This window comes from Actinomycetospora aurantiaca, assembly GCF_037401875.1.
Taxonomy (GTDB): domain Bacteria; phylum Actinomycetota; class Actinomycetes; order Mycobacteriales; family Pseudonocardiaceae; genus Actinomycetospora; species Actinomycetospora aurantiaca.
This window is the reverse complement of record NZ_JBBEGN010000018.1, coordinates 56930-113019: the sequence shown is the minus strand read 5'-3', so window position 1 is coordinate 113019 and position 56090 is coordinate 56930. Positions and strand designations below refer to the sequence as shown.

Sequence of the window (56090 nt, the reverse complement as noted above, 5' to 3'; positions counted from 1 at the left end):
CGCTTGAGGGATTCCGACGGTTCGACGGCGAGCTGGGAGGCGAAGTCCACCGGCAGCTCGAAGCGGGCGGGCCAGTCGTCCTCGATCGGCCGCGCCCCGCTGCGGCCGGCCAGGAGACCGTCCCAGGTGGACTGCACGTCTCCGCCGAGCGGGGTCGTCGCTCCCATCCCGGTGACGACGACCCCCTGGCCGGCGGCGCTCACGAGTGCGAGGAGATGTAGTCGACGGCGTCGGACACGGTGGTGAGCTTGGCCAGCTCGTCGTCCGGGATCTTGACCCCGAACTTGTCCTCGGCCTGCACGGCGATCTCCACCATCGACAGCGAGTCGATGTCGAGGTCGTCGACGAACGACTTCTCCGGGGTGACCTCGGCGGCGTCGACGCCGGCCACCTCCTCGACGATGCTCGCGAGGTCGGGCAGGATCTCTTCCTTGGAAGCCACTCGGCTGTCCTTTCCTTCGGGTGGTGTGTCGGGTGCGAGGCTAGGGGAGGACGACGACCTGGCCGCCGTAGGACAGGCCGGCTCCGAACCCGACCAGCAGGGCCACGTCCCCGGACTTCACCCGCCCGGCGGCGCGCATGTGGTCGATCGCCATGGGGATCGAGGCGGAGCTGGTGTTGCCGGAGTGCACGATGTCGTCGGCGACGACCAGGTCGTCCCGCGCGCCCTCGGCCTTGAGCTTCTTCGCGATGGCCTCGACGATCCGCAGGTTCGCCTGGTGCGGGACCAGGACGTCGATGTCGGCCGGGGTCAGCCCGGCCCGTTCGACCGCCTTCAGGGCGGTCGGCGCGATCTTCGTGGTGGCCCACCGGAAGACCGCCTGGCCCTCCTGGCGCAGGAAGTTCTTCTCGTCGATGCCGATGGTCGACACCAGGTCGCCCGCGGCGCCCAGCACGACCGGTCCGACCCCGACCTCCTCGGGCGTCTCGGCCGCGGTGAGCACGGCCGCCCCGGCGGCGTCGGCGAAGATGATGCACACGGAGCGGTCGTCCATGTCGAGCCAGTCGGTCAGCTTCTCCGACCCGACGACGAGGACGTTGCGCGCGCTGCCGGCCCGGATCATGTCCGACCCGATGCCCACGCCGTAGCAGAAGCCGGCGCACGCGGCGTTGACGTCGAACGCGGCGATGGCGTTGACGCCGATGCGGTCGGACATCTGCGCGGCGGCGTTCGGGATCGGCGTCGGCATCGTGCAGGTGGCGACGATGACGGCGTCGAGGTCGGTGGGGGCCAGCCCGGCGTCGGCGAGGGCCTTCGAGCCCGCGTCGGCGCCCATCGAGACGACCGAGTCGGTCTCCGCGGCGAACCGGCGCTCGGCGATCCCGACGCGGCTGCGGATCCACTCGTCGTTGGTCTCGACCCGCTGGGCCAGCTCGTCGTTGGTGACGACCCGGTCGGGCTGGGAGCTGCCGAGGCCCAGGATGCGGGCGCCGGCGACGCCCTCGGCGCGGGCGAGGGAGACGCTCATGCCGCACCCCGCAGGGCGTCGACGGCGGCCTCGAGGTGCTCGGGGGTGGAGACGTTCACGGTGGCGGTGCCCTTGATCTGACGCTTGACCATCCCGGTCAGCGTCCCGGCGGGGGTGAGCTCGACGGCGGTGGTGATGCCGGCCGCGCGCAGGGTGTCCAGGCAGGAGTCCCAGCGCACCGACCGTGTCACCTGGGCGACGAGCCGGTCCAGCATCTCGTCCCCGGAGGTGACGACGGCCCCGTCGGCGTCGGAGAGCAGCGGCAGCACCGGGTCGGCGGGCGCGAGCTCGCCCCGGTGCTCCGCGACCCACGACCCCAGGGCCTTCTCGGCCGGCTCCATGAAGCGCGTGTGGAACGCGCCGGCCACGGCCAGCGGGCGGACCCGCGCGCCCTCGGGCGGTGCGGCGGCCAGCGCCTCGACGTCGCCGGTGCGGCCGGCCGCGACGACCTGGCCGGCCCCGTTGCGGTTGGCCGGCTCGAGGTCGTGGTCGGCGAGCACCCGGAGCACGTCGTCGGAGTCCCCACCGAGGACGGCGGCCATGCCCGTGGGCTCGACGGCGCACGCGGCGGCCATCTCCCGCCCGCGCACGGCGGCGAGGGCCACGGCCAGCGCGGGAGCGAGGACACCTGCGATGGCGGCGGCCGCGAGCTCGCCCACGGAGTGCCCGGCCACGTACGTGTCCGCGGGCAGGCCGGTGGTCGACCCGAGCGTCCCGCCGAGCTCGCCGAGGAGCGCCTCCGCGGACAGCAGGGCACTCGCGACGAGCAGGGGCTGCGTCACCGCCGTGTCGGCGATCGTGTCGGCGTCCGCCTCGGTGCCCAGGTGCGCCAGGTCGAGCCCGGCGGCCTCGGAGTACTCGTCCAGACGCCCGGCCAGCGCGGGCCGCTCGGTCCACGGGGCGAGCATCCCGGGCTTCTGGGCGCCCTGGCCGGGCGCGAGGATCGCGATCACACGTCGTACTCCACCACGCGAGGGGGGTGCGGAGCAGACACCGGGGTGACGAATCCTCGCCGGGGTTCGTTGTGGGAACCCGACAAGGCCCCGTCCCGACGACGGGTGGCTCTGGATCGATCGAGACTCCTGCTCCGGCGGCGCGAGGTCGCGGATCGCGACGTCGATGCAGCTCAGCGCGCCGTGTCAGGTGTCCGGTGTGGCGCCGGTCGCGCGGAGGCGGTCGAGCGCGATGGCCATACGCAACAACGTCGCGCCGCGCGCGTCACCCGGGTGGGAGCCGGTGAGGTCGGCCACTCGCCGCAGCCGGTAGCGGACGGTGTTCGGGTGCACGAACAGCGAGCGGGCGCACGCCTCGAGCACCCCGGCGTGGTCGAGGTAGCTCTCCACGGTCTCGGTGAGCGCTCCGCCGGCCTCGCGCAGCGGCCGCGCCACGTCGTCCACGAGCGTCGTCACCGCGGTGCGGTCGCCGGCCAGGACGCGCTCGGGGAGCAGGTCGTCGGCGGCGACGGGGCGGGGCGCGCTCGGCCGGGCGGCGACCGCGCGGTGCCCGGCGAGCGCGCGGGCCGCGGAGGTGTGCGCCTCGAGCAGCCCGTCCACCACCGGGCCGGCGACCACCGGGCCGGGCCCGAACGCGTCGGTCAGGGTGCGCAGCGCGTCGTCGGCCCCGTCGTCGGCCGAGGTGATCATGAGCAGGGCGCTGCCGTGCGCGCCGAGCAGCACCGCGGCGCCGGCCCGGTGGGCCGCGCGGCGGACGCCGTGCAGCGGGTCGGGGCCGGAGGGCCGGGCGGGGTCGGGGCCCTCGACCGGTGGCGTGCCCACCAGGACCCGCGCGCGGGCGGCTGGGGCCCAGCCGAGGGCGGCCGCGCGGGACAGGACGGCGCCGGCGGAGTCCGCGGAGTCGCTGTCGCCCCGGACGACGGCGTCGACGACCAGCGCCTCCAGCCGGGCGTCCCACGCCCCTCGGGCCTCGGCCGCCGAGGCGTACACCGTGGCCGCGGCGAAGGCGACCTCCCGCCCGAACCGCAGCACCGCGGCGACCAGGGTGGCCCGCTCCGTACGGTTGGCGCCGACCGTGGGGATGCGGTCCTCGAAGACCTCGGTCGCGATGCGGACGAGCTCCACGGTCTGGCGCAGGCTCATCCGGCGGGCCAGGTCCGGCGGGGCGCTGCGGAAGGCCTCGGCGGTCAGGCCGGGGGTGGCGTCCGGGTCACGGAGCCAGGTGACGAAGTTGGCGGCGCCGAGCTGGGTGACGAGCAGGACGCCGGCGCGCTGGTCGGCGGTGAGCCGGCCGAACCACGGCAGCCGCGAGGACATCTCGGCCACGCCGGCGCCGGCGACGCCCCCGGTGGCGAGCTCCAGGCGGCGGAAGGTGTCCTCGGAGACCGGGGTGCGGACCCGGGTCATCGTCGACCCCCTCCCGACGAACGGAAGCGGGGCCCCGACCGGCACTGGGTGCCGGCCGGAGCCCCGCTCTCGAGTGACGCGTGTGCGCGCTACTTACAGCGGCGTGACCTGAACGGCCTGCAGGCCCTTCTGGCCCTGCTCGACGTCGAACGAGACGCGCTGCCCCTCGTCCAGGGTCCGGAACCCGCGAGACTGGATCGCCGAGTAGTGGACGAAGACGTCAGCGCCACCACCGTCGGGAGCGAGGAAGCCGAAGCCCTTCTCGCTGTTGAACCACTTGACGGTGCCTTCTGCCATTCCTGCTCCTCATACCGATGTCCCGGGGGCTTCGGGCGCCCCCGGCCTTCAAGCCGCCGCCGGAGCGATGTACTCCAACTGCCGGACCCGCCGGTGGCCCCGTTGGCTACGGGGAGGACCGAGCGTTCGGCGACAGCCTAGCGGCATCCCTGGGGGAGGAAACCAGCCCCGAGCCCCAGAAAGTCACCGCGAGGTCACGAGCTAGGCCACCCCGCTGTCCGACTCCTGCGGTCCGGCGGCCTGCGGGTCGTGGACCTGGTAGCGGGCGGCCGCGTCGCGCACCGTGGACTGGTCGACCTCACCGCGCCGCGCCAGCGCCGCGAGCACGGCGACGACGACGTTCTCGGCGTCCACCCCGAAGTGCCGGCGGGTGGCGGGCCGGGTGTCGGAGAGGCCGAACCCGTCGGTGCCGAGCGTCGTGTAGTCGCCCGGGACCCAGGGGCGGATCAGGTCGGGGACGGCGCGCATCCAGTCCGAGACGGCGACGACGGGGCCGGCGGCCTCCGCGAGCGCGGTCGTCACGTAGGGCGTGCGCGGCTCGGCCTCGGGGTGGGCCTGGTTGTGCTGCTCGCACGCCACCCCGTCGCGGCGCAGCTCGCCGTAGGACGTGGCCGACCACAGGTCGGCCTGCACGCCCCACTCGGCGGCGAGCATCTCCTGGGCCCGCTGCGCCCAGCTCATCGCGACGCCGCTGGCCAGGATCTGGGCGCGCGGCCCCGGCCCGCCGGGGGCCTGGGCGTAGCGGTAGAGCCCGCGCAGCAGCCCGTCGACGTCGATCCCGTCCGGCTCGGCCGGCTGCCGGTAGGGCTCGTTGTAGACGGTGAGGTAGTAGAGGACGTTCGGGTCGCGGCGGTCCTCGGTCCCGGCCTCGCGCTCGGTCTCGGCGGGCGGGGACTCCTGCTCGCCCTGCCCGTACATCCGCTGCAGGCCGTCGCGCACGATGTGGCCGATCTCGAAGGCGAACGCCGGGTCGTAGGAGACGACCGCGGGGTTCGTGGCCGCGAGCAGCAGCGAGTGCCCGTCGTTGTGCTGCAGGCCCTCGCCGACCAGCGTCGTCCGACCCGCCGTCGCACCGAGCAGGAAGCCGCGCGCCATCTGGTCCGCGGCGGCCCAGATGCCGTCGCCGGTGCGCTGGAACCCGAACATCGAGTAGAAGATGTAGATCGGGATCATCGGTTCGCCGTGGGTGGCGTAGGACGTGCCGACCGCGGTGAACGAGGCGACGGAGCCGGCCTCGTTGATGCCCTCGTGCAGCAGCTGCCCGGTCTCGGACTCCCGGTAGGCGAGCAGTTGGTCGGCGTCGACCGAGGTGTAGATCTGGCCCTGCGGATTGTAGATCTTGAGGTTCGAGAAGAACGAGTCCATCCCGAACGTGCGCGCCTCGTCGGGGATGATCGGGATGACCCGCTTGCCGATGCCCTCGTCGCGGGTCAGCTCCTTGACCAGGCGGACGAAGGCCATGGTCGTCGCGATCTCCTGCTTCCCGGATCCGCGCTTGACCACGTCGTAGGCCTTGTCGCCCGGCAGCACCAGCGGCTGGTGGCGCAGCCGACGCTCGGGGGAGGGTCCGCCGAGCTGGCGGCGGCGCTCGAGCATGTACTGGATCTCGGGCGCCTCCTTGCCGGGGTGGTAGTAGGGCGGCAGGTACGGGTCGCGCTCCAGCTCGGCGTCGCTGATCGGCACCCGGACCTCGTCGCGGAAGGTCTTGAGGTCGTCGAGGGTCAGCTTCTTCATCTGGTGGGTCGCGTTGCGGCCCTCGAACGTCGGTCCGAGCGTGTAGCCCTTGATCGACTTGGCGAGGATGACCGTCGGGCGGCCCTCGTGCTCCATCGCGGCCTGGTAGGCGGCGTAGACCTTGCGGTAGTCGTGCGCGCCGCGCTTGAGGTTCCAGACGTCGTCGTCGGACAGGTCCTTGACGAGCTCCTTGGTGCGCGGGTCGCGCCCGAAGAAGTGCTCGCGGACGTAGGCGCCGTCGTTGGCCTTGTAGGTCTGGAAGTCGCCGTCCGGCGTGGTGTTCATGAGGTTGATCAGCGCGCCGTCGCGGTCGGCGTGCAGCAGCCGGTCCCACTCCCGGCCCCAGACCACCTTGATGACGTTCCAGCCGGCGCCGCGGAAGAACGACTCCAGCTCCTGGATGACCTTGCCGTTGCCGTGCACCGGGCCGTCGAGGCGCTGCAGGTTGCAGTTCACGACGAAGGTCAGGTTGTCCAGGCCCTCGGCCGCGGCCACGTGGATCGCGCCGCGCGACTCCGGCTCGTCCATCTCGCCGTCACCGAGGAACGCCCAGGTGTGCTGCTGCGAGGTGTCCTTCATCCCGCGGTTGTGCAGGTACTTGTCGAACCGCGCCTGGAAGATCGCGTTGATCGGGCCGAGACCCATCGACACCGTCGGGTGCTCCCAGAACCACGGCATGAGCCGCGGGTGCGGGTACGACGGCAGGCCCCCGCCCGGCCCGGCGTGCGAGAGCTCCTGGCGGAACCCGTCGAGGTGCTCGGCGCCGAGGCGACCCTCGAGGAAGGCGCGGGCGTAGATGCCGGGGGAGGCGTGGCCCTGGATGTAGACGTGGTCGCCGCCGCCGGGGTGGTCCTTGCCGCGGAAGAACCAGTTGAAGCCGACCTCGTAGAGCGACGCGGCCGAGGCGTAGGTCGAGATGTGCCCGCCGACCCCGACGCCGGGCCGCTGCGCGCGGTGCACCATGGCCGCGGCGTTCCACCGGATCCAGGCGCGGTAGCGGCGCTCGGTCTCCTCGTCGCCGGGGAACCACGGCTCCTGGTCGGTAGGGATGGTGTTGACGTAGTCGGTGGAGTACAGGCTCGGCACCGTGACGCGGCGCTCCCGGGCGCGCTGGAGCAGCTGCAGGATCAGGAACCGGGCCCGCTGCTGTCCCGCCGAGTCGAGGACCCCGTCGAACGACTCGATCCACTCCGCGGTCTCGTCGGGATCGATGTCGGGCAGGTGCGTGGAGAGCCCGTCCCGGATGACGTGCACGCGGTTGTCGGGTCGGGCCTCGTTCTGCGCTGACAACTCCTGCCACTCCTCGCTCTCGGGGGTCCGCCGTCGCCTCGTGGTGTGACGCGGACGATCGGAACCGATTCTGCCCGCGGGATCGCCGTGGGGGCCTCCCATGGTCACCCCGTGTCGCCGGAACGTCATCTCTACCGGCGGGTAGCCCCGATCCGTCGAGTCCCGCGGCGACACGACGTCGTCACCCCCGCGGCCGCGTGGCTGGTTGCGTCCGGCACCCCGGCCGTGTTCGCTGTGCGTCACGACACCCGGACGGGTCGTCGGTGCGGCGTACCCGGGGGTGCGCCCGGACACGGAGGAGGGACGGGACACGTGGTCGCGGCCGCGGGGGACTCCGACGGCAGCCGGAACGATCTGGCGGGCAAGCTCGGGGTCGAGCCGGGGATGATCGTCCAGGAACTGGGATGGGGCTCCGACGTCGACGACGACGTCCGATCGGCGATCGAGGACCGCTGCGGCGAGGACCTCCTCGACGAGGACGCGCAGGAGGTCGTCGACGTGGTGCTGCTGTGGTGGCGCGACGACGACGGGGACCTCGTCGACGCCCTCATGGACGCCCGCGGACCCCTCGACGACAACGGCGTGGTCTGGGTGCTGACACCCAAGACCGGCTACGGGGGGCACGTCGAGCCCTCCGAGATCGCCGAGGCGGCGCCCACCGCGGGGCTGTCTCAGACCTCGAACGTCAACATCTCCGACGGCTGGGTGGGCACCCGGCTGGTGGCGCCGAAGTCCGGAGGACGGGGCAAGCGCTGAGGCCCGCGGGGAGGCGGACCGGTCGTGGCCGCCTTCCCGCCCAGCGTCATCGGGCGTAAGTGCGTCGACCTGCTCGCCGGCCGGTACACCGGCAGCGTCTCGGTCCGCCTCTGACCCCGACCTCGCTAGGGTGGCGCCCGCACCTGTCGAACACCCGTGAGGAGACGCACGCGCCATGACCGTCGAGGTGGGCTCGAAGGCCCCCGAGTTCACGCTGAAGAACCAGGACGGCCAGGAGGTCTCGCTCTCCGACTTCCGCGGCAAGCAGGCCGTCCTGCTCGTCTTCTACCCCTTCGCCTTCTCCGGGATCTGCACCGGCGAGCTCTGCTCGGCCCGTGACGACCTCTCGGCGTTCCAGAACGACGACGTCCAGATCCTCGGCATCTCGGTCGACACCACCTGGTCGTTGAAGGCCTGGGCCACGCAGGAGAACTACCAGTTCCCGCTGCTCTCCGACTTCTGGCCGCACGGTGCGACCGCCGAGGCCTACGGGGTGTTCTCCGCCGACCTCGGGTTCGCGTTCCGCGGCACCTTCCTCATCGACGCCGACGGCGTCGTGCGCTTCGCCGAGCACAACGGCCCCGGCGACGCCCGCAACCAGCAGGGCTGGAAGGACGCCATCGAGGAGCTCAAGGCCGCGGCGTAATTCGCGGTGACGACGACGGGTCCCGGGCTACCGTTCCCGGGGCCCGTCGTCCGAGGGCGCATAGCTCAGCGGTAGAGCGCCGGCCTTACAAGCCGTCGGTCGCAGGTTCGAATCCTGCTGCGCCCACCAGGCACCTGCGCCTGCGCCGAGTGCGACACGGCGCAGGTTCCGAGGCCGCCGAACCTGCCCGATGTGGCACTCGCGGCGAGCGTGCCGGCCCGCCACGCCGAGTGCGACATGGCGCAGGTTCCGGGGCCGTCGAAGCTGTCCGATGTCGCACTCGCGGCCCGCCCGTTCGCCCGCGGGCAACGCACCGCTGGAACACCGGCCGTCCGGCCGGGCAGGCTGGCCCGCATGTACCGCGTCGTCCTCCTGCGCCACGGCGAGACCCACGGCTACTCCGGCGACCTCGGGCTGACCGAGCTCGGGCAGGCCCAGGCGCGGGACCGGGGGAGGCAGCTGGCCAAGGAACTGGTCACCGCCCCCGACGGCACGAGGATCCGGTTCCCGCACGCCCCGACCGCCCGCGGGACCGCCACCGCGGTGACGCTGCGGGCCGCGTTCGCCGAGGCGCTCGGCGACGACCACGGCCTCGCGCTGGGCGACCTCGAGCCGGACGCGCACTTCGACAGCCTGCGGTTCTTCCACGACGGCGTCGCCCGCGAGTCGTCCGCCGTCGCGGCCGACCGGATCGCCCTCGACCCGGGGTCGGGCGCCGATCCCGACTGGGCCCTCGAGTACGACCGGTTCGACGCGAACTACGGGGAGCTGTCCAAGACCGGCGGGCCCATCGATCGGTGGCTGACCTCGACCACGCTGCGCTTCGAGCCGCCGCAGGTCGCGGTCTACCGGCTCTGGGCCGGGGTGCGAGCGCTCGCGGCGAAGGAGGAGGTGGCCCTCGTGAGCACCCACTCCGGCCCGATGCGCGCGTTCGTCGCGGCCGCCATCGGGCGGGACCCGGGGGAGCCGGAGAACCTCGAACCGGTGGACGTGACGCTGGACGGCCGGCTCGCCGAAGTCGTGTTCCGCGAGCACCGGGTGGTCGTCGAGGTCCCCGACCGGCTCCCGCCGTGGATCGCCCCGGGCTACGTGGCGGGAGAGCCCACGTAGTCGGCCAGGTGCTCGCCGGTCAGCGTGGACCGCGACGCCACCAGGTCGGCCGGGGTGCCGGTGAACACGACCTGCCCGCCGTCGTGCCCCGCGCCCGGGCCGAGGTCGATGATCCAGTCGGCGTGGGCCATCACGGCCTGGTGGTGCTCGATGACGATCACCGACTTGCCGGCGTCGACGAGGCGGTCGAGCAGCCCGAGCAGGGCCTCGACGTCGGCGAGGTGCAGGCCGGTGGTCGGTTCGTCGAGGACGTAGACGCCGCCCTTCGCCCCGAGGTGGTCGGCGAGCTTGAGCCGCTGCCGCTCGCCCCCGGAGAGGGTGTTGAGCGGCTGACCCAGGCGCAGGTAGCCGAGCCCGACGTCGACGAGCCGCTCCAGGATCCGGTGGGCCGCCGGCAGCTTCGCGTCACCCTGACGGAAGAACTCCTCCGCCTGGGCCACCGACATCGCCAGCACCTCGCTGATGTCCTGCCCGCCGAACCGGAACTCCAGGACGTCGGCCGAGAACCGCTTGCCCTCGCACACCTCGCACGTGACCGCCACGGAGGCGATCGGCCCGAGGTCGGTGTCGATCACGCCGGCGCCGTTGCAGTTCGGGCAGGCGCCCTCGGAGTTCGCGCTGAACAGCGCCGGCTTCACGCCGTTGGCCTTCGCGAACGCCTTGCGGATCGGCTCGAGCAGACCGGTGTACGTGGCCGGGTTGCTGCGCCGCGAGCCGCGGATCGGTGCCTGGTCGACGACCTCCACGCCCTCCAGCCCGGCCACCGACCCGCTGATCAGCGAGCTCTTGCCCGACCCGGCGACCCCGGTCAGCGCCACGAGGACCCCGAGCGGGATGTCGACGTCGACGTCGCGCAGGTTGTGCGTGCTCGCCCCGCGGACCTCGAGCTGCCCGGACGGCGCCCGCACCGCGTCCTTGAGGGCCGCGCGGTCGTCGAGGTGGCGACCGGTGACGGTGCCGCTGGCCCGCAGCTCGGGGACGGTGCCCTCGAACTGGATCGTGCCGCCGTCGGTGCCCGCCCCGGGGCCGAGGTCGACGACGTGGTCGGCGATCCCGATCGTCTCCGGCTTGTGCTCGACGACCAGGACGGTGTTGCCCTTGTCGCGCAGGGCGAGCAGGAGGTCGTTCATCCGGGCGATGTCGTGCGGGTGCAGCCCGATGGTGGGCTCGTCGAACACGTAGGTGACGTCGGTGAGGGCCGACCCGAGGTGCCGGATCATCTTCGTGCGCTGCGCCTCCCCGCCGGACAGCGTCCCGGAGGGCCGCTCCAGCGAGAGGTAGCCGAGGCCGATCCGCACGAACGAGTCGAGCGTGTGCGACAGCGACTCCAGCAGCGGCTTCACGGACTCGTCGTCGAGACCGCGCACCCAGTCCGCGAGGTCGCTGATCTGCATGGCGCTCGCCTCGGCGATGTTCACCCCGCGGATGCGCGACGAGCGGGCGGCCTCGGTGAGGCGGGTGCCCTCGCAGTCCGGGCAGGTGGTGAAGACGACCGCGCGGTCGACGAAGGCCCGGATGTGGGGCTGCATCGCCTCGCGGTCCTTGGACAGCATCGACTTCTGGATCTTCGGGATCAGCCCCTCGTAGGTGAGGTTGATCCCCTCGACCACGATCTTGGTGGGCTCCTTGTACAGCAGGTCGTGCTGCTGCTTCTTGGTGAAGGCCTTGATCGGCCTGGTGGTGTCGAAGAACCCGCTGCCCCGGAAGATGCGGCCGAACCAGCCGTCCATGCTGTAGCCGGGGATGGTCAGCGCGCCCTCGTCGAGGGACTTGTCCTCGTCGTAGAGCGCGGTCAGGTCGAAGTCGGAGACCGCCCCGCGGCCCTCGCAGCGGGGGCACATCCCGCCGGTGATCGAGAACTCGCGCCGCTCCTTGACCTCCTGCCCGTTCTTCGTGGTGGTCACCGCACCGGCCCCGCTGATCGAGGCGACGTTGAACGAGAAGGCCTGCGCGGACCCGATGTGCGGCTCGCCGAGGCGGCTGAACAGGATGCGCAGCATCGCGCCCGCGTCGGTGGCGGTGCCGACCGTGGAGCGCGGATCGGCGCCGAGCCGCTGCTGGTCGACGATGATCGCGGTGGTCAGCCCGTCGAGGACGTCGACGTCCGGCCGCGCGAGCGAGGGCATGAAGCCCTGCACGAACGTCGAGTAGGTCTCGTTGATCAGCCGCTGGGACTCCGCCGCGATCGTCGCGAACACCAGCGAGGACTTGCCCGAGCCGGACACCCCGGTGAACACGGTGAGCCGCCGCTTGGGCAGGTCGACGTCCACGTCGCGCAGGTTGTTCTCCCGGGCGCCCAGGACGCGGATGCGCTCGTGGGTGTCGGCGGTGTGCGGGGCCTCGGTGCTCATCGGAAGTCTCCATCGCTCGCGTCCGGTTCTCCTGCGACGACACGGGAGCGCGCCGGAACGTGACGGGAGGGTAGCGAGGCCCTCCGACACTCACTCCTCCGTCGGCAGCCAGGCCCCGTGCAGACCCAGCGGCACCCGGGTGGGGACGTGCACCCGGGCCACCGGCCCCGAGGCCGGGTCCGCGGCGGGGATCACCAGGAACGAGCTCGCACCGTCCGTGCGGTCGGTCGCGTAGGTGACCCACCAGCCGTGACGCTCGTCGGGATCGCCGGGCCGGGGCACGAAGGCCGGCTCGCCGACCGCGAGGTCGCCGGCGAACCACCGGGTCGTCGTGCCCGTGGCCGGGTCGATCCAGAAGATCGCGTCGTTGTCGCCGCCGACGAGGTCCTGGGTGCCGTTCTCCCCGCCCAGCGCGACGGTGCCGTGCTGCTCGCCGATGCGGCGGTCGTCGATCCGCGGGAACTCCACCGACCCCGGCTCCGCGGCCCGACGACGGGTGATCGTCCCGCAAGCCGGGTCGATCGTCGCGCGGTACAGCCCGCCCTCGTTCGGCCCCGGGACCAGCCCGCCCGGCCGCTCCCACTGCACGTAGTCCAGCACGACCGCGTCCCCGTCGTCGTAGGCGTTCGCGCTGTGCCAGCTCCAGAACGTCTCCGTGTGCGCCCAGCGCACCGGCGAGCCGTCGCGGGGCACCAGCGCGATTCGCGTGCCGTCCTCAGGGCGCCAGGCGAGGAGCGAGCCGCCGCTCATCGCAGCGGCGACGTCGAAGTACAGCGGGCCCAGCACGACCACGACGTAGCGCCGCGTCAGCGCCATGTCGTGGATCATGACGGGCCGCTCGACCTCGGGTACCGGGGTCGGGGTGCGGGTGGCCCGGCCGTCCGGGCCGAGCACGGCCCACGTCAGGAACGGTGGTTCGAGGCCGTAGCAGAACACGACCATCTCGCCGGTCCGCGGATCGACCTTGGGATGGGCGGTGATCCCGGCCGGGAGCGCGCCGTCGAAGGTCTCGCGGCCCAGCGTGTCCAGGTCGGGCGACAGAGCGAACGGGCACGTCGACTCGCCGAGCGCGAGCAGCCGGCCGCCGTGCCGGACCACGTTGATGTCCGGCAGCTCCCTGCCCCGGGCGGCGAGTTCCGGGCCGACGGTGTCGGGGTCGGGCCGCAGCCCGCTCATGATGCCGCCCCACAGGGCGTGCCCGGCCCGCTCCTCGGCGTCGAGCGCCGGGGTGTGCACGAACCGGTTGCCGTAGCGGGCGCGGCCCTCGGAGACCCACAGCCCGTGCACCCTGCCGTCGCCGTCGAGCGGGTAGACGTAGGAGCCGATGGGGGAGAAGCGCGGGTTCGGGCCGTTGCGGAGGTAGAGGCCGTCCATCTCGGGCGGGAGCTCGCCCTCGACGCGGAGGTCGACGGCGTCGGTCTCGGCCGTGACGGGTGCGAACGGCCCCTACAGGTGCGGCTCGGTGGCGACGTCGAGCGGCGCGACGGACGCGATCGACGTCTTCTGCACTCCGGACCTCGCTCCGCGACGGGGGGCTGGGCTGCTCAGGTGACGGACGCGCCGTCCACCCCGCGATGCTGGCACCGAGAGTGACCTCGACACGAAGGGCGAGACCGGACCGTGACGTGGCCGCGACCCCGGGTCCGAGCACCGTCACCGTCCGCGCACGACCCCGCGGCCGCGTAGGCTCGGCCCCCGTGAGCCCCGACGTCTCGTCCGCCGGGACGGCCCGACCCCGGTGACCCGTCCCGCCCGGTCCGGCGTCACCTTCACGGTCGCGTCCGTCGCGCTGCTCGTCACCTGCGCCGCCGCCGGGGTGCCCGCCCCGCTCTACGTCGTCTACGCGCAGACCTACGGCGTCTCGACGGTGGCCCTCACCGGCGCGTTCGCGATCTACATCGTCCCGCTGATGGTCGCCCTGCTCTGCTGCGGCAGCCTGTCCGACCACCTGGGACGACGGCGGGTCGCGGTGCCCGCGGTCCTGGTCGGCGCGCTGGCCTGCGGGGTGCTCGCGACGGTCGACTCGGCGGCGCCCCTGATCGCCGGGCGGGCCGTGCAGGGCCTGTCGGTCGGGCTCGCGCTCAGCGCGCTCGGCGCCCTCGTCGTCGACCTCGAACCGGCGCCGCGCCGCGGCCTGGCCGGCGCGGTGACCAGTGGGGCCCCGCCGGGGGGCATCGCACTCGGGGCGCTGGCGTCGGGGGCGGCGGTCCAGGTCGCACCGGCCGCCGCACCGGTCGTCTCGTTCGTCGTGGTGGCGGCGCTGCTGGTGGCCGCGGCGGTCGCGGTGGCGCTGCTGCCGGAGACCGTGGAGCGCGGGCCCGGCGCGCTGCGCTCGCTGCGGCCGCTGGTGCGGGTCCCGACGACCGTGCGACCCGTGTTCGGCGCGGTCTGCCTGCTGGTGGCCGCCACGTACGTGCTCGGCGGCTTCACCCAGGCCCTGGCCCCGGCGCTGGCGGTCACGGTGCTCGGTCGTCAGGACCTCTTCAGCGGCGCCCTGGCCGTGGCCGTCTACCACCTCGCCGGGCCCGCCGCGGGCCTCGCAGCCAGCCGGTTGCGGGCCACGCACGCCCTCGGCGTCGGCTCGGTGGTCCTCGCGGTCGGGACGACCGGCTACGTCGGGGCGATCGCGCTCGGCAGCTTCGCGGCCTACCTGGCCGCCGCCGTCGTCGCCGGGGCGGGCTTCGGGGTCGCGTTCGCGGGCGCCATGCGGGTCCTGCTCGACCGCAGCCCCGCGGGCGCCCACGCGGGCACGCTGGCCGCGGTCTACCTGTTCTGCTACCTCGCGGCCGCGGTCGCGAGCCTGCTCGCCGGGGTCGCCGTCGAGGCCTGGGGCCTGGCGCCGGTGGCCTCGGCGCTGTGCGGCGTCGTCGTCGTGATGGTGGTGGCGGGCGGGACCGGGTCGGTCCTGCGCGCGCGGGCGCGCCCGGCCTGACCCGATCGTGAACCGTCGACGCGCACGACGACCTGTCACGCTGTCCGGCGAGAGCACCAGGGGGGCGAGGGCGATGACCGACCGGATCACCGAGCACTACGGCCGGCTGGCGGCCACCTACGACGACCACTGGACCTACGACCCGGAGTACGTCCGCGCCTTCGCCCGTGCCATCACCGGGGCGCTGCGGCTGCACCCCTCGGACGCGATCGCCGACGTCGGCTGCGGCACCGGGCTGTACACGCGTCGGCTGGCCGAGGACGTGCAACCGACGCGCCCGGTCCTGTGCGTCGACCCGGTCCCGGCGATGCTCGACCGCGTCCCGGTCTCGCCGCTGCTGCGCCCGCTGCTCGCCACGGCCGAGGACGTGGCCTCCGGGCACGTGGCGCTGCCGCACCCCGGCCCGCTCGACGCGGTCGTCCTGAAGGAGTCCCTCCACCACGTCTCCGACCGGCCCGGGACGCTGCGCGGCCTGGCCGGGCTGCTCTCCGACCACGGCCGGCTGCTCGTGGTGATGCTCCCGCGGACGATCCCGCACCCGCTGTTCCCGGCGGCGCACGAGCGTTTCGAGGCGCTCCAGCCCGACCCGGCGGAGATCGAGGCCGCGGTCGCGGACGCCGGGCTGCGCGCCGCCACCAGCTACCGCACCTTCCACGTGGCGATCGAGCGCGAGCGGTACGTGCACATGCTCGAGTCCCGGTACATGTCGGTGCTCGACGGATTTTCCGCCGACGAGCTGGCCGAGGGCGTCGCGCAGTTCCGGCACGCGTACCGGGAGCAGCCGGTCCTGCGGTTCGACGACCACTTCGCCTTCGTGACGGGGTGGGTCCCGCCCGCCTGACGCGGGGGGCTGTCCCGCCGTGCTCAGTGAGGTTAGCCTCACCTCATGTCCGCCCGTCTCAGATTGACACCGGGAGACGGTTCCCCCCGGTGTCGCCCCTGTCACAGTCGACGGCGATCCGAGACGCGATGACGCGCGAGGGAGAGGCCGGCATGACGACGACGGGGCTGTGCGAGCGCGAGCAGCTCGCGGTGGCGCGCGACACCGCGCCGTCGCACCGGCTCGTCGCCTCGTGGCGGCGCAGCGCCGGGTACGGGCTCCCGCTCGACACCGTGGACCCCGCGTTCGCGGGCGCGGTCGACGACGGGTCGCTGTTCTACGAGTCCGGCCACGAGATCCTCGAGGGCCTGCACCGGACGCTCGGCGAGGAGCCGGTGAGCCTGATGCTCACCGACGTCGACGGCCTCGTCCTGAACCGCCTGTGCACCGACCGCCGGCTGCTCGGGGCGCTCGACGACGTCTCGCTCGCGCCCGGGTTCGACTACTCCGAGCGGTTCGCCGGCACGACCGGCCTGGGCCTCGCGCTCGCCGACCGCGTGCCGACGCTCGTCCGCGGCGACCAGCACTACTGCACCCGCCTGTGGGGCTACACGTGCGCCGCGGCCCCGGTGACCGACCCGGGCAGCGGCGAGCTCGTCGGCAGCGTCAACCTCACGACCTGGTCGCAGCGCTCCCACACCCTCCTGCTCGCCCTGGCCCAGACCGCCGCGCGGGCGACCGAGGGGCTCATGCTCGCCCGGGGTCGCGGGCGGGCGCCCCGTCCGACGAGCCGGGGTCGGGTCGTCCGGGTCCCCGTCCCGCGCGACGACGCCGGACTCGGGCCGCTCTGGCGGGCGGCGGAGGACCGGGCGATGGCGGCGCTGGCGGGCGACGGCGGTGTCGCGGTCGTGGGGGAGTCCGGGGTGGGACGCAGCGCGCTGCTGCGCGCCGCGCACGCCCGTCGGTCCGGACGACGGGTGCTGCACGTGCGGCCGCCGGAGCCCGAGGACGTCGGCTCCTGGCTCGCCCTGTGGGCCCCGGAGCTGGACAAGCCGTCCACGAGCGTGATCGTCGGGCGGGTCGACCACCTGCCCGCCTGGGCGGTCGACGAGGTCGCGGGTCTGCTCGCCGACGGTCCTGCGGGCTCGGTCTCGATGACCGCGCGCGACCTCGCCGCCGTCCCCGAGGCCCTGCGCCCCCACGTCGGCACCGTCGTCGAGCTCCCGCCGCTGCGCCACCGGCCCGACGACGTCCTCCCGCTCGCCGTCCGGTTCGCCCGCGAGGCCCGGGGCCGCGCGGTGCGCGTCGACCCGGAGGCCGAGCAGGCGCTCACGACCTACCCCTGGCCGGGCAACGCCACCGAGCTGCGCACCGTCATCCGGGGCGCCGTCGCCGGGGCGGACGTGGTCTCCGTACGCGACCTGCCCCCGGAGGTCCGCGCCGGCGGCCGCCACCGGCTGACCCGTCTCGAGGCCCTGGAGCGCGACGAGATCGTGCGCTGCCTCGCCGAGCCCGGCGCGACCCCGGCGACCGCCGCGTCCGCGCTCGGGATGAGCCGCTCCACCGTGTACCGGCGCCTCGCCCGGTACGGCATCCGGCCGCCCACGGGACCCGCCCGGTAGGCGGCCCCGCACGCGAGGACCAGCCGGCGTCGGCAGCGACCGACGTCGGTCGATCGACCCTGCCCGCAGGAACCCGACGAGGAGAGGTGTGATGACGAGTTCCTTGGTCTCGACACAGGACCGACAGACCCTGGTGGCGGTGGTGTACGCGGCCTTCCCGCACAGCACGTTCCCGCAGGGGCCCTACCAGCGCGCCGCCGACGCGGTGCTCGAGGCCGCGGGCGCCGACCCGCGGTTCCTCGCCCAGCTCGTCCAGGGGCTCGGCGAGCTCGACGCGCAACGCGAGGTGCCCTTCGCCGAGCTCGACCCCGAGACGGCCCAGGCCGTCCTGCGCGGGGCCGACGGCACCCCCTTCCTGACGGCGATCGTGGACAGCGCCGTCGTGACCCTCTACAGCGACCCCGAGGTGTGGGAGCTGCTCGGCTACGAGGGCCCCTCCTACGACCAGGGCGGCTACGTCCACCGGGGCTTCGACGACCTCGACTGGCTGCCCGACCCCCGCATCGAGCACGAGCAGGAGATGACGGCATGACGCGCTTCGAGGACGACGACTCCGACGTGGTGGTGGTGGTCGGCTCCGGCGCCGGTGGCGGCACCGTCGCCAACGAGCTCTGCCAGCGCGGCTTCAAGACCGTGGTGCTCGAGGCCGGGCCGCACCTGACCGGCGAGGACTACCACCAGGACGAGTGGGCCGCGTTCGGGCAGATGGCCTGGACCGACCCGCGGACGACCTCGGGCAGCTGGCAGGTCGCCCGGGACTTCCCGGACCTCCCGGCGTGGATCGTCAAGGCGGTCGGCGGGACGACCACCCACTGGGCCGGCGCCTGCCCGCGGTTCAAGCCCCACGAGTTCGCGGCGCGCTCGACCTACGGCGACATCGACGGGGCCTCCCTGCTGGACTGGCCGATCGCCCTGTCCGAGCTCGAGCCGTACTACGACAAGGCCGAGATCAAGATGGGGGTCACCCACCGGCACGGCCGCCCGCCGCTCCCGGCGAACAACAACTACAAGGTCTTCGCGAACGGCGCGGAGAAGGTCGGCTACCGCTACTACTCGACCGGTCCCTACGCGACGAACGCCGAGCCGTACGACGGGCGCCCGGCCACCGTGCAGGACGGGTTCAACTTCCAGGGCGACAAGCACGGCTCGAAGTGGTCGACCCTGGTCGCCGAGCTGCCGAAGGCCGAGCGGACCGGCAACCTCGACCTGAGGCCGGACAGCCACGTGGCCCAGATCCTCCACGACGCCACCGGGCGCGCGACCGGCGTGCTCTACGTCGACCGCAACGGCACCCTGCGCCGCCAACGTGCCGCCGTGGTGTGCGTGGCGGGCAACTCCATCGAGACGCCCCGCCTGCTGCTGCTGTCCGGTTCGGCGCAGCACCCGGACGGCCTCGCGAACTCCTCGGGCCAGGTCGGCCGGAACTACATGCGCCACACCACCGGCACCGTCTGGGGGCAGTTCGACAAGCCGGTGCGGATGTGGCGCGGCGAGACCATGGCCGGGGTGATCGCCGACGAGTCGCGGCTGGACACCGACCGCGGGTTCGTCGGCGGTTACTACATGGAGACCATCTCCCTGGGGCCGGCGTTCCTCGCCAAGTTCATCGCGCCCGGCCGCTGGGGCAGCCACATCAGCGACCTGCTGGACAACTACCGCAACACCGCGGGCATGTGGATCGTCGGCGAGGACATGCCGCAGGCGGACAACCGCATCACCCTCTCCGGCTCCACCGTGGACCAGCACGGGCTGCCGGTGGCCGACGTGCACTTCGACGACCACCCCAACGACGTCGCGATGCGCCGGCACGGCCAGAAGCAGGGTTCGGCGGTCTACCAGGCGGTCGGGGCGCAGAAGACCATCGAGACGCCGCCGTACCCGTCGACGCACAACCTCGGCACCTGCCGGATGAGCCAGCGGCCGCGCGACGGGGTCGTGGACCGGTTCGGGCGCGCGCACGACGTGCCGAACCTGTTCATCTCCGACGGCAGCGTCTTCACGACGGGGGCCGCGGCGAACCCGACGCTCACGATCGTGGCCCTGGCGACGCGCCAGGCCGAGTACATCGCCACCGAACTCCACAAGACCCTGAGCTGAGACGAGGCAGACGATGACAGCCACGGCCACCGCGCCCACTGCGCCGCCCGACCCGTACCTGTTCCTCCCGGACCTGCCCACGTTCACCGTCACGAGCGCCGACGTCGCCGAGGGGACGCCGCTCGCCGCGCCGCACACCAGCGGCCTGATGGGCGTCCCGGGCGGGCAGGACCGCTCGCCGCAGCTGAGCTGGCAGGGGTTCCCCACGGCCACGCGCAGCTTCGCGGTCACCTGCTACGACCCCGACGCCCCGACGGCGAGCGGCTTCTGGCACTGGGCCGTCGCCGACATCCCGCCCGACGTCACCTCGTTGGCGGCGGGGGCGGGCGACCCGGACGGCTCGCGTCTGCCGGAGGGCGCGATCGCGCTCCCCAACGACGCCGGGCTGCACCGCTACCTCGGAGCCGCGCCCCCCGAGGGCCACGGCGTGCACCACTACCACTTCGTGGTGCACGCGGTCGACGTGCCGCGGCTCGGGATCCCGCGGGGTGCGACGCCGGCCTACCTCGGGTTCGTCCTGTTCAGCCACGCGATCGCCCGGGCCCGGGTGACCGCGGTGTTCGAGCGCTGAGGACCTCCGGCGCCGCTGTCGCGTCCCCGCGGCAGCGGCGCCCTGCCAGGGGAGCCGGGCGATGCTGACGGTGCGGGTCTGCTTCCTGCGCGAGGTCGGGCTGGCGGCCGTCGTCGTGGTCGGCGCGCCGGGCGCCCTGCCGTCGGCGGTCCGGCTCGTGGGCTTCGACGTCGGCGTGGCGGTCTCCCGGCTCGCCGTCACGCGGCGGTGTGCCGGGGGGTGCTGCCTGTGCCGGCAGAACGCCTACCGGCACCTCGACACGGTCATCGAACGCGCGCAGGCGGACCTCACCTGAGGACCGACAGGTCCCCGGTGCGCGCGACCTCGCCGAACAGCTCCGCGCTGCGGCGCGGGACCCGGCGGAGCCCGTCGGCCCGGTCGATCCCGACGAGCCCGAACGTCGGCCGGTACCCGACGGCCCACTCGAAGTTGTCGAACGACGACCAGTACAGGTAGCCGCGGACGTCCACGCCGTCGGCGAGCGCCGACGCCACCTCGCCGAGGTGCGAGGCGAGGTAGCGGACCCGCTGGTCGTCGTCCGCCGTCGCGATCCCGTTCTCGGTCACGACGACGGGGAGCCCGGCCTCCGCGATCCGGCGCAGCACCGCGCCGAAGCCCGCCGGATACACCTCCCAGCCCATCAGCGTGGTCTCCACGCCCTCCGGCGGGGGCGCGGTGAGGTCGGCCGACGTCGCGTCGATCAGCGCGCGCGAGTAGTACTGCAGGCCGACCCAGTCGCCGACGTCGCCGCCGGCCTGCAGGTCGTCGAGGTGCGTGTCGACCATGACCATCCGCGCCGCCGCCGCGGCACCCTCGTCCGCCTCGTCGCCGGGCCGCAGCGGCTCCAGGTGCGGCAGGTGCAGGCAGGTGCCGATCCGCGGGTCGCCGGGCCCGGCCCGGAGGATCCCGGTCGCCGTCCGGTGCGCCTGCGCGAGCACCCCGTTGACCGTGACGGCCTCGGTGAGGTCGCGGTGGCCGGGCGGGAACTGGCCGGACAGGTAGCACTCGCGGGCGACGATCTGCGGCTCGTTGATGGTGCAGGCGTACGGGATGCGGTCCCCGAGCGCCGCGGCCACCCGCTCGACGTAGCGCCCGAACACGTCCAGCGCGTCCGGCGCGAGCCAGCCGCCGCGGGCGGCGAACCAGCGGGGCAACGTGAAGTGGTGCAGCGTCACGAAGGCGGTCAGCCCGTGCCGGGCCAGCGAGTCGAGCATGCGGGCGTAGTGGTCCAGGGCCGCCGTCGAGAACTCGCCCTCCGCCGGCTCGATCCGCGACCACTCCAGCGAGAACCGGTGCGCGGTCTGCCCCAGCGAGGCGAGCAGCGCGAAGTCGTCGTCGTAGCGGTGGTAGTGGTCGATCGCGTCCCCGGAGGGCTCCACGCACGGCGAGGACGGGTCGTGCTCCCAGTCCCACCAGTCGTTGTTGACGTTCCCGCCCTCCACCTGGTGCGCGGCGGTGGCACTGCCCCAGAGGAACCCGTCAGGGAAGGTCGGCACAGTCCGCCAGGCTCCCATGCACAGGGTTACGCACAGGTGTGCATACGTCCCTCCGCCGTGGTCGGGAGGGTGTGGTACGGCGGGTCAGCGGGGGGAGGCGCCGCCCTGGTCGAGGTAACCGCGGATGGCGTCGCGGAGCAGCTCGACCACCGGACGGCCCTCCTCGATGGCCCGGATGTGCAGCTCGTCGCGCAGGGCCCGGGGGACCCGGCCGGACAGGTAGACCAGTTCCTGGCGGGGCGTGCCCGGGGCCCGGTGGTGCTGGCGGCGCCCGCGGGGGCCGCCGTCGCCCACGGGCATGAGCGACCCGGGGGCGGGCGTGAGCATCGACGACGGTTCGGGACGACGGCGCTCGCCCGCGGGCGGCGGCTGGCGACGCGGTGCACCGCCCTGGCCCGGCGGGGTCGCGCGGGGATCAGGCGAGGGCATCGGTGCCGGCCTCCAGCTGGTCGGCGAGGGCCGCGAAGACCTCGAGCAGCGGACGGCCCGCGGCTCCCCGTGCCCGCAGCGGCTGCGCCGCGTCGACGGCCTCGGCCAGTGCGGCCCGGGCCGGGACGGGCGGCGACCAGACCAGCTCGCCGAAGGTGTCGGCGACCGAGTCGGTGTGCCAGGTGTGGAGCCCGCGGCGGCGGTCGTGCTCGTTGACGATCACCCCCGACACCGCCAGCTCCGGTCGACCGAGGTGGCGCCGGTACCCGGCGACGAAGTCGCGGACCCGGATCGCGCCCTGCAGGTGGTCGTACTCCGGGCGCAGGACGAGCACGACGGTGTCCGCGGCGGCCAGGCCGAGCTGGGTGAGGTGCCCGAGCGAGGGCGGGCAGTCCAGCAGGACCACGTCGTAGTCCTCGGCCACGCCGGACAGGGCGATGTCGAGTCGCTCGTGCGAGCCCAGCTGCCCGGCCTCGGCGACCCGGGCCTCGAGGTCGTAGCGGGCGGGGAGCAGGTCGATGCGCTCGGCGGCCGGCACCGTCCAGCGGCAGCCGACGATCGCGTCGACGGCACAGCCCTTCTGGTGGGCGGCCACGACCTCCGCGGCGGTGACCATGTCGCTGAGCTCGGCCTCGCCGTAGCCCAGCCGCCGCGACAGGTTCGCCTGCGGGTCCATGTCGACGGCGAGCACCCGGCGGCCGCGGTCGGCCAGCGCCTCGGCGAGGTGGGCGATCACCGTCGTCTTGCCGGCCCCGCCCTTGTTGTTGGCCACCGCGACACGCACCGGACCCGCACCTCGCCCCCGACCTCACCCGGCGCGCCTGCCCGTTGCGGCGGGGCCGGACGTGCACAGTGACACCCGCGCCGTCGTGCTCACAAGCACTCGCGCACTCGTGCACGTGTGCACATCGGGGCTTGCGCCGCGTGGGGGAACCGAACACGACCGGTGGCCCTGCACCGGCTCCAACGGCGTAGCGCGAGCGGGTGAATGACGCGCTCGGCTTCGTTCGATGAACACTGCCGCCGCGCTGCGGCCCCCTTCCGGCCGAACGCCGCGCCGCCTATCGTCCTGCGACACCGATCGCCGAGCAGCAGCGCCGGGCACCGCCCCTCCGCCGCGCCGGCGCCGACTGCGCCCTCCCGCTCCACGACGCCGCCCCGTGCTGCCCGTGCGCGGTCCGGGGTGCCCTGGGAGGGGGAACCAGTGATGGTGACGAGGCCGTCCGCATCGCCGTCGACGGCACGGCGCGGTGCGGAGCTGGAGGCGGTCGTCGGCGAGTCGCCCGGGGCGACCGTGATCCGGTTGCGGGGCCGGATGCGGGCGGGCACCGCCCGGGTCCTGCGCGAGGCCGTCGAGGGCGTCCTCGCGACCGGCTCCACCTCGCTGGTCCTCGACCTCTCGGAGGTCGTCGCCGACGACGAGCTCGGCCTCTGGGTGGTGCCCGCCGTCGCCGGCGAGGCCCACGACGCCGGCGTCGCGTTCACCGTCGTCGCCCCGCACCGGTCCCTGCGCTCCCGGCTGCGCCGTCTTGGTGGTCGGCCGTTCGACCTCGCCGACACCTGGCCCTGAACCGGCTCCGGTGATCACCGGACCCTCACCGGGCCGGGGCGGGCCCGGCGAGCCGTGTCAGGGCCTGGTGATCATGACCCGGGCGGCGTCACGTCACCCGGCACCGGCGGCCACGGGTCGACCAGGTCCAGGTGGTCGCCGACCGACGCCGTGAACCGTGGCGGGCGCTTCTCCAGGAACGACGTCACGCCCTCGGCCGCGTCCGGCCCCGCACCGAGGGCGGCGATCACGCGCGTGTCCATGCGGTGCGCGTCCCACGGGGAGTCGGCGCCCAGCATCGACCACATCATCCGGCGGGTCAGGGCGACCGAGACGCCGGAGGTGTTCTCCGCGATCTCGGCGGCGAGCGCCCGCACGGTCGCGCCGAGCTCGTCGTCGGGAACCACCCGGGAGACCAGCTGGCCCGCGAGGGCCTCGGCCGCGTCGAACACCCGGCCCGTGGCCACCCACTCCATCGCCTGCGAGATGCCGACGACCCGCGGGAGGAACCAGCTCGAGGCGCCGTCGGGGGCGATGCCGCGACGGGTGAAGACGTAGCCGAAGCGGGCGGTGTCCGCGGCGATCCGGACGTCGGCGGGCAGGAGCATCGAGGCCCCGATCCCGACGGCGGGTCCGTTGACCGCCGCGATCACCGGCTTCACGCTCGCGGCGATCCGCAGCACGACGACCCCGCCGAGGTCGCGCGGCATCCCCGCGATCGACCCGCCCGCCTTCAGGCGCGCGTCCTGCACCGCCTGGTAGTCGAAGGTGGAGCCGCCGCGCCCGAGGTCCGCGCCCGCGCAGAACGCCCGCCCGGCGCCGGTGATCACGACGACGCGCACGGCGTCGTCGGCGTCGGCCTCGTCGAACGCGGCGACCACCTCCGTCGCCATGGTCGGGGTGAAGGCGTTCATCCGGTCCGGGCGGTCGAGGGTGATCGTCGCGATCCCGTCGGCCACCTCGTAGCGGATCTCGGTGAGGGTGGGCACGACGACGATCGTGTCAGCTGCGCTGGATCGTGCGGCTCCGACCGCGGAACTCCGCGATCACGAGCCCGTCGGTGGGACGGGTGATCGTGACGTCGTAGACCCCGGAGCGGCCGTACCGGGTGCGTTCGGTGGCGACCGCCTCCAGGACGTCGTTCTCCCGCGCGGAGGCGACGAAGGTGATGTCGCCGGCGGCCGCCACGGTCACCGGCCCGGGGGAGTTGCACGCGCAGGCGAAGGCCGAGTCGGCGAGCAGGAACAGGTACCCGCCGTGGCACATGCCGTGCCCGTTGACCATGTCCGAGGTGACCCGCATCGTCAGGCGGGCCTCGCCGTCGGCGGCGGAGTGCAGCTCCATGCCGAGCTTGCGGGACGCGGCGTCGTCGTCCCACATCCGTTGGACGGAGGCCGTGATCATGACTGCTTCGCCACCAGCGTCAGCACGTCGTAGCGCGCCACCGAGTCGCCGTCCTGGTTCGTCACGTCGGCGTCCCACCGGACCTCGCCGTAGGCGGCGGTGTCCCGCGGGGTGATCTGCTTGGCGGTGAGCGTGATCGTCAGCTCGTCGTCGAACTTCACGGGGGTCAGGAACCGCAGCGAGTCCACGCCGAAGTTCGCCAGGACGGGGCCCGGTGCGGGGTCGACGAACAGGCCGGCCGCGAACGACACCACGAGGTACCCGTGGGCGACGCGCTCGCCGAAGAACGGGTTCTGCGCGGCGGCGTCGGCGTCCATGTGCGCGTAGAACGTGTCGCCGGTGAACTCCGCGAAGTGCTCCACGTCCTCGAGCGTGACCCGGCGCGGCCCGCCGACGACGGTGTCACCGATCCGCAGCTCCTCGAGGTGCTTGCGGAACGGGTGGACGTCGGTGACGGTGCGCGTCGAGCCCGGGACCCAGCGGCCGGTGACGGCGGTGAGCATCTCCGGCGAGCCCTGCACCGCGGTGCGCTGCATGTGGTGCTTCACGCCCCGGATGCCGCCCATCTCCTCGCCGCCGCCGGCGCGCCCGGGGCCGCCGTGGACGAGCTGCGGCATCGGTGAGCCGTGGCCGGTGGAGGCCTTCGCGTCGTCCTGGTCCAGCACCAGCAGGCGCCCGTGCCACGGGGCGACGCCGAGGACGACCTCCCGGGCGAAGTCCGCGTCGCCGGTCACCACCGACCCGGCCAGCGACCCCTGCCCCCGGGCGGCCAGCTCGATGACCTGCTCGACCGAGGTGTAGGGCACGAGCGACGACACCGGCCCGAACGCCTCGACCTCGTGGACCGCCGCGGAGTCCGGGTCGGCGGCGAGTAGCACGGGGGAGAGGAACGCGCCGCGCTCGGCGTCGGCGTCGACGACGTCGACCTGGTCGGGCGAGCCGAACAGCACCCGGGAACCGTCGAGCAGCGCCTTGAGCGACCGCCGCACCTCCTCGCGCTGCTCGAGCCCGGCCAGGGCGCCCATGCGGACGTCGGGGTTCGCGGGGTTCCCGACGACGACCGTCCGCAGCCGCTCGGCCACGGCCTCGGCCACCGCGTCTTGGTGCTCGGCCGGCACGAACGCGCGCCGGATCGCGGTGCACTTCTGGCCGGCCTTGACCGTCATCTCGGTGACGAGCTGCTTGACGTAGAGGTCGAACTCGGGGGTGCCGGGCGCGGCGTCGGGGCCGAGGATCGAGCAGTTCAGCGAGTCGGCCTCGGCGGTGAAGCGCACCGCGCGAGCCGAGAGGTTCGGATGGGTCCGCAGCTGCCGGGCGGTGGACGCCGAGCCGGTGAAGGAGACGAGGTCCTGCTCGGTGAGGTGGTCGAAGAGGTCCCCGACGCTGCCGGCGACGAACTGCACGGCGCCCTCGGGCAGGAGACCCGAGTCGACGATCGACCGGACCAGACCCGCCGTCAGGAAGGCGGTGGGGGTGGCCGGCTTGATGATCGTGGGGACCCCCGCGAGCAGGGCGGGAGCCAGCTTCTCCAGCGGGCCCCAGCAGGGGAAGTTGTAGGCGTTGACCTGCACCGCGACGCCACGCAGCGGCGTGAGGACGTGCTGGGCGAGGAACGAGCCGTCCTTGGACAGCGGCTCCACGTCGCCCTCGACGAGCACGGAGCCGGCCGGGAGCTCGCGCTTGCCCTTGGAGGCGTAGGCCTGGAGCACCCCGATGCCGCCGTCGACGTCGAACTTCGAGTCGCCGAGGGTGGCGCCGGTGCGGGCGGAGAGGGCGTACAGCTCCTCGCGGTGCTCGCGCAGGTGCCCGGCGAGGGCCTTGAGCAGCGAGGCGCGCTGGTGGAACGACAGCTCCCGCAGTGCGGGGCCAGCGGTCGTCCGGGCGTAGGTCGCGGCGCCCGCCAGGTCGAGGCCGTCGGTGGAGAGCCGGTCGATCTCCTCACCGGTCACGGCGTCGAACATCGGCCGGCCCTCACCGGTCCCGGCCCGCCAGCGTCCCTGCAGGTAGCTCTCGATCACGCGTAACCCCTAGACGTCGTAGTCGATGGTCAGCTCGGCGGAGACGGGGACGGACTGGCACGTCAGCACGAACCCGGCCTCCACCTCCTCGGGCTCGAGGGCGAAGTTGCGCTGCATGGCGACCTCCCCGACGACGACCTTCGCCCGGCACGTCCCGCACACCCCGCCCTTGCAGGCGAACGGCAGGTCCGAGCGGACGCGTTGCGCCGCGTCGAGAACGAAGGAGTCCGGCGGGACGGTGGCGGTGACCTCGCGCCCGTGAAGGATCACGCGCGCCTCGACGCCCTCGGCGGGCGCCTCCTCGTGGCGCACCGGCTGCGGCGGCGGGGTGTCGACGTAGAACAGCTCGGCGTGCACCCGCTCGCGCGGCACCCCCAGCTCGGCGAGCTCCTCGCGGGCGCCGGTGACCATCTCCAGCGGCCCGCACAGCCACCAGTGGTCGACCTGGGGGGTGGGGACGAGGTGGGTCAGCAGGGAGCGGAGCTTCTCGCGGTCCAGACGACCGGCGAAGATCTCGGCCTCGACCGGCTCGCGCGAGAGCACGTGGTCGAGCTGGAACCGCGCGCGGTAGCGGTCCTTCAGGTCGGCGAGCTCCTCGGCGAACATCACCGTGTCGGCCCGTCGGTTGCCGTAGAGCAGCGTGACGTGGGTGTCGGGGTGTGCGGCCAGCACGGTCGCGGCGATCGAGAGCACCGGGGTGATGCCCGAGCCCGCCGCGATCAGCGTGTGGTGCTCGCCGGGCTGCGGGTCGGGGGTGAAGCGCCCGTCCGGCGGGCCCACCTCGAGCGTGTCGCCGACCGCGAGCCGGTCCACGAGCATCTCCGAGAACAGGCCGGTCTCGACGCGCCGCACGCCGATCCGGGGCGCGGTGCCCTCGGGCGCGCAGATCGAGTAGGACCGACGCTCGCCGTCGTGGGAGAGCGTGAGGTACTGCCCGGCGCGGAAGGCGTAGTGCTCGCGCAGCTCCGGTGGGACGTCGAAGGTGACGGCGACGGCGTCGTCGGTGAGGTGCTCGACGCCCGCGACGCGCAGCGGATGGAAGCCGGTCTCGGTTCGGACGTCGGGTGCCGTCGTCATCAGATGTCCTTCATGTGCTCGAACGGCTCCGCGCAGGCCCGGCAGCGGCGCAGGGCCGTGCAGGCGGTCGGGCCGAAGCGCGACAGCTCCTCGGTGTCGGCGCTCCCGCAGCGCGGGCAGGCGACCCGCTTCGGCGGGGCCGCCAGCGTCAGGGGCACCGGGCCGGTGGAGCGCGGACCGATGTGGTCCGGTGGCGCCACCCCGGCCTCGGCGAGCTTGCGCCGGCCCTCGTCGGAGATGAGGTCGGTGGTCCACGGCGGCGTGAGGGTCACCTTCACCTCGACCTCGCCGTACGCGCCGAGGGTCGATCGCAGGTCGTCGGCCATCGCGTCGAGGGCGGGGCAGCCCGCGTAGGTCGGGGTGATCGTGGCGACGATCCGGCCGCCGTCGTCCGACACCGACCGCAGCACGCCGAGGTCGGCGAGCGTCAACATCGGCATCTCGGGGTCGGTCACCGCCGCCGCGGCCTCCCAGAGCTCGGCGCTCACCACGTCGCGTCCGGGTGCGCCCGGGCCAGCGACTGCATGACGGCGAGCACCCGGCCCAGCGACTCGGTGTGCACCCCGTCGCGCCCGCCTCGGCCGCCGACGAGCCCGACGGCGGGCCGGGTCGGCTCGGTCAGCGTGGCGACGGGGAGGACCTGCGCGACGTCGGCGTCGACCGAGGCCCGCAGCGACGCCGGGTCCACCGCGACGCCCGCCTCGACCAGCCGCGACTCGACCGGGTGGGCGAGGAACAGCTCCGTCACGAACGGCCAGACGTCGTCGAGCCCGGCCTGCATCCGCTCGTGGGACTCGGTGGTGCCGTCGCCGAGCCGCACGACCCACCCGGCCGCGTACTCGCGCTGGTAGGCGAGCTCGGGCACGGCCTTGGCCGCGACCGCGGCGAGCACCGGGTCGGCCGAGCCCCGCAGCGTGGTCATGAGCGCGAGGCGCCACGACGAGTAGACGAGGATCCAGGCCATCGTGCGCCCGAAGTCGCCCAGGTCCATCTCCGCGAGCGTGACGTTGCGGAAGGACCGGTCGTCCCGGAAGTAGGCGAGGACGTCCTCGTCGGAGAGACCGGCCGCGAGGCCCGGCATCCGGAAGCGCTCCGCGGCACCGAGGTGACCGGCGCGGGAGAGCAGGACCCGGGCCTGGCCGAGCAGATCGAGCGCGATGTTGGCGAGCGCCACCTCCTCCTCGAGCTCCGGCGCGTGCGTGGCCCACTCGGAGAGCCGCTGGGAGGCGACGAGCGCGTCGTCGGCGAGCATGAGGCAGTACGCGGCGAGGTCCTCGCGGTCGACACCCTCCGGCGCGGGTGCGGTGACCTCGACGACGGTCTCGTCGAACCCGGCGCCGTAGGCCCACCGACCCTCGTGGTCCGCCTCGGCGAGGGCGTCGTAGACGTTGTCGCTGTCCGTGGCGCTCACAGGTGCGGCACGTCCTCGGGGATCTCGTAGAACGTGGGGTGGCGGTAGACCTTGTCGGCCGAGGGGGAGAAGAACGGGTCCTTCTCGTCCGGGCTCGACGCGGTGATCGCGTCGGCGCGCACGACCCAGATCGACACGCCCTCGTTGCGCCGGGTGTAGAGGTTGCGGGCGTTGTGCAGGGCCATGTGGTCGTCGGGGGCGTGCAGCGACCCGACGTGCACGTGGTTCAGCCCGCGCTTGCCGCGGACGAACACCTCGTAGAGCGGCCAGGTGCGGTCCGGGGTGACTCCCGGCTGGATCGTCGGCTCGCCCTCGGGGTGGGCGGTGACGTCGTCGGCCATGCTCATGCTGCCGCGCCTTCCCGACGACGGGTCTGCTGCTTCGCCGCGTACGCGGAGGCCGCGTCGCGGACCCACTGCCCGCCCTCGTGCGCGGCGCGGCGGTGGGCCAGGCGCTGGGCGTTGCACGGCCCGGCGCCCTTCACGACTGCGGTGAACTCGTCCCAGTCGATCGCGCCGAAGTCGTGCGCCTGTCGCTCGTCGTTCCAGCGCAGCTCGGGGTCGGGCAGCGTCACGCCGAGGGCGGCGGCCTGCGGGACGGTCATGTCGACGTAGCGCTGGCGCAGCTCGTCGTTGGTGTGCCGCTTGATCCGCCACGCCATGGACTGCTGGGTGTTGGGGGAGTCGCCGTCGGCCGGGCCGAACATCATCAGCGAGGGCCACCACCAGCGGTCCACCGCGTCCTGGACCATCTCGCGCTGTGCGTCGGTGCCGGCCATCAGCGTCATCAGGAGCTCGAAGCCCTGGCGCTGGTGGAACGACTCCTCCTTGCAGATCCGCACCATCGCCCGGGCGTACGGCCCGTAGCTGGAGCGGCAGAGCGGGACCTGGTTGCAGATCGCGGCGCCGTCGACGAGCCAGCCGATGACGCCGATGTCGGCGTAGGTCAGCGTCGGGTAGTTGAAGATCGACGAGTACTTCTGCCGTGAGTCGATGAGCTTCTCGGTGAGCTCGGTGCGGTCGACGCCGAGGGTCTCGGTCGCGGAGTACAGGTAGAGCCCGTGACCGGCCTCGTCCTGGACCTTCGCCAGGAGGATGGCCTTCCGCCGCAGGCTCGGGGCGCGGAGAATCCAGTTGCCCTCGGGCTGCATGCCGATGATCTCGGAGTGCGCGTGCTGCGCGATCTGCCGGATCAGCGTCTTCCGGTAGCCCTCGGGCATCCAGTCCCGCGGCTCGATCCGGCCCTCGGCGGCCACCGTGGCGTCGAACGCCTCGGCCAACTCCTGCTCGTCGCGGTCCACGGCCATGCCCTCCCGAATGTTCGTTCGGTTACCGATGGTGCCCGACGGCGGGGTCCGAACGCAAGGGAGGTGCCTGCGGCAGGTGAGCATCCAGTGGGGTCATGGGCCCACTCGGTGCTCACCTGGCCGCAGGCCACACGCGGGCAGGACGACGGCGTCGACGAGGCGGGCGAGGAGGTCGACGTCGACCGGCTTGCGTTGGACGACGAGGCGGAACGCGGTCATCGAGGGCGTCACGTGGGCGACCGTGTCGACGTCGACGTCGTCGCGGACCTCGCCCCGCTCGATCGCGCGCCGGATCAGCAGGCGCTGCGAGGCCACGAACGGCTCGACGAGCGCGGTGCCCGCCGCGTCGGCCAGGGCGGGTTCGGCCGACAGCAACGACGCGATGCCCGAGGCGACGGCGAGTGCGCGACGGTCGTCCTCGTCGGTCTGCGGACGCATGAGGGCGAGCAGGTCGCCGCGCAGGGTCCCGGTGTCGGGCAGGTCCTCGAGCGTGGGCGTCCGGTCGAACTGCGCCACGGCGTGCGCGACGAGCTCGGCCTTGGAGGGCCAGCGGCGGTAGAGCGTGGCCTTGCCCGCCCCGGCCCGGCGGGCGACCTGGTCCATCGTCATGCGCTCGTAGCCGTGCTCGGAGAGGACGTCGAGCGCCGCGGCGACGATGGCCGCGTCGCGGCTCGCGTCGCGGGGTCGCCCACCGCGGGAACGTCGCGCGGGTTCGTCGGTCATCGCGGATCATCCTCCTCCGGAACGCCGGGAGGCCCCGGCACGGGAGCCGGGGCCTCGGGACGGTCGACCTCAGACCAGGACGAGCAGCACGCTGGTGACGAGGCTCGTCACCAGGAAGTAGGGGGCGTTGAGCGCCCCGTAGCGCAGCGGGTGGGGGAAGTTCGGGTTGATCGCGATCTGGAACGTCATCGCGAGCAGGTAGCCGATCCCGACGACGAGCCCGAAGACGAGCGCGTCGCCCACGGTGGTCAGGCCCAGTGCGGCGACGAGCACCGCACTCGCGAGGACGACCAGGAAGCCGCAGACGAGCGGCCCCACGGCCGCGACCGGGGACGGCTTCGGCGCCTCCTGACCCTCGCGGCCCAGCACCCGCAGGTACTGCTTGCCGACCACCGCGCCGAAGTACAGCCCCCCGAGGACGGCGGAGGCCACGGTGGCGATGACGACGGCGAGCCAGTTGATCTGCGCGAACGCGGCGAACATGAGGATTCCTCTTCCCCTTCGGCAGCGGGCCGGCGGCGGCTGCGACGCCAGTAACGATACTAGTCGGTTCCGGAACGGGCAAGTCTCGTTCAGCTCGAACCCGGGATCTGCGCCAGGGTGCTGCGCATGACGATTCCCGAGAGCGTCGGTGTCATCGGTGGCGGCACGATGGGCGCGGGGATCGCCCACGTCCTCCTGACGGCGGGTGCGGCCCGGCTGGCCGTGGTGGAGAGCGACGAGGAGCGCGCGGACGCGGCCCGATCCGCCGTCGGGACGAGCCTGCAGGGGGCCGCGGACCGCGGGAAACTGCCCGAGGGGACCACCGTGGACTCGCTGCTGGAGCGGGTGCGCTTCGTGGTCGGGGCCGGGGAGCTGCCGGACGACGCGGGCCTCGTCGTCGAGGCGGTCCCGGAGCGGATCGACCTGAAGCAGCAGATCCTCGGCGACGTCGCGCGGCGGTGCCCGGACGCGGTCCTGGCGTCGAACACCTCGTCGTTGTCGGTCGCGGCGATCGGGGCGGAGCTGCCGGCCGAGCGGGTCATCGGGATGCACTTCTTCAACCCCGTGCCCGCGCAGAAGCTGGTGGAGCTGATCCGGACCCCGCAGACCTCGGACGCGACGGTGGACCGTGCCCGGGAGTGGGTCGGCGACCTCGGCAAGACCCCGATCGTCGTCGACGACTCGCCGGGCTTCGCGACCTCCCGGCTCGGCCTGGTCGTCGGGCTCGAGGCGATCCGGATGGTCGAGGAGGGCGTCGCGAGCGCCGAGGACATCGACACCGGGATGGAGCTGGGCTACCGCTGGCCGATGGGTCCGCTGAGGCTCACCGACGTCGTCGGGCTCGACGTCCGGCTGGCGATCGCCGAGCACCTCGAGCGCGAGCTGGGGGAGCGGTTCGCCCCGCCGCAGCTGCTGCGCGACAAGGTGGAGCGCGGCGAGCTCGGGCGGAAGTCGGGGCAGGGGTTCCACTCCTGGGACTGACGCTCGTCACGTCCACCTCACTACGGTGTCTCCTCGAGGTGGACGGGGGCGGCATGGCGACGGTGGTGCAACGCGGGCGGGAGCGGCTGAAGCTCGTCCGGTGGGGTCGGTTCGCGCTGGACGTGGAGCCGGCGGTGTACGGCACGGTCGTGCTGATGACCGTGCTCGCGGTCGCGCTCGACGACGGCGTGGAGGACTTCGCCGAGGTGGTCCAGGTGACCCTGGGGCCGCTCGTCGCCACCTTCGCGGCGCACCTGTTCGCCTCCGTGCTCGCGGCGATCAACGCCGACCGGTCGCCGCCGTCGGGACGGCGCCTGCTCGCCCTGACCGCGCACGCCGCGCAGTACCTGCTGCTGGCGATCGGGCCGCTGCTCGTCGTCGCGATCGTCGCGCTCACCGGGTTCCACGGCGCCCAGGGCCCCGAGGAGTCGGTGAACATCATCATCGACCTCGGGTGGGTCGTGCTGGTCGCCCTCGGCGGGGTCGGGGGCTGGCGGGCGGTGCACCGCTGGTGGGCAGTCGTCCTCGGGGCGGTCGGGGCGTTCGCCGTGGGCTTCGTCGTCGTGATCCTGCGGATCGTGCTGGAGCACTGACCGGGCCCCGACCGCCCCGGGGGTCAGCGCACCGCCGTGCGCACGAGGTCGGCCACCAGCAGGGCTCAGGCGCCGAACTGCCGCAGTCGTCCGAGCAGGTCGTCGAGGTCGTCGCCGGAGAGGTTCCCGACGCTGACCCGCATCGCGCCGTCGTCGACGGTCTGGAAGTCGGTGCCGGCCATGACGAGCACGTCCTGCTCGGTCAGCAGGGCCTTCACGACGGCGGGCGTGGGCCGGTCGGACGGGTGCCGGACCCAGGCGAAGAAGCCGCCGCTCACGAGGACCTCGAACCCGCCCGGCCGCTCGCGCATCGCCGTCACGAATGCGTCCCGCCGTGCCGCGACCTCGACCGCCCGCTCGCGCCGCCAGGCGCCGGCCCTCGTCAGGCCGGCCCAGGCGGCCTCCTGCCCGATGCGCGGCGCGCCGATCGCCACGCAGTCCAGCAGCTTGAGCGCCTGCCGCCGCAGGGCCTCGCCGCCCGCGAGGGCGCCCACGCGGTAGCCCGCGAGCGCGAGGTCCTTGGAGAAGCTGTGCAGGGTGACGACGGTGTCGCGCCAGTCGGGCTCCGAGTACAGCGCGTGCGCCGGCGTGGCGCGGAAGGCGCGGTAGGTCTCGTCGAGGACCAGGGCGAGGTCGTGACGGCGGGCGAGGTCGGCGAAGGCGGCGAGCTCGTCGGGCGGGACCTCGACGCCGCTCGGGTTGCCGGGGGTGACGAGCACGATCGCGCGGGTGCGGGGGCCGACCAGGGCCTCGGCGTCGGCCGCCCGCGGGACGAGGTCGGCGTCCGGCTCGAGCACCACCGGCTCGACGCCGCGCATGCGCAGCCACATGGTGTGGTTGAAGTACGTCGGGCGGGGCGTGACGACCGCGTCGCCGGGACCGCAGAGGGCATCGGCGACCAGGCAGAAGGCCTGGTTGCAGCCGGCGGTGACGACGAGGTCGTCGGCGGTGACGTCGCCGCCGTGGTCCGCGCGCAGGTCGGCGGCGAACGCCTCGCGGAGGTGCGGCAGGCCGGCCTGGGCGGCGTAGCGGGCGTCGGCGGCGACGGACGCGGCGTGCTCGACGACCTCCGGTGCGGGCGGGTAGGCGGGCGCCGCCCGGGCGAGGTCGAGCAGGGGCCGGCGCCCAGCCGCCGTCGCGACCGCGTCGTAGGCGGCCGCCATCGGCGAGTCGACCCCTGCGGCGACGTGGTGGGACAGGCGCACGGGGGACGAGGTTAACGAGCGTCGTGGAAGATGATCCCCAGGACGTGGCGCGAGCCCGAGTGCACCGTCGACACCCCGTGGCGCATCTGGACGCGGTGGTACCCGCGGGCGCCGCGGCGGGGCCGGTGGTGCACCGGGAAGACGATCGCGTCGCCCCGGCCGGGCCGGCCGACGGCGGCCCGGGACTGCTGGCGGGGCCGCTGCTCGACGAACACGCTCTCGCCGCCGGTGAAGTCGACGTCGGGCTCGGAGAGCATCACGAGCACCTGCAGCGGGAAGACCAGCTCGCCGTAGACGTCCTGGTGCAGGCAGTTGTAGCCGGACGGGCCGTAGCGCAGCAGCAGCGGCGTCGGCTTCGTCTGGCCCGCGGCCGCACACCGCTGCCGGTACTCGTCGTGGGAGTCCGGGACCGTCGGCTCGTCGAGGACCGCGGCCCAGCGGTTCGCGACCTCCGCCAGCGGCGGGTACAGGTCCCGTCGGAGCCCGGCGACCGGCTCGGGGAGCGGGTCGGCGAAGTAGCGGTAGCTGCCCTCGCCGAAGGCGTGCCGGGCCATGCTGATCGTGGAGCGGAAGCGCCCGTCGTCGTCGAACATGGCGATCAGGTCGCCGCAGGTCGCGGGGTCGAGCAGGCCGGGGATCGTCGCGAAACCCTGGTCGTCGAGTGCCTCGAGGGCGGACAGGTCCATACGTGGTGGAACCCCGCGCCGCGGTCCGGTGTTGCACCGAGGCGGTCGAACGGCGACGGTCGAGGGGTGGACGCCGACGTTCTGGTGATCGGGGCAGGCTTCTCCGGGCTCTACGCGCTGCACCGGCTGCGCTCGCGCGGCTTCTCGGTGCAGGCCCTGGAGCAGGCCGACGGGGTCGGCGGCACCTGGTACTGGAACCGGTACCCGGGCGCGCGGTGCGACTCCGAGAGCTACTACTACTGCTACTCGTTCGACCCGGAGCTCGAGCAGGAGTGGCGCTGGTCGGAGCGCTACCCGGGCCAGGAGGAGATCCGCGGCTACCTGGAGCACGTCGCCGACCGGTACGACCTGCGCCGCGACATCACCTTCGGCGTGCGGGTGTCGTCGGCGGAGTGGACCGGCGACGGGTGGACGGTGACCTCCGAGGACGGCGCGTCCCGGCGGTGCCGCTGGCTGGTCACGGCGGTCGGCTGCCTGTCCGCCGCGAACGTGCCGGACATCCCGGGGCTGGCGGACTTCGCGGGACGGTGGCACCACACCGGGCAGTGGCCGCACGACGGCGTCGACGTCGGCGGGAAGCGGGTCGGGGTGATCGGCACCGGATCGACCGGGATCCAGGCGATCCCGGTGCTCGCCGAGCAGGCCGGGCACCTGACGGTCTTCCAGCGCACCGCGAACTACTCGATCCCGGCCCGCAACGCGCCGCTGTCCGAGGACGAGATGGCGACGACGAAGGCGGACTACCCGGAGATCCGTCGCATCCAGCAGGGCTCGACGAACGGGCACCCGTTCGTCCTGTCCGACGTCGACGTGCTCGACCTGCCCGCCGACCAGCGCCGCGAGCTCTACGAGGCGGCGTGGGCGCGGGGCGGGCTGCGGTTCCGGGCGGCGGTCAAGGACGTGCTCACCGATCCGGCGGTCAACGAGGTCACGTCCGACTTCCTGCGCGACAAGATCGCCGAGGTCGTCGACGATCCGGGGACCGCCGAGACGCTCACCCCGCGCGACCACCCCTTCGCGACCAAGCGCCCGCCGATCGACACGCACTACTTCGAGACCTACAACCGGGCGAACGTGTCGCTGGTCGACGTGAAGGCGGACCCGATCGCCGCGATCACGCCCGGCGGGGTGCGGCTGGAGAGCGGCGCCGAGCACCCGCTCGACGTCCTCGTCTTCGCCACCGGATTCGATGCGCTGACCGGCCCGCTGCTGGCCTTCGACCTCCGCGGGCGGGACGGTCGCTCGTTGCGGGACGCGTGGCGGGACGGGCCGCACACGCACCTCGGGCTCGGCGTCGCCGGCTTCCCGAACCTGTTCACGATCACCGGCCCCGGGAGCCCGTCGGTGCTGACGAACATGCCGACGGCCATCGAGCAACACGTCGACTGGATCGCGGACCTCCTGGAGCGGCTGCGGGAGACGAATGAGGTCGCCGAGCCGACGTCGGAGGCCGAGGAGGTCTGGGCGCGCGAGGTGGCCCGGGCCGCCGACGCGACCCTGCTGCCGCAGGCCGCGAGCTCGTGGTACCTCGGCGCGAACGTCCCCGGGAAGGCCCGGGTCTTCCTGCCCTACGCGGGCGGCTATGCCCGCTACCGCGCGACCTGCGACGACGAGGCCGCGGCCGGCTACCCGGGGTTCGGACTCGGGCCGCGGGTCGAGGTCGGCGTTGCGTAGCGCCTCCTGCGAGGGCTCCGCCGATCACGCGCTGAGTCGGAGCGTTCGCTGCGGGTGTTTCGCCCGAACAGCCGCTCGTGTCCTGACGTCCGGACCCTCAGGGTGCCGATCATGCAGGTCGAGGACGAGCAGCACCGCCGGTCCCGGTACCCCGGGCGCGGTGATGCTCTGCAGACGTTGACGGCAGCCGGCACCCCGCTCCTGGCCGGCTTCTGCATCACGCTGATCGGGGTCGTCGCGCAGGCGCCCGACCGCTTCGCCGCGGCGAGCGCGACGATCCTGCTCCTGACCGTCGCGGCGATCGCGTTCGCTGTCTCCATCCACTGCTACTACTGGACGAGGGTGCACCAGGTAGACGTCGGCGACGCGGCGGCGCCCGGGGCCGTCCCGTCTTCGCCGGTGCTCGATCACATGCGCGAGCAGTTCGCTCACCTGGCGTGGGCGCGCAGACTCCACGTCTTCTTCCAGACGGGGATCTTCATGCTGTTCGTCGGCCTGGGCACGGCGGTGTGGCCGGTCCCGGACGAGCCGGACCCGGGGCCGAGGATCGCCGCGGTCGCCTGCTGCGTAGCCATGGTCGTCCTCGTCCTGTTCTGGACCTTCGGCTTCTTCTACCTCCGGTTGATCGCGGCTGCGGACCGGGGCAGCCGGGCGGCGCAGGTCGTCCTCTGGTGGTTCCGGCCGGGAGCACGGGCATACGAGCGTTACCTCGCCGAATCGCACCGGGTCGCCGAGACCGCCCGTTCGCCCGGCTCGACCGTCCCGAGCGCTGGGGACTGAGGCCCGGGCCGCCGTCATCGTCGAGGCGGCTTCGGAGGCCAGGACGAGGCGACCCGGTCCCGTCCGAAGACGACGAACCGCATCGCCATGTAGAGGAAGACGACCTCGACGAACGCGACGAGCACCCGCGCGACCTGGTCGAGCAGCCCGAGATGGACCAGCAGTACCCCGAGACCCACGATGATGCCGAGGTAGTTGATCGCGACGACGACGACGTAGCGGCCGAGCTCCGGGCCCACCGGCCGATCGCCCGCGTCGAAGTTGAGGGTCTTGTTGAGCAGGAAGTTCAGGCTCTGGGCGCACGCGTAGCCGAGGCCGAAGGCGGCCCAGACCGGGAACCCGGCGAGGTCGCGCACCAGAGTGATCAGCAGTAGGTCCAGCGTGAACGTGGTGCCGCTGATCAGCAGGAACCCGACCATCTCGGGACGCACGGGGACCGGACAGACCCGGCAGATCGCGTCGCGCAGTCGGTGGAAGGCGGACACCGCACCCCCGGGACGCACCGCGGCACCATGCCGGATCCACGTGGCGGTCCGCTGGTCTGGAGGTGAACGGTTCCTCAGCCCGCCGCGTGCAGCTCCACGAGCCGGGTGAAGATCTCCGGGTACTCGAGATTGGTCAGGTGCCCGGCCCGGGGGAGGACCGCGAGGTCGGCGACCGGGAGGGCCCGGCGCAGCATGAGCGTCGCGTCGATCGCCTCGTCGTCGCGGTCCCCGACGACCAGCAGGGTCGGCACGATCATCGTCGCGAGCTGCTCGCGCAGGTCGTAGAGCGACGGGCGGGCGGCCTGTACGCCGCGCATCGTCAGGGCCGCGCCGACGGGGTCGTGCTCGGCGAGGATGCGCAGGTGCTCGTCGTGGGCGTGCTCGTCGCGCTCGCGCAGGGAGAGCCGCGCCGGACGGTTGCCGTACTCGGCGGCGACCGCCGCACTGCCCTGCGACTCGTAGGCCTCGGCCAGCGCGAGGGCGTCCGCCCGGAACGCCTCGGCGCGATCCGGCGCCGCCCCGTACCCGCAGCCGGCGACGACGAGCCCGACGCAGCGGTCGGGGTGGGTCAGGCCCAGGTGCAGCGTCGCGAACCCGCCCATCGAGTTCCCGACGACGAGCGCGCGCTCGATCCCGAGCGCGTCCAGCACCGCGACCGCGTCCGCGACCGCCCGGTCCTGGGAGTAGGCGGACGGGTCGGTCGGGACGTCGGAGTGCGGGTAGCCGCGGGCGTCGTAGGTGATGCAGCGGTACCGCCCGGCGAGGTGCCCGAACTGCGGGGCCCACGAGCGGTGGTCGCCGCCGAACTCGTGCAGGAACAGGATCGGGGACCCGCCGTCGTGGGTGTCGTAGACGGCGAGCCCCACGCCGTCATCCGTCGTGACCCGCATGCCAGCTCCCCCGTCCGGTTTGGACGGGACATCATGCCGGGCTCAGCCGTCGAGCCCCAGGTGGGAGCGCAGTGTCGATCCGGTGTACTCCTCGCGGAAGAGCTTGCGGCGCTGCAGCTCCGGGACCACGTGGTCGACGAAGTCGTCGAAGGTGCCCGGCAACTGGGCGGCGGAGAGGATGAACCCGTCGGCCTCCTCGGCGGTGAACGACGCCTCGATCTGGTCGGCGACCTCCGACGCCGTCCCGACGAACTGCGGCAGCAGGATGCCCTGCGCGTAGAGCCGGCCGATGTCGCGCAGCGTCAGGCTGTCGCGCTCCGAGAGGCGCCGGGCGACGTCGAACAGGCCCTGCGAGCCCGGGACCTCGACCTGCTCGACGGGGGCGTCGAGGTCGTAGGACGAGAAGTCGTAATCGGTGTGCACGGAGAGGGTGATGAGCCCGGACACCGGGTCGGCCAGCTCGTTGTGGAACGCCTGCTTCTCCCGCGCGATCGAGCTGGTCTCGGCGACGAACGGGATGAACGACGGCAGGATCTTGACGTCCTCGGGGTCGCGTCCGGCGTTCGAGGCCCGGCTCTTGACGTCGTCGTAGTAGGCCCGGCGCCCCTCGGCGGTCGGGTCGATCTCGAAGATCGCGTCGGCCCACCGAGCGGCGAAGTCCTTGCCCTTGGGCGACGCCCCGGCCTGGAACAGGACCGGCCGGCCCTGCGGCGAGCGCGGTGTGGGCAGCGGGCCGCGGGTCTTGTAGTAGGTGCCGTCGTGGTCGACCCGGTGCACCTTGTCGGGGTCGGCGAAGAAGCCGGCGGTCTTGTCGCCGACGAGGGCGCCCGGCTCCCAGCTCTCCCACAGCGCGACGGCGGCCTCGACGAACTCCTGCGCGCGGTCGTAGCGGACGTCGTGGTCGAGGGCCTTCTCGAGGCCGAAGTTCCGGGCCTCGGCGCTGCTCAGCGAGGTGACGATGTTCCAGCCGGCGCGGCCCCGGCTCAGGTGGTCGAGGCTCGCGAAGATGCGTGCGACCTCGAAGGGATGGAAGTAGGTCGTGCTCTTCGTGACCGCGACGCCGAGGCGCTGCGTCACGGCGGCGATGCTCGCGACGACCAGCGACGGGTCGATCGTCGCGCTCGCCTGCGTCCCGCGACGGAGGGCCTCGGCCTCGTCGCCGCCGAAGTTCGTGGGGACGGCGAGGAGGTCGGCGAAGAAGACGAAGTCGAACAGGCCGCGCTCGAGCGTGCGGCCGACGCGGTGCCAGTAGTCGGGGCCGAACACGTCGAGGTCGGAGGCGGGGTGGCGCCAGGCGGCGTGCGAGTGCGGGACGTGCGAGGCGATCTGGAAACCACCGAGGTGGAGCTGACGGGTCACGAGGGATCCTTCTGTCGATGCGCATGGGGGAGCGCCGCGGGGCCGGTTCACCCGGGGCGCGGACCGGATCGATCAGAAGGAGCGACAGGAGCAGCTACAGGTCAGCATCAGGTCGACGAAGCGGCGGCTGACCAGCACGCCGACGATCTTCACGGGCCACGGCGGGCCTGGTCAACGACGGGGAAGGGCTTGTGGCACCGGTCTCCCCGGGGAACGGTGACCACGACGGGGACGAGGCAGGTCAGGAAGCGACGCACCTCACGGCCGGATCACCGCCAGCGCGACGAGCGCCACGATGCGTTCGGCGGGCAGGGCCTCGACGAAGTAGGTGTTGGGCGCGAGGAGGAGATTAGTCAGCACGACGATCGTCGCCCCGGTCGTCGGCTCGTAGTAGACCGAGCTCTGGAAGCCGGGCACGGCGCCGTCGTGGCCGACGAGGCCGGTGGGGGTCCGCTGGAGCCCCAGCCCGTAGCCGGACTCCGCGCCGTACCTGGTGCGTTCGGCCTGCAGCCCAGGGGTGAGCAACTGCCCGGTCCCGAGCGCCCTCGCCCAGATCGCCATGTCACCGAGGGTGGAGATCGCCCCGCCGGAGGCCTGGCCGTTGACCGGGAGGAGCGTGACGTCGTTCGGCCGGGTCCCCGGGGCGACCGCGATCTGGGCGTTGGCCTTGTCGCCCGCGATCGCCGCGTTGTAGGCCGCGTTGCCGATCTCGTTGTTGCCGAACATGTAGCCCTGCGGGTGCGGCTGGGGAATGGCGGGGTCGTCCCAGGCGGGCAGGGAGGTCCGGCTCATTCCCAGCGGGCCCGCGACGAGCTCGGCGAACAGCTGCGGTAACGGTTTCCCGCCCACCTGTTCCGCGATCACGCCGAGCATCTCGTAGTTCGAGTTGGAGTAGTGGAAGCCGGTCCCGGGCGGGAAGTAGGGCGGGTGGGCCATCGCGATGTCGATGGTCTCCGCGGCGGTCCAGGCCCGTTGCGGCGTTGCGTCGAGCGCCCGGTTGAAGTAGTCGTCCTCGGTGAAGTTGAAAACCCCGGCCGTCATGTCGAGCAGCTGCCGCACCGTCATCGCGCCGCCGTTCGGCGTGGCCGGCAGGAACTTCGAGACCGGGTCCTCCAGCGCGAGCCTGCCCTGTCCCGCGAGCTGCAGGACGACGTCGGCCGTGATCGTCTTGGTTACGCTGCCGATCCGCATGTGGTCGTCGAGCTGCATCGGGCGCCCGGCCGGGACCGTCGCCGACCCGAGCGCCGCCTGCCAGGTCCCCTGACCCGGGACGTCCACGTGGACGAGCGCCCCGGGGATCTGGAGCTGCCGCATGAGGTCGGTGATCTGTGGTTCGAGCGCCGCGGCGTAGGCCGGGGGCGGACCGGGTGGCCGGGCGCCGGCTGCCGGGGTGGCGGGCGTCCCGCAGGCGGTGACGGAGAGGGCGATGCTCGCGAGAGCGACGGCGAGGCGGGCGGACATGCGGGAGCCCTTCGTGGACGCGCGAATGGATCTCGTGCCATGCGGGAATCGTCGGGAATGGCGTCCGACGCTAGGGCGGTACGGACGCACCTGATATGGACCCAGGTCCCGTCCGGTCGGGCCATTCGGGTCGCTCCGCGCGTCGGAACTGCTCTGTCGGAACTGCTCGTGACGATTCGACCGCGATGTGTCAGCAATGGTCTTTCTCACCGCCCGCTCCTCGGGCAGGATCACGGCGTGCGCCCGGCCGTCACGCGCAGCCGGCTGCCCGGGGGCGGTCCGCGTCATCGGGGTCGGTTCGCGGCGCTCCGCGCCCGGCGCCGGCCCTGGATGCTCTGGTGCGCCGCGGCCGTCGTCACCGGTCCCGCGTTCGTCGTCGTTGCCGCGCTGCAGTCCGCCCAGGGCGGGGTCTGGCTGGGCGCCCTGGCGCTCGTGCTGTTCCTGGTGTTCCCCACCTGTCTGGTCGTCGGGCTGAACCGCCGGTGGCACGAGCGCTTCGACCGGACCGACGACGACGTGCTGCGGTACTCGTCCGGCGTCCCGGCGCGGCTGGAGCTCGACGAGCCCATGCACGGGCCGGAGGACCCGACGGGCCGGCTGTGGCTGGACGGGCGGGAGGTCGGGCGGTGGACCGTCCCGACGCCGGGGGGCCGCCGACGTTGGCGCTCGGGGCAGAGTCCCTGGCGCTCGAGATGCGCACCGTCGGCGACGAGCTCGCCGTTCGGCTCGGCGGCGTCGAGGTCCGGGGCGGGCGCCGTGGCGGATGGGTGGACTGGGCGTTCCCGGTCTCGCTGCCGGACGGCGGGCTGCGCCTGCGCCAGCGGCTCGCCGCCGTCCCGACCCGGCGGACGCTGACCGCGGCGGACGGCTCGGCCTGGCTCGTGCAGGCCGACCACGGCGGGCAACGGTGGACCGGAGAGCTCCCGGTCGGCACGACGGCGCTCGACGCGGCCCTGGTGCTCTGGACCTGCGCCGCCCTCGACCAGGTCGGCGTGGAGCACTGCTACCCGGTGCGGCGTCGGCTGTCCGTCCCCGTTCCGCCGCCCGGGAGGTGGCTCCGGGTCGGCGGGCGGGTACGTCGCCCCGACCCGCCCGACCCGCCGTCGGGATGACGGGCCGCTATCCGGTACGTCGGACCAGGGCGAGCGTGGCGGGCAGGTCCACGAGCTCCCCGATCCCGCGTCCGAGGTCGTCGGCCTGGTCGGGGTGCGTAACGCGTCCTCGGTACGTCGACGGGCGGACGGCCTCGACCTCCCAGTCGGGCGCGACGAAGGCCTGCGGGACGGCGTCGTCGTCGATCTGCGGTCCGAAGCCCGGCCCGCGGGTGGACAGCGCCAGGACGATCACCCGGCCCCCGGGCTCGACGACCCCGGTCAGGGCGCGGGCGTAGCGGGCGCGGTCGTCGGGGTCGAACACGTGGAAGAGGGCGCTGTCCAGGATCGTCGTGAAGCGCCCGAGGTCTCCGAGGTCGACGGGGTCCATCGCGTCCGCGACCGTGAACTCGGCGTCGACGCCCGCGAGGCGGGCCCGGTCCCGGGCACGCTCGATCGCAGCCGGTGCCGCGTCGGCACCGAGCACCCGGTAGCCGAGGCGGGCGAGCAGGATCGTGTGCTCGCCGGTGCCGCAGCCGAGGTCGAGGACACGGCCGGCGAGAACGCCCTCCCGCTCGATCTCGACGACCGCCGGCTGCGGCTGGTCGATCACCCAGGGCGGCTCGCCCCGGCGGTAGGCGTCCTCGAACGTGGTCGGCGTGGTCACGGGTCCTCCTGGGCGTCCGGTGTGGTCCCGTGAGCGTGCGACCTGAACTCCGGTCGAGGTCAAGCGGCGGGGCTACCCGTGCGTCGCCTGCGCCCGGCCGGCCTCGAGCCGGGCGACCGGCACGCGGAACGGCGAGCAGGACACGTAGTCCAGGCCCGCACGGTGGAAGAAGTGCACCGAGTCCGGGTCGCCGCCGTGCTCCCCGCAGATGCCGAGCTTGAGGTCGTTCCGCACCTCCCGGCCCCGCCACGACGCGATCTCGACGAGTTCGCCCACGCCCACGGTGTCCAGCGACTCGAACGGCGAGACGCCGAAGATGCCGTGGTCGAGGTAGGCGGAGAAGAACGAGCTCTCGACGTCGTCGCGGGAGAAGCCCCACGTGGTCTGGGTGAGGTCGTTGGTGCCGAACGAGAAGAACTGCGCGACCTCGGCGATCTCCGCCGCGACCAGGGCGGCCCGGGGCAGCTCGATCATGGTGCCGACCTGGTGTTCCACGGGCGCCCCGTCCACCAGCGACTCCGGTTCGGCCACCACCTCGGCGATCTCCGCCGCCACGGCCTGCAGCTCCTGCACGGTGCCCACCAGCGGCACCATGATCTCCGGGAGCACCGTGACCCCCTCGTCGACCAGGGCGGCCGCGGCCCGGGTGATCGCGCGGATCTGCATGGCGAACAGTCCGGGCACCTGGATGCCGAGACGCACCCCGCGCAGCCCCAGCATCGGGTTCTGTTCGTGCAGGCGGCGCACGTTCTCCAGCAGCGCCTCCTGCTCGTCGGTCAGCTCGCCGCGCTCGCGGGCGACCGCGACCTGGACCGAGAGCTCGGTGAGGTCGGGCAGGAACTCGTGCAGGGGCGGGTCGAGCAGGCGGATCGTCACCGGCTGGCCGGCCATCGCGCGGTAGAGCGCGGTGAAGTCCTCGATCTGCATCGGCAGCAGGGCGGCGAGGGCCTTCTCGCGCTCGTCGCGGGTCTCGGCGAGCACCAGGTCCTCCACCAGCGACCGCCGCTCGCCGAGGAACATGTGCTCGGTGCGGCACAGGCCGATGCCCTCGGCGCCGAAGCGCCGCGCGAGCGCCGCGTCCTCGCCGGTGTCGGCGTTCGCCCGGACCCGCAGCCGCCGGATGCCGTCGGCGTGGCGCATGATCCGGTCGACCGCGACGACGAGCTCGTCACCGTCGTCGATCGTGCCGTGCTCGAAGTAGGACATGACTGGGCTCGGCACCACCGGGATCTCGCCGAGGTAGACCTCGCCGGAGGTCCCGTCGACCGCGATGACCTCGCCCTCGCGCACCTCGCGCCCGGCCGCCGGGCCCTCGCCGCCGACCGTGAAGACCTTGTTCCGGACGTCGACCTCGAGCTCCTCGGCGCCGCACACCGCGGTCTTGCCCATGCCGCGGGCGACGACGGCCGCGTGCGAGGTGCGCCCGCCGCGGCTGGTGAGGATGCCCTCGGCGGCGATCATCCCGGCGAGGTCGTCGGGGTTGGTCTCGCGCCGGACGAGGACGACCTTCTCGCCGCGCTTCGCCCACGCCACCGCGGTCTCGGAGTCGAAGACCGCCTTGCCGCCGGCCGCGCCGGGGGAGGCGTTCATCCCCGTCGTCAGGAGCTCCTTGTCCGCGTCCGGGTCGAAGCGGGGGAACATCAGCTGGGCGAGCTGGTGGCCGGTCACGCGCTGCAGCGCCTCGTCGAGGTCGATCAGGCCCTCGTCGACGAGCTGGGTCGCGACGGTGAAGGCCGCGGCTGCCGTGCGCTTTCCGACTCGGGTCTGCAGCATCCACAGCTTGCCGCGCTCGATGGTGAACTCGATGTCGCACAGGTCGCGGTAGTGCGCCTCGAGCACGCCCATGATGCGCATGAGCTCGTCGTAGGAGGTCTTGTCGATGCGCTCGAGCTCGGTGAGGGCCAGCGTGTTGCGGATGCCGGCGACGACGTCCTCGCCCTGCGCGTTCTGCAGGTAGTCGCCGTAGACGCCCTGGGCTCCCGACGCCGGGTCGCGCGTGAAGGCGACGCCGGTCCCGGAGTCCATGCCGAGGTTGCCGAACACCATCGACACCACGCTGACGGCGGTCCCGAGGTCGGCGGGGATGCGCTCCTGGCGGCGGTAGATGTTGGCCCGCTCGGAGTTCCACGAGTCGAAGACGGCGCGGACGGCGAGGTCGAGCTGCTCGCGCGGGTCCTGCGGGAAGTCCCGGCCGGCGTGCTCGGTGACCAGGCCCTTGAAGGTCTCGACGAGGGCCGCGAGGTCGCCCGCGTCCAGGTCGAGGTCGTTCTTGGTGCCCTTGGCGGACTTCGCCGCCTCGAGCGCGTCGTGGAAGTGCTCCGCGTCGATGTCGAGCACGGTCGCGCCGAACATCTGCACGAGGCGGCGGTAGGAGTCCCAGGCGAAGCGGTCGTCGCCGGCCTGCGCGGCGAGCCCGTGGACCGAGGCGTCGTTGAGCCCGACGTTGAGGACGGTCTCCATCATCCCGGGCATGGAGAACTTGGCGCCGGAGCGGACCGAGACCAGCAGCGGGTCGTCGGCCTCGCCGAGCCGCTTGCCCATCGTCGTCTCCAGCGCGGCCAGGTGCTCGGAGACCTCGGCGGCCATGCCCTCGGGCTCGCGGCCGCCGGCGAGGTAGGCGCGGCACGCGTCGGTGGTGATGATGAACCCCGGCGGGACCGGCAGGCCGAGGTTCGTCATCTCCGCGAGGTTCGCGCCCTTGCCGCCCAGCAGGTCACGCTGGTTCCTGTCGCCCTCGGCGAAGTCGTAGACGAACTTGGTCATCGAGTCCTCCTGCGCACGTGGACCGCCACCGGGAGAAGGTGGCACGTCGCGGGGACGGAGGCCATGCACCGAGAGCGGTGGCACGGACTTCGGGTTCGATCCAGTGCGCCGCGGGGCCGAAGCTCAAGGGTCCCTCAGGTGACGCCCCGTCCGGCTTTCGCCGTGACGCCCGGCACGGCAGGGTGGGTAGCCCGGCCCACAGCGATCACCGAGGACTGCTGCGCATGCACCCCGCCCCCAGCGACCCCAGCGACTCCGCCTCCGACCCCGACCCCGAGGGCACCGCCGAGTGGCGCGAGGCGCTCGAGTCCGTGCTGGCCGTGGAGGGGCCGGAGCGCGCGCACGACCTGCTCGACGAGCTGATCGGCCAGGCCCGCCGGGCCGGGGCCCCGGTGCCGTACTCCGCGACGACGCCGTACGTGAACACGATCCCGGTGGAGCAGGAGCCCCCGCACCCGGGGGACCGGGCGATCGAGCACCGCATCCGGTCGGCGATCCGCTGGAACGCGGTCGCGACGGTGCTGCGGGCGAACAAGGAGTCCTCGGAGCTCGGCGGGCACATCGCGAGCTTCCAGTCGGCGGCGACGCTCTACGACACCGGCTTCCAGCACTTCTGGCACGCGCCGAGCGACAAGCACGGCGGCGACCTGGTGATGATGCAGGGGCACTCCTCGCCCGGCATCTACGCCCGCGCGTTCCTCGAGGGTCGCCTGTCCGAGGAGCAGATGGACGGCTTCCGGCAGGAGACCGGGGGGAACGGCCTGTCGTCGTACCCGCACCCGTGGCTGATGCCGGAGTTCTGGCAGTTCCCCACGGTGTCGATGGGCCTCGGCCCGCTGATGGCGATCTACCAGGCGCGCTTCCTGAAGTACCTGCACGGCCGCGGGCTGGCCGACACCGCCCCCCGGCACGTGTGGGCCTTCCTCGGCGACGGCGAGATGGACGAGCCGGAGTCGCTGGGTGCGATCTCGCTGGCCGGCCGGGAGCACCTGGACAACCTGATCTTCGTCGTGAACTGCAACCTGCAGCGCCTCGACGGCCCGGTGCGCGGCAACGGCAAGATCATCCAGGAGCTGGAGGCGCTGTTCCGGGGCGCCGGCTGGAACGTCGTCAAGGTGATCTGGGGCAGCCGGTGGGACGAGCTGCTCAAGCGCGACACGACCGGGAAGCTCATCCAGCTCATGGAGGAGTGCGTCGACGGCGAGTACCAGAACTTCAAGTCCAAGAACGGCGCCTTCGTCCGCGAGCACTTCTTCGGCAAGTACCCCGAGACCGCGGCGCTGGTCGAGGACTGGACCGACGACGAGATCTGGGCGCTCACCCGCGGCGGGCACGACCCGTCGAAGATCTACGCCGCCTACAAGGCCGCCGTCGACGAGCCCGACCGGCCGACGGTGATCCTCGCCAAGACCGTCAAGGGCTACGGGATGGGCGAGGCCGGCGAGGGCCAGAACATCTCCCACCAGCAGAAGAAGATGGCCGGCGAGCAGCTGACGGTCTTCCGCGACCGGTTCGACCTGCCGATCTCCGACGAGGACATCGACGCGCTGCCGTACCTGAGCTTCGCGCCGGATTCCGAGGAGGGGCGCTACCTGCGCGAGCACCGGGAGGCGCTCGGCGGGTCGCTGCCCGCGCGGCGGCGGACCTCGGAGGCGCTGGAGGTGCCGGAGCTGTCGGCGTTCGGGGCGCAGCTCGCGGCCTCGGGTGACCGGCAGATCTCGACGACGATGGCCTTCGTCCGCGTGCTGAACACGCTGCTGCGGGACAAGCAGATCGGGAAGCGGGTCGTCCCGATCGTCCCCGACGAGTCCCGCACCTTCGGGATGGAGGGGATGTTCCGGCAGTTCGGGATCTTCTCGCAGGTCGGGCAGCTCTACACGCCGCAGGACGCCGACCAGCTGATGTTCTACAAGGAGGACAAGAGCGGCCAGCTGCTCCAGGAGGGCATCAACGAGCTGGGCGCGATGTCGTCGTGGATCGCGGCGGCCACGTCGTACTCCTCCAGCGACGTCCCGATGATCCCGTTCTACATCTACTACTCGATGTTCGGGTTCCAGCGGGTCGGCGACCTGGCGTGGGCGGCCGGTGACCTGCGGGCCCGCGGGTTCCTGCTCGGCGGCACGGCCGGGCGGACCACGCTGAACGGCGAGGGCCTGCAGCACGAGGACGGGCACTCGCACCTGTTCTCGTCGGTGATCCCGAACTGCGTGTCCTACGACCCGACCTTCGCCTACGAGGTCGCGGTGATCGTGCAGGACGGTCTGCGGCGGATGTACGTCGAGCAGGAGGACGTCTTCTACTACCTGACCCTGATGAACGAGAACTACCCGCACCCGGCCATGCCCGGTCTCGACGACGAGGCGGTGCAGGAGGCGGCGCGCGAGGGCATCGTCAAGGGCCTCTACCTCCTGCAGGACGGCGGGCCGGCGCGCAAGGGCCGCGCGAAGGCGAAGCCGCGGGTGCAGCTGATGGGGTCGGGCACGATCCTGCGCGAGGTGCAGGCCGCCGCGGAGATGCTGGCCGCCGACTGGGGCGTGGTCGCCGACGTGTGGAGCGCGCCGAGCTTCACCGAGCTGCGCCGCGACGGCATCGACGTGGAGCGCTGGAACATGCTCCACCCCACCGAGGAACCCCGGCAGTCGTGGGTGGAGCAGCAGCTCGCAAGCCGTCCGGAGGGGCCGGTCGTGGCCGCGACGGACTACATGCGGTCGTTCCCCGACCAGATCCGCCAGTTCGTCGTCGGGCGGCGCTTCGAGGTGCTCGGGACCGACGGGTTCGGGCGCTCGGACTACCGCCGCGCGCTGCGGGACTTCTTCGAGGTCGACCGCCGCTACGTCACGGTCGCCGCGCTGTCCGCGCTCGCCCGCGACGGGAAGATCGAGCCCTCGGTGGTCGCGGACGCGATCGCGCAGTACGACATCGACCCCGAGCGGCCCGCGCCGGCCCACGTCTGACCCAGAGAGGCACATCCAGCATGTCGGCCCCCGCGGCAACCCAGGTCACCGTCCCCAACATCGGCGACTTCTCCGACGTCCCGATCATCGAGGTCCACGTCTCGCCCGGCGACACGATCGCCGTCGACGACCCGCTGCTCACCCTCGAGTCCGACAAGGCGACGATGGACGTTCCGTCCTCGCACGCCGGGCTCGTCACCGAGGTGCTGGTCTCGGTCGGCGATGCCGTCAGCGAGGGCACGCCCGTCGTCGTGCTCGACGCCGGTGACGGCGAGCCGGTCGAGGAGGCGCCGACCGCGCCCGCGCCGTCGAACGCCCGCGAGATCGCGGACGCCGAGGCCACCGCGCAGGAGCCCGCCACCGAGCGGACCGGGAACGGGGCCTCGGCGCCCGCGCCGACGCCGTCGTCGGGACCCTCCTCGGAGCTGCCCGCCCACGCCGGTCCGAGCGTGCGCAAGCTCGCCCGCGAGTTCGGGATCGACCTCGCGCAGGTGACGGCGAGCGGCCCGAAGGGGCGGATCACCAAGAACGACCTGCTCTCGTTCGTGCGCGGCGGCGACGGTGCCTCGGCGCCGGCCGCCTCGGCGCCCGCGCCCGCCCAGGGGTCGGGCATCCCGGAGGTGCCGGCCCAGGACTTCTCGGTGTTCGGGCCGGTCGAGACCCAGCCGCTGTCGCGGATCACCCGCATCTCCGGGCCGTTCCTGCACCGCTCGTGGCTGAACGTCCCGCACGTCACGCACAACGACGACGCCGACATCACCGACACCGACCGCTACCGCAAGGAGCTCGACACCGCCGCGAAGGCGGAGGGCTACCGCGTCACGCTGCTCGCGTTCCTCATGAAGGCCAGCGTCTCGGCGCTCAAGGCCTTCCCGACGGTGAACGCCTCGCTCACCCCGGAGAAGGACGCGCTGATCCTCAAGCGCTACTTCCACATCGGCGTCGCCGTGGACACGCCCGGCGGACTCGTGGTGCCGGTGATCCGCGACGTCGACCGCAAGGGCATCGTCGAGCTGTCGAAGGAGCTCGGGGAGGTCTCCGCGCGGGCCCGCGACGGGAAGCTCACCGCGGACGACATGCGCGGCGGGACCTTCACCATCTCCTCGCTCGGCGGGATCGGCGGGACGGCGTTCACCCCGATCGTCAACGCCCCCGAGGTCGCGATCCTCGGCGTCGTGCGCTCGCGGGTGGCGCCGGTGTGGAACGGCACCGAGTTCGAGCCGCGCACCCTGCTGCCGCTGTGCTTCTCCTATGACCATCGCGTCATCGACGGCGCCCTGGCCGCCCGCTTCACCCGCCACGTCGCGCACACCATGGGCGACGAGCGCCGCCTCCTCCTGTAAGCCGCGCCAAGCAGATGCGCACGTCCGCGCTCCTCCGTCGCGCGGCCCTGCGACCTGCGGCGCGAACACCCTCCGCCCCTCCAGGGAGATATCGCTGTGGCTGACACCGTCGTCGTCGAGGTCCCCGACATCGGCGACTTCACCGACGTCCCCGTCATCGAGATCCACGTGGCGGTGGGCAGCGAGGTCGCGCTCGACGAGCCGCTGCTCACCCTCGAGTCCGACAAGGCGACGATGGACGTCCCCGCCGACGTGGCGGGCACGGTCACCGAGGTGCGGGTCGCGGTCGGGGACCGGCTCTCGCAGGGCTCGCCGATCCTCGTCCTGACGCCGAGCGGGGCGGGCGACTCCGGCGCGAGCTCCACGCCGCCGCCCACCAAGAAGGTCTCCACCCAGGCCGAGAAGCCCGGTGCGCCGGACCGGACCCGCACGGCGCCGACCCCCGCCTCGGACGGGGGCGAGGACCGGCACGTGGGGCTGCTCGTCCTCGGCGCCGGCCCGGGTGGCTACACCGCGGCGTTCCGGGCCGCCGACCTCGGGCTCGAGGTCATGGTCGTCGACGGCCGCGACACCCTGGGCGGGGTGTGCCTGAACGTCGGCTGCATCCCGTCGAAGGCGCTGCTGCACGCGGCGAAGGTGATCGCCGAGACCAAGGAGATGGCCGAGCACGGGCTGTCGTTCGGCGCGCCGGAGATCGACCTGGACAAGCTGCGCGACTGGAAGGACGGCGTCGTCACCCGGCTCGTCGGGGGCCTCGCGGGCCTGGCGAAGCAGCGCAAGGTCTCGACGCTGCAGGGGACCGGTCGCTTCCTGTCCCCGCACCGGGTGGAGGTCGCGGGCGCCGACGGCACGACGACCGTCGTCGGGTTCGACCAGGTCATCGTGGCCGCGGGGTCGGAGCCGGTGCAGCTGCCCTTCGTCCCGCACGACGATCCCCGGGTGCTGGACTCGACGTCAGCCCTCGAACTCGCCGCGGTACCCGAGCGGCTGCTCGTGCTCGGCGGCGGGATCATCGGCCTGGAGATGGCCACGGTCTACGCCGAGCTCGGCTCGCGGATCACGGTCGTCGAGCTGATGGACCAGATCATCCCCGGGGCCGACAAGGACCTCGTGAAGCCGCTGGCCAAGCACATCTCGTCGCGCTACGAGAACGTCTTCCTCTCCACCAAGTGCACAGGAGCCGAGGCCACCGACAAGGGCCTCGTCGTGTCGATGGAGGGGAAGAAGGCGCCGGAGCAGGACACGTTCGACGCCGTGCTGGTCGCGGTCGGGCGGGTGCCCAACGGGAAGGTCCTCGGGCTCGACGCGGCCGGGGTCGACGTCTCGGACCGTGGCTTCCTCACCGTCGACGAGCAGATGCGCACCAACGTGCCGCACGTCTTCGCGATCGGCGACATCGTCGGGCAGCCGATGCTCGCCCACAAGGCGGTGCACGAGGGCAAGGTCGCCGCCGAGGTCGCGGCCGGCAAGCCCAGCGCGTTCGACGCCAAGGTCATCCCGTCGGTGGCCTACACCGACCCCGAGGTCGCGTGGGTCGGCGTCACCGAGACCGAGGCGAAGGCGCAGGGCCTGTCCTACGGGTCGGGCACGTTCCCGTGGGCCGCGTCGGGCCGGTCGCTGTCCTTGGGGCGCTCCGAGGGCTCGACGAAGGTCCTGTTCGACACCGAGACCGACCGCATCATCGGGGCGGGCATCGTCGGGCCGGCCGCGGGCGATCTCATCGCCGAGGCCGCGCTCGCCATCGAGCTCGGTGCCGACGCCGCCGACATCGGGCTGACCATCCACCCGCACCCGACCCTCTCGGAGACGGTCGGGATGGCGGCGGAGGCCTTCGAGGGCACCCTCACCGACCTGTACCTCCCGAAGAAGCCGGCGAGGGCGTGAGTCACGCCATCGGCACGTCCACGGTGACCGCCAGGACGGCGGCCTCCCGGGTGTCCCGGCGGTTGTGCTCGAGGAAGTCCGGGGCGGCGCAGAGGTAGAGGGTGCGGCCGTCGGCGCCGCCGAGCCCGCAGGCGTACACGCCGGTGCCGGGCTCGACGGAGTCGACGATCTCGCCGCCCTCGCGCACCCGGACCGCGCGCCCGCCGAGGGCGTCGGCGACCCAGACGCAGCCCTCGGCGTCGAGCACCGAGCACCCGTCGGGCGCGACGACGAGCTGGCCACCCAGCACGGTCTCCAGGTCCGTCGCCGTCGGGAGGTCGCCGAAGCGGGCCCAGTCGCGGCGCGGGCCGAGCGACCCGTCGTCGTGCACGTCGAAGGCGCTGATCCGGTTGCCGAAGGTCTCGTCGACCAGCAGCACCCCGCCGGAGAGGACGCAGCCGTTGGGGAACCACAGGTCCTCGGCGGCGGCGGTCACGGAGCCGTCGGGGTCGACGCGGTACAGCGTGGTCGGCCCGACGGGCGCGCCGCCCATGAGGTCGAACCCGAAGTTGCCGACCCAGGCCCGTCCGGTCGCCTCGTCGACGATCATGTCGTTGAGCTGCGCGGGCACGCGACCCGAGAGGTCGGCTTGGGTGACGACGGACCCGTCGTCCTCGCGGCGCAGGATGCGGTGGTCGCGCGCGGACACCGCGATCAGCCGGCCGTCGGGGAGCCAGCCGATGCCCGACGGCTGGGCCGGGACCTCGAGCTCGGTGCGCAGGTCGGAGCCGTCCTCGGCCGCCGAGTACACCGCGTGGGTGTAGAAGTCCACGAACCAGAGGCGCCCGCCGTGCCAGCGCGGGCACTCGGTGAAGGACATCCCGTCGACGACGGTGCGGACGGTCCGGCTCACGGTGGTCCTCCTGGCCTCGGCGGTGGGCGCGACGGGGACCGTACCCGCTCAGAACGGACGGTGGCGGTGCCCGAGCGAGCCCATCAGCAGGAAGATCAGCGGGAACAGGACGAAGCCGCCCGCATAGCCCGTGACGACGAGGGCGACCAGGCCGACGGCCAGCAGGATCGGGATCGCGGTGAGCACCCGCATCCGGTGCCGGTCGGGCAGCTGCGGCTGCGCCGGGACGACCGTGCCGGCCGCGGCGAGGTGCGGCTCGGGCAGGTCGTGGAACAGGGCGTCGAGCTCGTCGCGGTAGACCGCGGCGCCCGCCGCCGCGGACCGGTCGCTGTACTCGGCGACGTCGAGGCGCCCGGCCTCGAGGTGCTCGTCCAGCGCCGTCATCGCGGCGCGGCGCTCGTCGTGGCCGACCCGCAGGCGGGACGGTTCGGCCGGGACCCGCTCGGCGTGGTCGTCGTCCATGCCTCCATGGTGCGCCCGGATCGGCGAACCTGCTGTGAGCGTTCTCAGCTACGGGAGCACGTCGAACCGCCGCGCCTCGCGGCGCAGCTCGTCGCGGTGCTCGGGGGCCGCGATCGCGATCAGCTCCCGCGCCCGGTCGGCGATCGAGCGCCCTCGCAGCGAGGCCACGCCGTGCTCCGTGACCACGTGGTCGACGGTGTTCTTCAAGGTGGTGACGACGCTGCCCGGGGTCAGCTGGGCGCGGATGCGGCTGCGGCCGTCGCGGGTCGCGGCGTGCGTGACCAGGAAGGCCCGGCCGCCGGGGGAGTACATCGCGCCGCGGGCGAAGTCCGCCTGGCCGCCCGAGGACGACCAGTAGCGGCCCGCGATCGTCTCGCTCGCCGCCTGGCCCATCAGGTCGACCTCGGTGGTGGCGTTGATCGAGACGAAGTTCGGTTCCCGGGCGACGACGCGCGGGTCGTTGGTCCACTCCACGGGCAGGAAGGCCACGTCGTGCCGGCCGTCGAGCCAGCGGTGCATGGCCTCGTCGCCGATCGAGAAGGTGGTGACGTGCTCGCCGGGGCGCTGGGTCTTGCGGGCCCCGGTGGCGACGCCGAGGTCGACGAGCCGGGCCAGGCCGCTCGCGAGGCACTCGGTGTGGATGCCGAGGTCGCGGTGGTCGGTCAGGGCCTCGGTGACCGCGCCGGGGGTACCGCCGACCCCGATCTGCAGGCACGCGCCGTGCGGGACGAGGTCGGCCACCAGTCCGGCGATCGTGTGGTCGGCGGGGGAGGGCTCGCGGTGGGCGACGACCGGCAGCTCCCGGTCGGTGGCGATCCACCCGGCGACCTGGTCGGGGGTCAGGAGGTTCTCCCCTTGGGTGAAGGGCATCGCGGAGGTGACCTCGAGCAGGAACGGGACCTCGCCGATCATGGAGGCCACGTAGTCCGCGTTCGTGCCCAGGCTGAAGCGGCCCTCGGCGTCGGGCCCCGCGGCCGCCGCGAGCACGACGCTGCGCCGGGTCGCCTGCCGGAGCAGCAGCGGCATCTCGGAGAAGTGGTTCGGGACGAGGTCGCACGTCCCGTCCCGGTAGGCCTGACGCGAGCCGGGGCCGAGGTAGTAGTCCACGTGGCGCAGGTGGTCGCCGAACTCGCCGCGGATGTAGGGGCGCTCGACGAAGGGGTCCATGCGGTGGACCCGGACGTGGTCGAGCTCCGGGGCCAGGTCCTCGAGCAGGTCGAGCAGGGTGCGGGGTTCGCCCTGGGCGATGGGGACGACGACGTCGGCGCCGGGTGGGACGAGGTCCCGCAGCCGGGCGCTCATGCCGTCGGCGGACAGCGGTGCGCTCACCCCGGACCCGTACCCGCGGGGCTGCGGCAGGACCCGGGAATGTCCGGTTCCCCACGGCGGTTGGAGAGTTGACAGTTCAACCGAAGGAGCTGATCGACCTATGACCGCGACCCTCGGCACCCGGTGGGACCGCGCGACCTTCCACGCCGAGCTCGGGCGGTGGATCGAGGCCGCCCGCGAGCTCGAGCCGCTCGTCGCCGAGGAGCCGGACGCCTCGGCGGTGCGCACGCTGCTCGCGCGGGCCTACTACCACTCCGCGCAGCTGCGCCGGGCCGAGGAGCAGGCCCGTCGCCTCGTCGCCGACCGTCCCGACGACGGGTACGCCCAGCTGCTGCTGGGGCGGTCGCTGCAGCGCCAGGGGCGCCACGACGAGGCGTCGGCCCCGCTACGGCTGGCGGCTGCGCTCGGCGTCGCTCGATAGCGGGTCGAGGGTTCGTGTGGGTCACCGACACGCCGCGCTCGGTTGCGCACTACTCGATCTGACCGTCTCCACCTCATACCGCTGACGTCCCGCCTGCGACCGCCGATATCCGGCTCGTCGTGGGAGAGGCGAGGGAGTGGCATGACGCAGGTGGGGGAGCCGTGGGTGGTGGTCCTGTCGGACCCGCGGACGGGGGAGACGGACAGCTTCGGCCCGTAT

General features: G+C 73.2%; 53 protein-coding genes, 1 tRNA gene and 1 pseudogene (2 of these 55 running past the window's edge). 22 read left to right on the top strand and 33 right to left on the bottom strand.

The genetic code is table 11. From position 1 onward, the window contains the following. The 7 genes from WCD74_RS25290 to aceE (WCD74_RS25260) all read right to left on the bottom strand — a co-directional run. On the bottom strand, nt 1–203 hold the start of the coding sequence (locus WCD74_RS25290) for a beta-ketoacyl-[acyl-carrier-protein] synthase family protein (RefSeq protein WP_337697670.1). 1063 nt of this gene lie to the left of the window's left edge; 203 of the gene's 1266 nt are visible here — the first part of the coding sequence; it begins with the start codon at nt 201–203; the stop codon falls past the left edge of the window. Next, nucleotides 200–442 (bottom strand): acyl carrier protein, encoded by a 243-nt coding sequence (locus WCD74_RS25285; protein ID WP_337697669.1) that lies wholly within the window; start codon nt 440–442, stop codon nt 200–202. Before WCD74_RS25285 ends, WCD74_RS25290 begins: the two co-directional genes overlap by 4 nt. A gap of 40 nt (nt 443–482) precedes the next feature. Then, a complete protein-coding gene (locus WCD74_RS25280; protein ID WP_337697668.1) occupies nt 483–1469 on the bottom strand; it encodes a beta-ketoacyl-ACP synthase III in 987 nt (328 codons plus the stop codon). After that, on the bottom strand, nt 1466–2422 hold the full coding sequence (locus WCD74_RS25275) for an ACP S-malonyltransferase (protein ID WP_337697667.1): 957 nt from the start codon (nt 2420–2422) through the stop codon (nt 1466–1468). The genes WCD74_RS25280 and WCD74_RS25275 overlap by 4 nt, the downstream gene beginning before the upstream one ends. A gap of 186 nt (nt 2423–2608) precedes the next feature. After that, on the bottom strand, nt 2609–3829 hold the full coding sequence (locus WCD74_RS25270; protein WP_337697666.1) for a PucR family transcriptional regulator: 1221 nt from the start codon (nt 3827–3829) through the stop codon (nt 2609–2611). Between the two features lie 93 nt (nt 3830–3922). Further along, a complete protein-coding gene (locus WCD74_RS25265; RefSeq protein ID WP_018331418.1) occupies nt 3923–4126 on the bottom strand; it encodes a cold-shock protein in 204 nt (67 codons plus the stop codon). A 201-nt stretch (nt 4127–4327) separates the two neighbouring features. Further along, nucleotides 4328–7150 carry a pyruvate dehydrogenase (acetyl-transferring), homodimeric type gene (gene aceE / locus WCD74_RS25260; RefSeq protein WP_337697665.1) on the bottom strand — a complete coding sequence of 941 codons (2823 nt, stop codon included), beginning with the start codon at nt 7148–7150 and terminating at the stop codon, nt 4328–4330. Between the two features lie 312 nt (nt 7151–7462). Between aceE (WCD74_RS25260) and WCD74_RS25255 the strand changes: the two genes are divergently transcribed. From WCD74_RS25255 to WCD74_RS25240, 4 genes are all read left to right on the top strand, one after another. Next, a complete protein-coding gene (locus tag WCD74_RS25255) occupies nt 7463–7906 on the top strand; it encodes a DUF3052 domain-containing protein (protein ID WP_337697664.1) in 444 nt (147 codons plus the stop codon). Nucleotides 7907–8081: 175 nt separating this feature from the next. Further along, nucleotides 8082–8552, top strand: a complete 471-nt coding sequence (locus WCD74_RS25250) for a peroxiredoxin (protein WP_337697663.1) — start codon at nt 8082–8084, stop codon at nt 8550–8552. Nucleotides 8553–8606: 54 nt separating this feature from the next. Continuing rightward, nucleotides 8607–8681 (top strand) — tRNA-Val (locus tag WCD74_RS25245). A 225-nt stretch (nt 8682–8906) separates the two neighbouring features. Beyond that, entirely contained in the window at nt 8907–9662 is a 756-nt protein-coding gene (locus tag WCD74_RS25240; protein WP_337697662.1) for a histidine phosphatase family protein, read from the top strand. On the opposite strand, the gene WCD74_RS25235 is transcribed toward WCD74_RS25240, so the two are convergent. Then, the gene (locus WCD74_RS25235; protein WP_337697661.1) at nt 9638–12013 is read right to left on the bottom strand and encodes an ATP-binding cassette domain-containing protein; all 2376 of its coding nucleotides are present in this window, start codon (nt 12011–12013) and stop codon (nt 9638–9640) included. The genes WCD74_RS25240 and WCD74_RS25235 overlap by 25 nt on opposite strands. Before the next feature lie 90 nt (nt 12014–12103). Then, nucleotides 12104–13441 (bottom strand): annotated as a pseudogene (locus tag WCD74_RS25230) (carotenoid oxygenase family protein); the annotation flags it as partial. 310 nt (nt 13442–13751) lie between these two features. On the opposite strand from WCD74_RS25230, the gene WCD74_RS25225 reads away from it, so the two are divergent. The 7 genes from WCD74_RS25225 (at nt 13752) to WCD74_RS25195 (ending at nt 20350) form a co-directional block, all read left to right on the top strand. Continuing rightward, nucleotides 13752–14945, top strand: a complete 1194-nt coding sequence (locus WCD74_RS25225; protein WP_337697660.1) for an MFS transporter — start codon at nt 13752–13754, stop codon at nt 14943–14945. A gap of 73 nt (nt 14946–15018) precedes the next feature. After that, complete coding sequence (locus tag WCD74_RS25220; RefSeq protein ID WP_337697659.1) at nt 15019–15786, top strand: class I SAM-dependent methyltransferase; 768 nt, start codon at nt 15019–15021, stop codon at nt 15784–15786. 152 nt (nt 15787–15938) lie between these two features. Continuing rightward, nucleotides 15939–17387: an AAA-type ATPase lid domain-containing protein gene (locus WCD74_RS25215; protein ID WP_337697658.1), complete on the top strand. Its 1449-nt coding sequence runs from the start codon at nt 15939–15941 to the stop codon at nt 17385–17387. Between the two features lie 91 nt (nt 17388–17478). Then, a complete protein-coding gene (locus tag WCD74_RS25210) occupies nt 17479–17919 on the top strand; it encodes a hypothetical protein (RefSeq protein WP_337697657.1) in 441 nt (146 codons plus the stop codon). Continuing rightward, nucleotides 17916–19484 carry a GMC family oxidoreductase gene (locus tag WCD74_RS25205; protein WP_337697656.1) on the top strand — a complete coding sequence of 523 codons (1569 nt, stop codon included), beginning with the start codon at nt 17916–17918 and terminating at the stop codon, nt 19482–19484. Before WCD74_RS25210 ends, WCD74_RS25205 begins: the two co-directional genes overlap by 4 nt. Before the next feature lie 13 nt (nt 19485–19497). Continuing rightward, nucleotides 19498–20055 (top strand): YbhB/YbcL family Raf kinase inhibitor-like protein, encoded by a 558-nt coding sequence (locus WCD74_RS25200; protein WP_337697655.1) that lies wholly within the window; start codon nt 19498–19500, stop codon nt 20053–20055. Between the two features lie 61 nt (nt 20056–20116). Beyond that, nucleotides 20117–20350: a hypothetical protein gene (locus tag WCD74_RS25195; protein WP_337697654.1), complete on the top strand. Its 234-nt coding sequence runs from the start codon at nt 20117–20119 to the stop codon at nt 20348–20350. Here the strand turns inward: WCD74_RS25195 and WCD74_RS25190 are convergent. The 3 genes from WCD74_RS25190 to WCD74_RS25180 all read right to left on the bottom strand — a co-directional run bounded on the left by WCD74_RS25190 (nt 20343) and on the right by WCD74_RS25180 (nt 22764). Further along, nucleotides 20343–21551 carry a glycoside hydrolase family 1 protein gene (locus WCD74_RS25190; protein WP_337697653.1) on the bottom strand — a complete coding sequence of 403 codons (1209 nt, stop codon included), beginning with the start codon at nt 21549–21551 and terminating at the stop codon, nt 20343–20345. The two genes, WCD74_RS25195 and WCD74_RS25190, sit on opposite strands and share 8 nt — an antisense overlap. An 84-nt stretch (nt 21552–21635) precedes the next feature. Further along, a complete protein-coding gene (locus WCD74_RS25185) occupies nt 21636–21980 on the bottom strand; it encodes a hypothetical protein (RefSeq protein WP_337697652.1) in 345 nt (114 codons plus the stop codon). Further along, on the bottom strand, nt 21967–22764 hold the full coding sequence (locus tag WCD74_RS25180) for a ParA family protein (RefSeq protein ID WP_337697651.1): 798 nt from the start codon (nt 22762–22764) through the stop codon (nt 21967–21969). The genes WCD74_RS25185 and WCD74_RS25180 overlap by 14 nt, the downstream gene beginning before the upstream one ends. Before the next feature lie 423 nt (nt 22765–23187). Here WCD74_RS25180 and WCD74_RS25175 point away from each other — a divergent pair, with 423 nt between their 5' ends. Continuing rightward, nucleotides 23188–23550: an STAS domain-containing protein gene (locus WCD74_RS25175; RefSeq protein WP_337697650.1), complete on the top strand. Its 363-nt coding sequence runs from the start codon at nt 23188–23190 to the stop codon at nt 23548–23550. Nucleotides 23551–23621: 71 nt separating this feature from the next. On the opposite strand, the gene WCD74_RS25170 is transcribed toward WCD74_RS25175, so the two are convergent. From WCD74_RS25170 to WCD74_RS25125, 10 genes are all read right to left on the bottom strand, one after another. Then, on the bottom strand, nt 23622–24518 hold the full coding sequence (locus WCD74_RS25170) for an enoyl-CoA hydratase-related protein (protein ID WP_337697649.1): 897 nt from the start codon (nt 24516–24518) through the stop codon (nt 23622–23624). Between the two features lie 13 nt (nt 24519–24531). Continuing rightward, the gene (gene paaI / locus WCD74_RS25165; RefSeq protein ID WP_337697648.1) at nt 24532–24933 is read right to left on the bottom strand and encodes a hydroxyphenylacetyl-CoA thioesterase PaaI; all 402 of its coding nucleotides are present in this window, start codon (nt 24931–24933) and stop codon (nt 24532–24534) included. Then, nucleotides 24930–26951 carry a phenylacetic acid degradation bifunctional protein PaaZ gene (paaZ, locus tag WCD74_RS25160; RefSeq protein WP_337697647.1) on the bottom strand — a complete coding sequence of 674 codons (2022 nt, stop codon included), beginning with the start codon at nt 26949–26951 and terminating at the stop codon, nt 24930–24932. Before paaZ ends, paaI begins: the two co-directional genes overlap by 4 nt. A 9-nt stretch (nt 26952–26960) precedes the next feature. Continuing rightward, nucleotides 26961–28028, bottom strand: coding sequence for a 1,2-phenylacetyl-CoA epoxidase subunit PaaE (gene paaE / locus WCD74_RS25155; RefSeq protein ID WP_337697646.1), 1068 nt, complete (start codon nt 28026–28028; stop codon nt 26961–26963). Then, complete coding sequence (gene paaD / locus WCD74_RS25150; RefSeq protein WP_337697645.1) at nt 28028–28519, bottom strand: 1,2-phenylacetyl-CoA epoxidase subunit PaaD; 492 nt, start codon at nt 28517–28519, stop codon at nt 28028–28030. The genes paaE and paaD overlap by 1 nt, the downstream gene beginning before the upstream one ends. After that, a complete protein-coding gene (paaC, locus tag WCD74_RS25145; protein WP_337697644.1) occupies nt 28513–29439 on the bottom strand; it encodes a 1,2-phenylacetyl-CoA epoxidase subunit PaaC in 927 nt (308 codons plus the stop codon). Before paaC ends, paaD begins: the two co-directional genes overlap by 7 nt. After that, nucleotides 29436–29780, bottom strand: a complete 345-nt coding sequence (gene paaB, locus WCD74_RS25140; protein WP_373696126.1) for a 1,2-phenylacetyl-CoA epoxidase subunit PaaB — start codon at nt 29778–29780, stop codon at nt 29436–29438. The genes paaC and paaB overlap by 4 nt, the downstream gene beginning before the upstream one ends. Nucleotides 29781–29782: 2 nt before the next feature. Beyond that, entirely contained in the window at nt 29783–30745 is a 963-nt protein-coding gene (paaA, locus tag WCD74_RS25135) for a 1,2-phenylacetyl-CoA epoxidase subunit PaaA (RefSeq protein ID WP_337697642.1), read from the bottom strand. Nucleotides 30746–30838: 93 nt separating this feature from the next. After that, the gene (locus tag WCD74_RS25130) at nt 30839–31468 is read right to left on the bottom strand and encodes a TetR/AcrR family transcriptional regulator (RefSeq protein ID WP_337697641.1); all 630 of its coding nucleotides are present in this window, start codon (nt 31466–31468) and stop codon (nt 30839–30841) included. Between the two features lie 69 nt (nt 31469–31537). Beyond that, the gene (locus WCD74_RS25125; RefSeq protein WP_337697640.1) at nt 31538–31951 is read right to left on the bottom strand and encodes a DUF1761 domain-containing protein; all 414 of its coding nucleotides are present in this window, start codon (nt 31949–31951) and stop codon (nt 31538–31540) included. A 126-nt stretch (nt 31952–32077) separates the two neighbouring features. Here WCD74_RS25125 and WCD74_RS25120 point away from each other — a divergent pair, with 126 nt between their 5' ends. Both WCD74_RS25120 and WCD74_RS25115 read left to right on the top strand, forming a co-directional pair. Beyond that, nucleotides 32078–32932, top strand: a complete 855-nt coding sequence (locus tag WCD74_RS25120) for a 3-hydroxyacyl-CoA dehydrogenase family protein (RefSeq protein ID WP_337697639.1) — start codon at nt 32078–32080, stop codon at nt 32930–32932. Between the two features lie 53 nt (nt 32933–32985). Continuing rightward, nucleotides 32986–33525 carry a hypothetical protein gene (locus WCD74_RS25115; protein WP_337697638.1) on the top strand — a complete coding sequence of 180 codons (540 nt, stop codon included), beginning with the start codon at nt 32986–32988 and terminating at the stop codon, nt 33523–33525. Between the two features lie 65 nt (nt 33526–33590). Here WCD74_RS25115 and WCD74_RS25110 read toward each other — a convergent pair whose 3' ends face one another. Beyond that, nucleotides 33591–34730, bottom strand: a complete 1140-nt coding sequence (locus WCD74_RS25110) for an aminotransferase (RefSeq protein WP_337697637.1) — start codon at nt 34728–34730, stop codon at nt 33591–33593. Between the two features lie 11 nt (nt 34731–34741). After that, entirely contained in the window at nt 34742–35416 is a 675-nt protein-coding gene (locus tag WCD74_RS25105; RefSeq protein ID WP_337697636.1) for a 2OG-Fe(II) oxygenase, read from the bottom strand. A gap of 66 nt (nt 35417–35482) precedes the next feature. Between WCD74_RS25105 and WCD74_RS25100 the strand changes: the two genes are divergently transcribed. Both WCD74_RS25100 and WCD74_RS25095 read left to right on the top strand, forming a co-directional pair. After that, nucleotides 35483–37090 (top strand): flavin-containing monooxygenase, encoded by a 1608-nt coding sequence (locus WCD74_RS25100; RefSeq protein WP_337697635.1) that lies wholly within the window; start codon nt 35483–35485, stop codon nt 37088–37090. Between the two features lie 111 nt (nt 37091–37201). Further along, on the top strand, nt 37202–37870 hold the full coding sequence (locus tag WCD74_RS25095; protein WP_337697634.1) for a hypothetical protein: 669 nt from the start codon (nt 37202–37204) through the stop codon (nt 37868–37870). 14 nt (nt 37871–37884) lie between these two features. On the opposite strand, the gene WCD74_RS25090 is transcribed toward WCD74_RS25095, so the two are convergent. The 4 genes from WCD74_RS25090 to WCD74_RS25075 all read right to left on the bottom strand — a co-directional run bounded on the left by WCD74_RS25090 (nt 37885) and on the right by WCD74_RS25075 (nt 42065). Further along, nucleotides 37885–38373 carry a GtrA family protein gene (locus WCD74_RS25090; RefSeq protein ID WP_337697633.1) on the bottom strand — a complete coding sequence of 163 codons (489 nt, stop codon included), beginning with the start codon at nt 38371–38373 and terminating at the stop codon, nt 37885–37887. Between the two features lie 56 nt (nt 38374–38429). Continuing rightward, the gene (locus tag WCD74_RS25085; RefSeq protein ID WP_337697632.1) at nt 38430–39245 is read right to left on the bottom strand and encodes an alpha/beta fold hydrolase; all 816 of its coding nucleotides are present in this window, start codon (nt 39243–39245) and stop codon (nt 38430–38432) included. Between the two features lie 42 nt (nt 39246–39287). Next, nucleotides 39288–40604, bottom strand: a complete 1317-nt coding sequence (locus tag WCD74_RS25080) for an LLM class flavin-dependent oxidoreductase (RefSeq protein WP_337697631.1) — start codon at nt 40602–40604, stop codon at nt 39288–39290. A 258-nt stretch (nt 40605–40862) separates the two neighbouring features. Then, complete coding sequence (locus WCD74_RS25075; RefSeq protein WP_337697630.1) at nt 40863–42065, bottom strand: serine hydrolase domain-containing protein; 1203 nt, start codon at nt 42063–42065, stop codon at nt 40863–40865. Between the two features lie 626 nt (nt 42066–42691). Between WCD74_RS25075 and WCD74_RS25070 the strand changes: the two genes are divergently transcribed. After that, nucleotides 42692–43177 carry a hypothetical protein gene (locus WCD74_RS25070; protein ID WP_337697629.1) on the top strand — a complete coding sequence of 162 codons (486 nt, stop codon included), beginning with the start codon at nt 42692–42694 and terminating at the stop codon, nt 43175–43177. Nucleotides 43178–43184: 7 nt separating this feature from the next. Here WCD74_RS25070 and WCD74_RS25065 read toward each other — a convergent pair whose 3' ends face one another. Then, nucleotides 43185–43823: a class I SAM-dependent methyltransferase gene (locus tag WCD74_RS25065; RefSeq protein WP_337697628.1), complete on the bottom strand. Its 639-nt coding sequence runs from the start codon at nt 43821–43823 to the stop codon at nt 43185–43187. A 72-nt stretch (nt 43824–43895) separates the two neighbouring features. Next, entirely contained in the window at nt 43896–46586 is a 2691-nt protein-coding gene (gene ppdK, locus WCD74_RS25060) for a pyruvate, phosphate dikinase (RefSeq protein WP_337697627.1), read from the bottom strand. Between the two features lie 224 nt (nt 46587–46810). Here ppdK and aceE (WCD74_RS25055) point away from each other — a divergent pair, with 224 nt between their 5' ends. The 3 genes from aceE (WCD74_RS25055) (at nt 46811) to lpdA (ending at nt 52767) form a co-directional block, all read left to right on the top strand. Further along, the gene (gene aceE, locus WCD74_RS25055) at nt 46811–49540 is read left to right on the top strand and encodes a pyruvate dehydrogenase (acetyl-transferring), homodimeric type (RefSeq protein WP_337697626.1); all 2730 of its coding nucleotides are present in this window, start codon (nt 46811–46813) and stop codon (nt 49538–49540) included. A 20-nt stretch (nt 49541–49560) separates the two neighbouring features. Continuing rightward, on the top strand, nt 49561–50883 hold the full coding sequence (locus WCD74_RS25050) for a 2-oxo acid dehydrogenase subunit E2 (protein WP_337697625.1): 1323 nt from the start codon (nt 49561–49563) through the stop codon (nt 50881–50883). A gap of 96 nt (nt 50884–50979) precedes the next feature. Beyond that, a complete protein-coding gene (gene lpdA, locus WCD74_RS25045; RefSeq protein ID WP_337697624.1) occupies nt 50980–52767 on the top strand; it encodes a dihydrolipoyl dehydrogenase in 1788 nt (595 codons plus the stop codon). Between the two features lies 1 nt (nt 52768). On the opposite strand, the gene WCD74_RS25040 is transcribed toward lpdA, so the two are convergent. Genes WCD74_RS25040 through WCD74_RS25030 form a run of 3 tightly spaced genes read right to left on the bottom strand, consistent with a single transcriptional unit; the run spans nt 52769 to nt 55450 of the window. Next, nucleotides 52769–53659, bottom strand: a complete 891-nt coding sequence (locus WCD74_RS25040; protein WP_337697623.1) for an SMP-30/gluconolactonase/LRE family protein — start codon at nt 53657–53659, stop codon at nt 52769–52771. Between the two features lie 48 nt (nt 53660–53707). Further along, on the bottom strand, nt 53708–54121 hold the full coding sequence (locus WCD74_RS25035) for a DUF1707 SHOCT-like domain-containing protein (RefSeq protein WP_337697622.1): 414 nt from the start codon (nt 54119–54121) through the stop codon (nt 53708–53710). A 48-nt stretch (nt 54122–54169) separates the two neighbouring features. Beyond that, a complete protein-coding gene (locus WCD74_RS25030) occupies nt 54170–55450 on the bottom strand; it encodes an acetyl-CoA hydrolase/transferase family protein (protein WP_337697621.1) in 1281 nt (426 codons plus the stop codon). Nucleotides 55451–55550: 100 nt separating this feature from the next. Between WCD74_RS25030 and WCD74_RS25025 the strand changes: the two genes are divergently transcribed. Both WCD74_RS25025 and WCD74_RS25020 read left to right on the top strand, forming a co-directional pair. Continuing rightward, a complete protein-coding gene (locus tag WCD74_RS25025) occupies nt 55551–55871 on the top strand; it encodes a tetratricopeptide repeat protein (protein WP_337697620.1) in 321 nt (106 codons plus the stop codon). A gap of 141 nt (nt 55872–56012) precedes the next feature. Beyond that, nucleotides 56013–56090: the 5' end (the start) of a hypothetical protein gene (locus tag WCD74_RS25020; RefSeq protein WP_337697619.1), read on the top strand. 102 nt of this gene lie beyond the right edge of the window; 78 of the gene's 180 nt are visible here — the first part of the coding sequence; it begins with the start codon at nt 56013–56015; the stop codon falls past the right edge of the window.

What these genes read in the sequence shown, in the direction of transcription:
- paaA (WP_337697642.1), bottom strand. Translation starts at nt 30,745, where the DNA reads ATGGCCGTGGACCGCGACGAGCAGGAGTTGGCCGAGGCGTTCGACGCC.
- aceE (WP_337697626.1), top strand. Translation starts at nt 46,811, where the DNA reads ATGCACCCCGCCCCCAGCGACCCCAGCGACTCCGCCTCCGACCCCGAC.
- WCD74_RS25085 (WP_337697632.1), bottom strand. Translation starts at nt 39,245, where the DNA reads ATGCGGGTCACGACGGATGACGGCGTGGGGCTCGCCGTCTACGACACC.
- WCD74_RS25210 (WP_337697657.1), top strand. Translation starts at nt 17,479, where the DNA reads ATGACGAGTTCCTTGGTCTCGACACAGGACCGACAGACCCTGGTGGCG.
- WCD74_RS25205 (WP_337697656.1), top strand. Translation starts at nt 17,916, where the DNA reads ATGACGCGCTTCGAGGACGACGACTCCGACGTGGTGGTGGTGGTCGGC.
- WCD74_RS25115 (WP_337697638.1), top strand. Translation starts at nt 32,986, where the DNA reads ATGGCGACGGTGGTGCAACGCGGGCGGGAGCGGCTGAAGCTCGTCCGG.
- WCD74_RS25035 (WP_337697622.1), bottom strand. Translation starts at nt 54,121, where the DNA reads ATGGACGACGACCACGCCGAGCGGGTCCCGGCCGAACCGTCCCGCCTG.
- paaB (WP_373696126.1), bottom strand. Translation starts at nt 29,780, where the DNA reads ATGGCCGACGACGTCACCGCCCACCCCGAGGGCGAGCCGACGATCCAG.
- paaI (WP_337697648.1), bottom strand. Translation starts at nt 24,933, where the DNA reads ATGATCACGGCCTCCGTCCAACGGATGTGGGACGACGACGCCGCGTCC.
- paaE (WP_337697646.1), bottom strand. Translation starts at nt 28,028, where the DNA reads ATGACGACGGCACCCGACGTCCGAACCGAGACCGGCTTCCATCCGCTG.
- WCD74_RS25195 (WP_337697654.1), top strand. Translation starts at nt 20,117, where the DNA reads ATGCTGACGGTGCGGGTCTGCTTCCTGCGCGAGGTCGGGCTGGCGGCC.
- WCD74_RS25270 (WP_337697666.1), bottom strand. Translation starts at nt 3,829, where the DNA reads ATGACCCGGGTCCGCACCCCGGTCTCCGAGGACACCTTCCGCCGCCTG.
- WCD74_RS25025 (WP_337697620.1), top strand. Translation starts at nt 55,551, where the DNA reads ATGACCGCGACCCTCGGCACCCGGTGGGACCGCGCGACCTTCCACGCC.
- WCD74_RS25120 (WP_337697639.1), top strand. Translation starts at nt 32,078, where the DNA reads ATGACGATTCCCGAGAGCGTCGGTGTCATCGGTGGCGGCACGATGGGC.
- WCD74_RS25220 (WP_337697659.1), top strand. Translation starts at nt 15,019, where the DNA reads ATGACCGACCGGATCACCGAGCACTACGGCCGGCTGGCGGCCACCTAC.
- WCD74_RS25235 (WP_337697661.1), bottom strand. Translation starts at nt 12,013, where the DNA reads ATGAGCACCGAGGCCCCGCACACCGCCGACACCCACGAGCGCATCCGC.
- WCD74_RS25050 (WP_337697625.1), top strand. Translation starts at nt 49,561, where the DNA reads ATGTCGGCCCCCGCGGCAACCCAGGTCACCGTCCCCAACATCGGCGAC.
- WCD74_RS25105 (WP_337697636.1), bottom strand. Translation starts at nt 35,416, where the DNA reads ATGGACCTGTCCGCCCTCGAGGCACTCGACGACCAGGGTTTCGCGACG.
- WCD74_RS25185 (WP_337697652.1), bottom strand. Translation starts at nt 21,980, where the DNA reads ATGCCCTCGCCTGATCCCCGCGCGACCCCGCCGGGCCAGGGCGGTGCA.
- WCD74_RS25075 (WP_337697630.1), bottom strand. Translation starts at nt 42,065, where the DNA reads ATGTCCGCCCGCCTCGCCGTCGCTCTCGCGAGCATCGCCCTCTCCGTC.
- WCD74_RS25250 (WP_337697663.1), top strand. Translation starts at nt 8,082, where the DNA reads ATGACCGTCGAGGTGGGCTCGAAGGCCCCCGAGTTCACGCTGAAGAAC.
- WCD74_RS25200 (WP_337697655.1), top strand. Translation starts at nt 19,498, where the DNA reads ATGACAGCCACGGCCACCGCGCCCACTGCGCCGCCCGACCCGTACCTG.
- WCD74_RS25265 (WP_018331418.1), bottom strand. Translation starts at nt 4,126, where the DNA reads ATGGCAGAAGGCACCGTCAAGTGGTTCAACAGCGAGAAGGGCTTCGGC.
- WCD74_RS25240 (WP_337697662.1), top strand. Translation starts at nt 8,907, where the DNA reads ATGTACCGCGTCGTCCTCCTGCGCCACGGCGAGACCCACGGCTACTCC.
- WCD74_RS25215 (WP_337697658.1), top strand. Translation starts at nt 15,939, where the DNA reads ATGACGACGACGGGGCTGTGCGAGCGCGAGCAGCTCGCGGTGGCGCGC.
- WCD74_RS25175 (WP_337697650.1), top strand. Translation starts at nt 23,188, where the DNA reads ATGGTGACGAGGCCGTCCGCATCGCCGTCGACGGCACGGCGCGGTGCG.
- WCD74_RS25130 (WP_337697641.1), bottom strand. Translation starts at nt 31,468, where the DNA reads ATGACCGACGAACCCGCGCGACGTTCCCGCGGTGGGCGACCCCGCGAC.
- WCD74_RS25095 (WP_337697634.1), top strand. Translation starts at nt 37,202, where the DNA reads ATGCAGGTCGAGGACGAGCAGCACCGCCGGTCCCGGTACCCCGGGCGC.
- WCD74_RS25125 (WP_337697640.1), bottom strand. Translation starts at nt 31,951, where the DNA reads ATGTTCGCCGCGTTCGCGCAGATCAACTGGCTCGCCGTCGTCATCGCC.
- WCD74_RS25280 (WP_337697668.1), bottom strand. Translation starts at nt 1,469, where the DNA reads ATGAGCGTCTCCCTCGCCCGCGCCGAGGGCGTCGCCGGCGCCCGCATC.
- ppdK (WP_337697627.1), bottom strand. Translation starts at nt 46,586, where the DNA reads ATGACCAAGTTCGTCTACGACTTCGCCGAGGGCGACAGGAACCAGCGT.